This window comes from Clostridium ganghwense (assembly GCF_026735165.1).
Lineage (GTDB): Bacteria > Bacillota > Clostridia > Clostridiales > Clostridiaceae > Clostridium_H > Clostridium_H ganghwense.
Window position 1 is genome coordinate 403,701 of record NZ_JAPQES010000003.1, and the last position, 57,671, is coordinate 461,371.

General features: G+C 29.0%; 60 protein-coding genes and 1 riboswitch (1 of these 61 only partly in view). Of the genes, 17 read left to right on the forward strand and 43 right to left on the reverse strand.

Translation table 11 applies throughout. The features are described 5' to 3' along the window. Nucleotides 1-186 precede the first annotated feature (186 nt). Nucleotides 187-330 carry a hypothetical protein gene (locus tag OXH55_RS10940; protein ID WP_268049999.1) on the forward strand — a complete coding sequence of 48 codons (144 nt, stop codon included), beginning with the start codon at nucleotides 187-189 and terminating at the stop codon, nucleotides 328-330. Nucleotides 331-459: 129 nt separating this feature from the next. Beyond that, nucleotides 460-1,164, forward strand: a complete 705-nt coding sequence (locus tag OXH55_RS10945; protein ID WP_268050000.1) for an SIMPL domain-containing protein — start codon at nucleotides 460-462, stop codon at nucleotides 1,162-1,164. A gap of 52 nt (nucleotides 1,165-1,216) precedes the next feature. Here the strand turns inward: OXH55_RS10945 and OXH55_RS10950 are convergent, their stop codons facing one another. Further along, entirely contained in the window at nucleotides 1,217-2,032 is an 816-nt protein-coding gene (locus OXH55_RS10950) for a nucleotidyltransferase domain-containing protein (protein WP_268050001.1), read from the reverse strand. Nucleotides 2,033-2,147: 115 nt separating this feature from the next. On the opposite strand from OXH55_RS10950, the gene OXH55_RS10955 reads away from it, so the two are divergent. Then, on the forward strand, nucleotides 2,148-2,459 hold the full coding sequence (locus tag OXH55_RS10955; protein ID WP_268050002.1) for a hypothetical protein: 312 nt from the start codon (nucleotides 2,148-2,150) through the stop codon (nucleotides 2,457-2,459). Between the two features lie 37 nt (nucleotides 2,460-2,496). Here the strand turns inward: OXH55_RS10955 and OXH55_RS10960 are convergent, their stop codons facing one another. The 12 genes from OXH55_RS10960 to OXH55_RS11015 form a co-directional block, all read right to left on the reverse strand. After that, nucleotides 2,497-3,318, reverse strand: coding sequence for a YdcF family protein (locus tag OXH55_RS10960; protein ID WP_268050003.1), 822 nt, complete (start codon nucleotides 3,316-3,318; stop codon nucleotides 2,497-2,499). Next, nucleotides 3,315-3,980 (reverse strand): HD domain-containing protein, encoded by a 666-nt coding sequence (locus tag OXH55_RS10965; RefSeq protein ID WP_268050004.1) that lies wholly within the window; start codon nucleotides 3,978-3,980, stop codon nucleotides 3,315-3,317. Before OXH55_RS10965 ends, OXH55_RS10960 begins: the two co-directional genes overlap by 4 nt. Before the next feature lie 131 nt (nucleotides 3,981-4,111). Beyond that, nucleotides 4,112-4,726: a hypothetical protein gene (locus OXH55_RS10970; protein ID WP_268050005.1), complete on the reverse strand. Its 615-nt coding sequence runs from the start codon at nucleotides 4,724-4,726 to the stop codon at nucleotides 4,112-4,114. Nucleotides 4,727-4,963: 237 nt separating this feature from the next. Beyond that, nucleotides 4,964-5,167: a methyltransferase domain-containing protein gene (locus OXH55_RS10975; protein ID WP_268050006.1), complete on the reverse strand. Its 204-nt coding sequence runs from the start codon at nucleotides 5,165-5,167 to the stop codon at nucleotides 4,964-4,966. 10 nt (nucleotides 5,168-5,177) lie between these two features. Continuing rightward, nucleotides 5,178-5,885: an HAD family hydrolase gene (locus tag OXH55_RS10980; RefSeq protein WP_268050007.1), complete on the reverse strand. Its 708-nt coding sequence runs from the start codon at nucleotides 5,883-5,885 to the stop codon at nucleotides 5,178-5,180. Nucleotides 5,886-6,056: 171 nt separating this feature from the next. Continuing rightward, nucleotides 6,057-7,001 carry a M15 family metallopeptidase gene (locus OXH55_RS10985; RefSeq protein ID WP_268050008.1) on the reverse strand — a complete coding sequence of 315 codons (945 nt, stop codon included), beginning with the start codon at nucleotides 6,999-7,001 and terminating at the stop codon, nucleotides 6,057-6,059. A 150-nt stretch (nucleotides 7,002-7,151) separates the two neighbouring features. Further along, nucleotides 7,152-7,748, reverse strand: coding sequence for a class I SAM-dependent DNA methyltransferase (locus tag OXH55_RS10990; RefSeq protein WP_268050009.1), 597 nt, complete (start codon nucleotides 7,746-7,748; stop codon nucleotides 7,152-7,154). A gap of 45 nt (nucleotides 7,749-7,793) precedes the next feature. After that, complete coding sequence (locus OXH55_RS10995; RefSeq protein WP_272509032.1) at nucleotides 7,794-8,342, reverse strand: sugar O-acetyltransferase; 549 nt, start codon at nucleotides 8,340-8,342, stop codon at nucleotides 7,794-7,796. A gap of 125 nt (nucleotides 8,343-8,467) precedes the next feature. Then, the gene (locus OXH55_RS11000; RefSeq protein ID WP_268050010.1) at nucleotides 8,468-8,989 is read right to left on the reverse strand and encodes a GNAT family N-acetyltransferase; all 522 of its coding nucleotides are present in this window, start codon (nucleotides 8,987-8,989) and stop codon (nucleotides 8,468-8,470) included. Between the two features lie 184 nt (nucleotides 8,990-9,173). After that, nucleotides 9,174-11,153, reverse strand: a complete 1,980-nt coding sequence (locus OXH55_RS11005) for a YgiQ family radical SAM protein (protein ID WP_268050011.1) — start codon at nucleotides 11,151-11,153, stop codon at nucleotides 9,174-9,176. A 214-nt stretch (nucleotides 11,154-11,367) separates the two neighbouring features. Further along, entirely contained in the window at nucleotides 11,368-12,252 is an 885-nt protein-coding gene (locus OXH55_RS11010; RefSeq protein WP_268050012.1) for a hypothetical protein, read from the reverse strand. A gap of 69 nt (nucleotides 12,253-12,321) precedes the next feature. Then, a complete protein-coding gene (locus OXH55_RS11015) occupies nucleotides 12,322-12,762 on the reverse strand; it encodes an NUDIX hydrolase (protein WP_268050013.1) in 441 nt (146 codons plus the stop codon). 388 nt (nucleotides 12,763-13,150) lie between these two features. Here OXH55_RS11015 and OXH55_RS11020 point away from each other — a divergent pair, with 388 nt between their 5' ends. Continuing rightward, entirely contained in the window at nucleotides 13,151-13,762 is a 612-nt protein-coding gene (locus OXH55_RS11020; RefSeq protein WP_268050015.1) for a DUF2238 domain-containing protein, read from the forward strand. A 16-nt stretch (nucleotides 13,763-13,778) separates the two neighbouring features. On the opposite strand, the gene OXH55_RS11025 is transcribed toward OXH55_RS11020, so the two are convergent. The 5 genes from OXH55_RS11025 to OXH55_RS11045 form a co-directional block, all read right to left on the reverse strand. Then, the gene (locus OXH55_RS11025) at nucleotides 13,779-14,450 is read right to left on the reverse strand and encodes a DUF2238 domain-containing protein (protein ID WP_268050016.1); all 672 of its coding nucleotides are present in this window, start codon (nucleotides 14,448-14,450) and stop codon (nucleotides 13,779-13,781) included. A gap of 27 nt (nucleotides 14,451-14,477) precedes the next feature. Next, the gene (locus OXH55_RS11030; RefSeq protein WP_268050017.1) at nucleotides 14,478-15,188 is read right to left on the reverse strand and encodes a 2-phosphosulfolactate phosphatase family protein; all 711 of its coding nucleotides are present in this window, start codon (nucleotides 15,186-15,188) and stop codon (nucleotides 14,478-14,480) included. A 43-nt stretch (nucleotides 15,189-15,231) separates the two neighbouring features. Continuing rightward, nucleotides 15,232-15,624, reverse strand: a complete 393-nt coding sequence (locus OXH55_RS11035; RefSeq protein ID WP_268050018.1) for a ribosomal maturation YjgA family protein — start codon at nucleotides 15,622-15,624, stop codon at nucleotides 15,232-15,234. Nucleotides 15,625-15,731: 107 nt separating this feature from the next. Next, nucleotides 15,732-17,033, reverse strand: a complete 1,302-nt coding sequence (locus OXH55_RS11040) for a M18 family aminopeptidase (RefSeq protein ID WP_268050019.1) — start codon at nucleotides 17,031-17,033, stop codon at nucleotides 15,732-15,734. A gap of 156 nt (nucleotides 17,034-17,189) precedes the next feature. After that, entirely contained in the window at nucleotides 17,190-18,569 is a 1,380-nt protein-coding gene (locus tag OXH55_RS11045; RefSeq protein WP_268050020.1) for a hypothetical protein, read from the reverse strand. A 196-nt stretch (nucleotides 18,570-18,765) separates the two neighbouring features. Between OXH55_RS11045 and OXH55_RS11050 the strand changes: the two genes are divergently transcribed. Further along, nucleotides 18,766-19,944 (forward strand): cation diffusion facilitator family transporter, encoded by a 1,179-nt coding sequence (locus OXH55_RS11050; protein ID WP_268050021.1) that lies wholly within the window; start codon nucleotides 18,766-18,768, stop codon nucleotides 19,942-19,944. A 53-nt stretch (nucleotides 19,945-19,997) separates the two neighbouring features. Here OXH55_RS11050 and OXH55_RS11055 read toward each other — a convergent pair whose 3' ends face one another. The 10 genes from OXH55_RS11055 to OXH55_RS11100 form a co-directional block, all read right to left on the reverse strand. Beyond that, nucleotides 19,998-21,032, reverse strand: a complete 1,035-nt coding sequence (locus OXH55_RS11055; RefSeq protein WP_268050022.1) for a DUF5050 domain-containing protein — start codon at nucleotides 21,030-21,032, stop codon at nucleotides 19,998-20,000. Between the two features lie 146 nt (nucleotides 21,033-21,178). Further along, complete coding sequence (locus OXH55_RS11060; protein WP_268050024.1) at nucleotides 21,179-22,228, reverse strand: tyrosine-protein phosphatase; 1,050 nt, start codon at nucleotides 22,226-22,228, stop codon at nucleotides 21,179-21,181. A 50-nt stretch (nucleotides 22,229-22,278) separates the two neighbouring features. After that, nucleotides 22,279-22,866: a PH domain-containing protein gene (locus tag OXH55_RS11065; protein ID WP_268050026.1), complete on the reverse strand. Its 588-nt coding sequence runs from the start codon at nucleotides 22,864-22,866 to the stop codon at nucleotides 22,279-22,281. Beyond that, a complete protein-coding gene (locus OXH55_RS11070) occupies nucleotides 22,856-23,407 on the reverse strand; it encodes a sigma-70 family RNA polymerase sigma factor (RefSeq protein WP_268050028.1) in 552 nt (183 codons plus the stop codon). Before OXH55_RS11070 ends, OXH55_RS11065 begins: the two co-directional genes overlap by 11 nt. A 410-nt stretch (nucleotides 23,408-23,817) precedes the next feature. Continuing rightward, nucleotides 23,818-24,195, reverse strand: a complete 378-nt coding sequence (locus OXH55_RS11075; protein WP_268050029.1) for a PH domain-containing protein — start codon at nucleotides 24,193-24,195, stop codon at nucleotides 23,818-23,820. Nucleotides 24,196-24,381: 186 nt separating this feature from the next. After that, entirely contained in the window at nucleotides 24,382-25,182 is an 801-nt protein-coding gene (locus OXH55_RS11080; protein WP_268050030.1) for a CPBP family intramembrane glutamic endopeptidase, read from the reverse strand. A gap of 76 nt (nucleotides 25,183-25,258) precedes the next feature. Further along, the gene (locus OXH55_RS11085; protein WP_268050031.1) at nucleotides 25,259-26,701 is read right to left on the reverse strand and encodes a sensor histidine kinase; all 1,443 of its coding nucleotides are present in this window, start codon (nucleotides 26,699-26,701) and stop codon (nucleotides 25,259-25,261) included. A 29-nt stretch (nucleotides 26,702-26,730) separates the two neighbouring features. After that, nucleotides 26,731-27,438, reverse strand: coding sequence for a response regulator transcription factor (locus OXH55_RS11090; RefSeq protein WP_268050032.1), 708 nt, complete (start codon nucleotides 27,436-27,438; stop codon nucleotides 26,731-26,733). Nucleotides 27,439-27,497: 59 nt separating this feature from the next. After that, on the reverse strand, nucleotides 27,498-27,671 hold the full coding sequence (locus OXH55_RS11095; RefSeq protein ID WP_268050033.1) for a hypothetical protein: 174 nt from the start codon (nucleotides 27,669-27,671) through the stop codon (nucleotides 27,498-27,500). 140 nt (nucleotides 27,672-27,811) lie between these two features. After that, entirely contained in the window at nucleotides 27,812-29,272 is a 1,461-nt protein-coding gene (locus tag OXH55_RS11100; protein ID WP_268050034.1) for an ATP-binding protein, read from the reverse strand. 213 nt (nucleotides 29,273-29,485) lie between these two features. After that, a riboswitch (cyclic di-GMP riboswitch) is annotated at nucleotides 29,486-29,572 on the forward strand. A gap of 65 nt (nucleotides 29,573-29,637) precedes the next feature. On the opposite strand from OXH55_RS11100, the gene OXH55_RS11105 reads away from it, so the two are divergent. From OXH55_RS11105 to OXH55_RS11150, 10 genes are all read left to right on the forward strand, one after another. Further along, the gene (locus OXH55_RS11105; RefSeq protein ID WP_268050035.1) at nucleotides 29,638-29,979 is read left to right on the forward strand and encodes a DUF192 domain-containing protein; all 342 of its coding nucleotides are present in this window, start codon (nucleotides 29,638-29,640) and stop codon (nucleotides 29,977-29,979) included. A 63-nt stretch (nucleotides 29,980-30,042) separates the two neighbouring features. Beyond that, a complete protein-coding gene (locus tag OXH55_RS11110) occupies nucleotides 30,043-30,228 on the forward strand; it encodes a Flp family type IVb pilin (RefSeq protein ID WP_268050036.1) in 186 nt (61 codons plus the stop codon). Between the two features lie 58 nt (nucleotides 30,229-30,286). Next, nucleotides 30,287-30,805 (forward strand): A24 family peptidase, encoded by a 519-nt coding sequence (locus tag OXH55_RS11115; RefSeq protein WP_268050037.1) that lies wholly within the window; start codon nucleotides 30,287-30,289, stop codon nucleotides 30,803-30,805. Beyond that, nucleotides 30,802-31,182: a TadE/TadG family type IV pilus assembly protein gene (locus OXH55_RS11120; RefSeq protein WP_268050038.1), complete on the forward strand. Its 381-nt coding sequence runs from the start codon at nucleotides 30,802-30,804 to the stop codon at nucleotides 31,180-31,182. Before OXH55_RS11115 ends, OXH55_RS11120 begins: the two co-directional genes overlap by 4 nt. Before the next feature lie 10 nt (nucleotides 31,183-31,192). Then, on the forward strand, nucleotides 31,193-32,116 hold the full coding sequence (locus tag OXH55_RS11125; RefSeq protein ID WP_268050039.1) for a TadE/TadG family type IV pilus assembly protein: 924 nt from the start codon (nucleotides 31,193-31,195) through the stop codon (nucleotides 32,114-32,116). An 8-nt stretch (nucleotides 32,117-32,124) separates the two neighbouring features. Beyond that, on the forward strand, nucleotides 32,125-32,823 hold the full coding sequence (cpaB, locus tag OXH55_RS11130; RefSeq protein ID WP_268050040.1) for a Flp pilus assembly protein CpaB: 699 nt from the start codon (nucleotides 32,125-32,127) through the stop codon (nucleotides 32,821-32,823). 52 nt (nucleotides 32,824-32,875) lie between these two features. After that, the gene (locus tag OXH55_RS11135; RefSeq protein WP_268050041.1) at nucleotides 32,876-33,709 is read left to right on the forward strand and encodes a CpaE/TadZ family protein; all 834 of its coding nucleotides are present in this window, start codon (nucleotides 32,876-32,878) and stop codon (nucleotides 33,707-33,709) included. A gap of 12 nt (nucleotides 33,710-33,721) precedes the next feature. Then, nucleotides 33,722-35,110, forward strand: a complete 1,389-nt coding sequence (locus OXH55_RS11140) for a TadA family conjugal transfer-associated ATPase (RefSeq protein ID WP_268050042.1) — start codon at nucleotides 33,722-33,724, stop codon at nucleotides 35,108-35,110. 2 nt (nucleotides 35,111-35,112) lie between these two features. Then, nucleotides 35,113-36,084 carry a type II secretion system F family protein gene (locus OXH55_RS11145; protein WP_268050043.1) on the forward strand — a complete coding sequence of 324 codons (972 nt, stop codon included), beginning with the start codon at nucleotides 35,113-35,115 and terminating at the stop codon, nucleotides 36,082-36,084. A 3-nt stretch (nucleotides 36,085-36,087) separates the two neighbouring features. Further along, entirely contained in the window at nucleotides 36,088-37,002 is a 915-nt protein-coding gene (locus tag OXH55_RS11150; RefSeq protein ID WP_268050044.1) for a type II secretion system F family protein, read from the forward strand. Nucleotides 37,003-37,105: 103 nt separating this feature from the next. On the opposite strand, the gene OXH55_RS11155 is transcribed toward OXH55_RS11150, so the two are convergent. Next, on the reverse strand, nucleotides 37,106-37,981 hold the full coding sequence (locus OXH55_RS11155; protein WP_272509034.1) for an ROK family protein: 876 nt from the start codon (nucleotides 37,979-37,981) through the stop codon (nucleotides 37,106-37,108). Nucleotides 37,982-38,086: 105 nt separating this feature from the next. Continuing rightward, complete coding sequence (locus tag OXH55_RS11160; protein WP_268050045.1) at nucleotides 38,087-38,998, reverse strand: serine/threonine-protein kinase; 912 nt, start codon at nucleotides 38,996-38,998, stop codon at nucleotides 38,087-38,089. 201 nt (nucleotides 38,999-39,199) lie between these two features. Here OXH55_RS11160 and OXH55_RS11165 point away from each other — a divergent pair, with 201 nt between their 5' ends. Next, nucleotides 39,200-40,240 (forward strand): patatin-like phospholipase family protein, encoded by a 1,041-nt coding sequence (locus OXH55_RS11165; protein WP_268050046.1) that lies wholly within the window; start codon nucleotides 39,200-39,202, stop codon nucleotides 40,238-40,240. A gap of 86 nt (nucleotides 40,241-40,326) precedes the next feature. On the opposite strand, the gene OXH55_RS11170 is transcribed toward OXH55_RS11165, so the two are convergent. The 5 genes from OXH55_RS11170 to licT form a co-directional block, all read right to left on the reverse strand. Further along, complete coding sequence (locus OXH55_RS11170) at nucleotides 40,327-41,097, reverse strand: histidine phosphatase family protein (RefSeq protein WP_268050047.1); 771 nt, start codon at nucleotides 41,095-41,097, stop codon at nucleotides 40,327-40,329. Nucleotides 41,098-41,159: 62 nt separating this feature from the next. Further along, the gene (locus OXH55_RS11175; RefSeq protein ID WP_268050048.1) at nucleotides 41,160-42,587 is read right to left on the reverse strand and encodes a 6-phospho-beta-glucosidase; all 1,428 of its coding nucleotides are present in this window, start codon (nucleotides 42,585-42,587) and stop codon (nucleotides 41,160-41,162) included. 46 nt (nucleotides 42,588-42,633) lie between these two features. After that, the gene (locus OXH55_RS11180; protein ID WP_272509036.1) at nucleotides 42,634-44,073 is read right to left on the reverse strand and encodes a 6-phospho-beta-glucosidase; all 1,440 of its coding nucleotides are present in this window, start codon (nucleotides 44,071-44,073) and stop codon (nucleotides 42,634-42,636) included. 21 nt (nucleotides 44,074-44,094) lie between these two features. Then, entirely contained in the window at nucleotides 44,095-45,990 is a 1,896-nt protein-coding gene (locus OXH55_RS11185) for a beta-glucoside-specific PTS transporter subunit IIABC (protein ID WP_268050050.1), read from the reverse strand. A gap of 121 nt (nucleotides 45,991-46,111) precedes the next feature. Continuing rightward, nucleotides 46,112-46,942, reverse strand: a complete 831-nt coding sequence (gene licT / locus OXH55_RS11190) for a BglG family transcription antiterminator LicT (protein WP_268050051.1) — start codon at nucleotides 46,940-46,942, stop codon at nucleotides 46,112-46,114. Between the two features lie 499 nt (nucleotides 46,943-47,441). On the opposite strand from licT, the gene OXH55_RS11195 reads away from it, so the two are divergent. After that, the gene (locus tag OXH55_RS11195; RefSeq protein WP_268050052.1) at nucleotides 47,442-48,542 is read left to right on the forward strand and encodes a PRK06851 family protein; all 1,101 of its coding nucleotides are present in this window, start codon (nucleotides 47,442-47,444) and stop codon (nucleotides 48,540-48,542) included. Between the two features lie 62 nt (nucleotides 48,543-48,604). Here OXH55_RS11195 and OXH55_RS11200 read toward each other — a convergent pair whose 3' ends face one another. From OXH55_RS11200 to OXH55_RS20130, 8 genes are all read right to left on the reverse strand, one after another. After that, a complete protein-coding gene (locus OXH55_RS11200; RefSeq protein WP_268050053.1) occupies nucleotides 48,605-49,084 on the reverse strand; it encodes a hypothetical protein in 480 nt (159 codons plus the stop codon). Between the two features lie 14 nt (nucleotides 49,085-49,098). Then, complete coding sequence (locus tag OXH55_RS11205) at nucleotides 49,099-51,042, reverse strand: FtsX-like permease family protein (protein WP_268050054.1); 1,944 nt, start codon at nucleotides 51,040-51,042, stop codon at nucleotides 49,099-49,101. Next, a complete protein-coding gene (locus tag OXH55_RS11210; RefSeq protein WP_268050055.1) occupies nucleotides 51,029-51,796 on the reverse strand; it encodes an ABC transporter ATP-binding protein in 768 nt (255 codons plus the stop codon). The genes OXH55_RS11205 and OXH55_RS11210 overlap by 14 nt, the downstream gene beginning before the upstream one ends. A 244-nt stretch (nucleotides 51,797-52,040) precedes the next feature. Continuing rightward, entirely contained in the window at nucleotides 52,041-54,179 is a 2,139-nt protein-coding gene (vanT, locus tag OXH55_RS11215) for a serine racemase VanT catalytic subunit (RefSeq protein ID WP_268050056.1), read from the reverse strand. Next, a complete protein-coding gene (locus OXH55_RS11220; RefSeq protein ID WP_268050057.1) occupies nucleotides 54,179-54,937 on the reverse strand; it encodes a M15 family metallopeptidase in 759 nt (252 codons plus the stop codon). The genes vanT and OXH55_RS11220 overlap by 1 nt, the downstream gene beginning before the upstream one ends. Beyond that, nucleotides 54,937-55,986, reverse strand: coding sequence for a D-alanine--D-serine ligase VanG (vanG, locus tag OXH55_RS11225; protein WP_268050058.1), 1,050 nt, complete (start codon nucleotides 55,984-55,986; stop codon nucleotides 54,937-54,939). Before vanG ends, OXH55_RS11220 begins: the two co-directional genes overlap by 1 nt. Before the next feature lie 4 nt (nucleotides 55,987-55,990). Beyond that, entirely contained in the window at nucleotides 55,991-56,815 is an 825-nt protein-coding gene (vanW, locus tag OXH55_RS11230; protein WP_268050059.1) for a glycopeptide resistance accessory protein VanW, read from the reverse strand. Between the two features lie 287 nt (nucleotides 56,816-57,102). Beyond that, nucleotides 57,103-57,671: the 3' portion of an ATP-binding protein gene (locus tag OXH55_RS20130; protein WP_268050060.1), read on the reverse strand. The gene runs 397 nt beyond the window's last position; only the last 569 of its 966 coding nucleotides appear in the window; the start codon falls outside the window, past its right edge — the gene reads right to left on this strand; the stop codon is at nucleotides 57,103-57,105.

A 57,671-nucleotide genomic window follows, 5' to 3' on the forward strand; every position in this document is an offset into this window, starting at 1 on the left:
TATATTTATTTATTTTTTATTGTTTTTATGTTTATATATAATTATCCTATTGATTTCTAACTATTAAAAAATTACGATTTAATATATCCATTAGCAAAATTGTAAATAGTAATATCAGTAAACTTATATTTAGAAATATGTTAAAATATCTTTATACAAAAGTTACTAGGGATGGAGGATTATTTTATGACAACAAAATGTAATGAAAAAAATTGTTCTTGTACTAATACTAACTGCGAAAGACATGGTAAATGCTGTCAATGTATTAATTTTCATCGTGAAAAAGGTTCACTTGTTTACTGTATGAGAGAAATTGCAAATAAAAAATAACTTATTATCTGCCGTGAATACATTTTCTCGGCTTTTTTTATATTTATTAAGATTACATACTTACATAAGAATAATCTCCTATTCAATTAATATTTATAGAATATAGAAATAATTTAAGGAGATTATTTTATGATGATGCCTCTAGAAATGTGGGATAATTCCACATCATACTTACCTTATACTAATGCTATTAACCTGTACAAAAAAAGAGAAAACTATATTATGCAAGTACAAGGAAAAGGAAGGATAACATTAAAACCAGATACAGCTGTTATATATTTAGGAATACTTACAGAAAATAAAGACTTGGAAAAAGCCCAAAAAGAAAATGCTATAAGAACCAATAGAGTTATTGATGTATTGAAAGATTTAGGAATTAGTGAGGATAGCATTGAAACTCTATCCTATGATATAAAAAAAACTTATGATTATATTGATGGTAAAAAATCTTTTCGAGGGTATGAGGTGAAAAATAGTTTAAAAATTACTGTAACAAATTTAGAAATAGTAGGAGAGGTAATTGATACAGCTGTAGAAAGCGGCGCTAATATTGTTGAAAAAATAGTTTTTACTATTTCAAATCCAGAAATTTATTATGTAAAAGCATTAAATTTAGCTGTTGAAAATGCTGTGAAAAAATCACTTAGTATTGGAAAAACACTAAAAATAAGAGTAAATAGAGTACCTATTAAGATTACAGAAGAAAGTTATGCCCCTAGATTAGATTTAGAATATACACCCTTTGATGGCGTAGCAGCAACAAAATCCACACCTATTCAACCAAGAGAACTAGAAATTACAGCGAAGGTTCAAGTAATCTTTGGATATCAATAAATTTTAAAAACTAACTATCAAAATGTAAAACATACATTTTGATAGTTAGTTTTTAAAATTTTATATTTTCTTTTTCTAAAAGAGTATCTAAATTATCAACTAAGTTATTTATGTCGATTAAAATACTTTCATCATAGTTGCAAATATTCTTCATTAAATTATTTAAATTTTCTTCCATATATACAGGTAATTTTTCAGATTTGTTTTTTAATATTTTTACTAATTTCTTTTCACCAGGATGTGGCATTTCGTTTATAGCAAATAAAATATCAAAATAACTTGCTAGTAAAGCTGTTATTCTATGATTAACACTTATATAATCATTTCTTTTTATTGCTTTTTCAATTTGAAAATAATAAGCTGGCATCTGTTTTCTTAGTAATGGATAATTTTTTCTTATTATATTTAATTTTAATTCTTCTGGATACCGTAAATTATATTTTTGTTTAAGTTTCTTAAGCTCCCCATTTTTATCATATAGGATAACTGATGTTATAAAATTACTCCAAATACAAGTTGTATATCCAACATCAGCTTGAAACTTAATTAGAACTTTTTCAAGCTGTTCATTTATCCAATTTAAATTTCTATATATGATTTCTATAGGTATATTTTCTTTTGTTATTATTCCATCATCTTCTGTTTCCCAAAATTGATTATTAATCTCCATATAATCACAAAATTCTTTTATAATTTTCACTCTCTTAGCTACAGGGAGCTCACTGTTTGAATATATGTATATATCATAATCAGAATTTTCATCTTGAGTATTTGTAGTATGAGAACCTGCTAATAGTATTCCTTCTACTTCCTCCAATTGCGAGAATTTCTCAATAATTTTTTGTAATATTGCATCTAATTTAATCATTCTTTATCCCCCTCAGAATTTAAAATAACTATTCCCCTTTTAATATCTTTTAAGAATATAAATTTATAATAAACAAATACTAACAGTAACTTATATTTAGAAAGGATGTTATAAATTGAATATAAATGAATCTTTAGTTTGTCCGAATTGTAATAGTAAGTATCTTAAATTAAAGCATGAAGCAACATACGTATATACATATAAAATTAATACACCTGAAACTGGAACTTGGAGCAACGAAACAGAAACTCTTCCGTTTTTATTTGATAACCGTCAGCAAACTAACTTGAAAGAATACCTAGAATGTGAGAAGTGTGGTGCAAAATTTCCTTATTCTTTTGATAAAGATAACCCCAAAATCGACCTTACTATTTCTCAGAAAGCCATTCGCTCTGAATATAAAAACACCCCTGAATTCTTGGGATAATATTAAGAATGCATTTGATTTTTTACACTCCTTGCTACTATAATTCTTCGTTCCTTATCTTTAAAAATTCATTGTAAAGTGGGAATAATTTTTCATAAGCAGTCATTACTTTTTGAGGAATATCTACATGTTCAATGAAACATTTACCATTAGGTCCATAGCCTTTTTTATCATCACATAATCTAGGGATTTCACCCATAACTAAAGATAAGAATCTTTCAGTACTCCATAGTCCATAGATTTTATCTGTCACAAAAGAAAATGATTCATGTAATACTTTAATATGTGGAATAAATGTAGCATAATTTATAAACATTATGCCGTTCTCTTCCTTCCATTCATGCTGAAAAGAAGCATGAGTCCTTAGTTGCATGATAGGGTCTTGCATTAATATAATAGATTTTGGTCTTTTTTTATAATTTTTTATAACTTTCAAAGCTTCACGAGCATTAGAACCACAATTTGTTGATTTATTTTCAATAAAGACATGTTCTTGATTAACCCCTAAATAATCGACTACAATCTCTCTTAAAATATCAGCTTCCGCCCTATCTTTCACTTCTATATCTCCATATTTATGATGTTTCTTTATATTATCTCTTAAATATTTTGTTGAATGTCCCTTCCCCCCAACAATCATTAATTCTTTTACAATACCATTTTTATATGCATTAGCAGCTTGCTCTGCTATATATGGCATACTATTTCCTAAAAGAATTAATAAATCAGCTTGTTTAAATCCAAAACAATGATTTAACTGTTGCTGATTTAATTCTTCTATATCTCTTAACGCTAAAAAAGAAGTTATTATATTAAAATCACAAACTTGATTTTTAGATAAAATTATTTTATTAGTCATAAATTCTCTCCATCCCATTCCGTATAAAATACTTCTAAAAATTCCTCCATAAATTTATGTCTCTGCTCAGCAATTTTTTTAGCCGTATCTGTATTCATTAGATTTTTTAATAAAAGAAGCTTCTCGTAAAAATGGTTAATAGTAGTTCCTTCACTTTTTTTATACTGTTCGAATGTTTCATGATTTTGTGGTTCTATATTAGGATTATATATTTCTCTACCTTTATACCCTCCATAAGCAAAAGTTCTTGCTATTCCAATCGCCCCAATAGCATCTATTCTATCTGCATCCTGCACTATCATACCCTCTATAGTATTTATTTGTGATTTAACTCTCGCACCTTTAAAAGATACATCTTTTATTATCTCCACTATATGCTTAATTGTTTCTTTATCAACATTCTGATTATTAAGCCACTCACTTGCAATTTTAGGTCCTATCGAATCATCTCCATCACAGAATTTCCAATCAGCAATATCATGTAATAGAGCAGCTAATTCTACTGTAAACAAATCTGCCTTTTCATACTTAGCAATATTTTTAGCATTTTTCCACACTCTATATACATGCCACCAATCATGTCCTGACCCTTCCCCCTCTAGTTTTTCTTTTACATAAGCTTGGGTTTTTAATATTATTTCTTCATTTGATTTCATACTCATTTATATTTCTCCTTAATCTATAATTTATTATTAAAATAATACCATATTTTTTTCATAAGCATTTAAAATCAAAAGTAAAAAAAGATCTATAGTAAAACTTTACTATAAACCCTTTTTATCAATTGTTATAGCTATTTTCGTGAATATAATATTTTCTCTAAAACTTTATAATCATTTTGTTCTAGTAACTTTTTTATGTTCTGTACAGTATTCAATGTCTCTTCCTTTTTAGTTGTCATATCTTCATTTTTAGCCTTCTTATCCTGTTTTTCAGTTGATACACCTTTATTTTCATCTTCATTATCTTCTTTTTGTATTAATTCCTCTTTACTTGTAGTTGTCATATCTTCTAAACAGTAGGCAACCCATTTACCTTCTTCCCAAAACGGCCTTACTCTTGCATTATTTCCACAAGGAATCATGGCATAATCAGTATAGGTTCCATATAAAATATAATGAGGATACCTATTAGATGGAAAAGTCAATTTAAAACCTCTAAAAACTATATATCTGTAAGGATTATAATTTGTAACTGTGAAAATCATTTCACTCGTAGATGCACTATAAGTTCCATAAATTGAATATGGAATATTACGTTCTAACCTTATGCTTCCATAAAACTCCCATAGATCCTCTTCATCTTCGTAAAAAAGTTTTTTATGCATAATCCATAGTTTTGTATTTTCCGGTTTATTTCCATTGCTAAAATTAATATTCCATGTCTTACAATCTATCGGTAAATTCATCTCCTCACCTTCTTTAAGTGATTCTTTTATAACAATATATGTCTAAATAACTTTAATGTTCTAAATCCATTTCCTTATCTAATCAATTATTTGAGAATTCATAAGTTATCCCCCTCAAATAGTTAGTATCTTTTTGAAAATAAAATTTTCCCCTTATTATATATATATTATTCTTTGTTTATATTTATTTCAATTATATACATACTCTATATTATTTTTTCTTCTGAACTATATAATCTATATACCCTTGCCTAATTTTTCACCATAACCATATCCAAAATCATTTACAGAAAGAAATTTCACAAAACATAATCCGCCAGGTTTTAATACTCTCTTGATTTCATCAATAGCTTTAGAAATATCAATTTTTTTCATATGAAAAATGGTGTTATAACAATAAATATAACTTATTGATTCATCTTCAAAAGGAAGATATCTCACACTAAATAACCTACAATCTGTTTAAACTATTCATTAATTCATAAAAATTAGGTACCTTTTGCTGTACATCTTGAAACTTATTGTACCTATCTAGAAAAATAGTATTTAATCCTAATTTTTTAGGTTGTACATAATCATTTATATAATCATCTCCAACAAATACAATTTCACATGGGGCTATCCCCAAATTATCAATAGCTATGTCATATATATTGGGATGCGGTTTTCTCCACCCTACATTAACTGATGTAGTGATAGAATTAAAATACTCAATGATTCCATTTTTAGCTAATAATTCTTCAACACCATTCTTAACCTTAAAATTTGATACTACTCCAAGTTGATATTTATCAGCTAAATTAGATAATACTTCTACAACTTCTTCCTTTATATAGCACTTATGTGTATATGTTTTCCAATAATTCTTTAAGAGTTTTTTCGAAATTTCTGTTATTTTTTCCTTATCATCTTTAAATTTTATACATGCTACTTGTTCAAATCTTTCTATTAAATCATATTCTTTATTATCAGGAAGTCTTTTATCAATTATCTCTTTAGCACAAATATAATTTTGAAAGAATTCATCAAAATTTCTCCAATAGTGTTCAACACCTGATCCATCATATGCCCATAACGCATAATCTCTCAATATTGGTATTTCTACTATATCAATTAATGTTTCCATGCAATCAAATAGAACACATTTAATATTACTCATATTTTTACTCCTCCCCAAACGATAAATTTATTTTTTATCCCTTTAATTGTATTATACTCTATAATATAGAAAACAAAGCTTGGAAATTATAAAATTCCACAATTTCCTATAGACAAAAAAGCCTTGGCAAGCCAAGGCTAAATATAAACAAATTATTATGTTATAATTATTTTATTCTAATACTTTGTCTATTATCTCAATACACTTTTTCACACTTTCATCCTTACATGATATTCCATCATACCATGATTTATCAGAGGCAGGTTTATCTGCAAAGTATCGGGATTTTAAAATCAGTTCTGGTCTATATTCAAAATGTAAAATATCAAATTTTCCCCATTTACCTCCCCAAATAAAGTTATTCTTCTCAAAAATCTGCACAATTTCCCTTGGATAAATAGATAATCTCTTTTCCCCATCTTTTCGTGAAGTCCACTTCCAATAATCTCTTTTATCACTTTTAAGATCAATTGCAGTTCCAAAAGAATGAGGACTTAATCTATTAGTACCTGCAATACATCTATAATTAAAAGTACCATTTGTAGGAAATACACAAGAATAAATATCATGACGTTTTTGTGATAACGGTGTAAGCTCTTTCATAACTGACTGCAGTGCATCAGCTGCTTTATTATTACCATTAAAAAGACAAGTTTTATATCCAAGCTTTACAGGTACAAGATTAGACTGCACTTGTTCCTTACCTCCACCATAGACCTCTTTAAGTAAAGGATATACTCTAATACGTCCTGGATTAAAATCTATATCCATCAATTTTGTAATATCTGATAGAGGATACCTCTGTTCCATCATGTCTTGTAAATCTGCATTATTTAACTTCTCTTGAAAATTCTTTACTTTTTTATCATCATAAAGGATACGTTTTCCTGATTTCATTACTATATATACTCTACCATCCGTTTTCCGTTCTACATTGGTAATATACTCAGGATAAGCCATCATCAAACAAAAAAGATCTTGCTTCATCGTCACATTATAAACTATGTCATCAGGTTCCGTAGCCGCAATAGCAATATTTTTCATCGCTCCTTTTTCCACTACTCCCCCAAACACCAACATACACAGCACAATTACACTAATAGCCATCTTCTTCATAATATCTTTCCTCCCTTCATAAAATGTTAATTTACCTATTTCACAATATTCTTCAACAGATATGTTATTAGAAATATTACCTCTCTACATGGCTAGTATGTGTAGATACAATAAATTTTACTAACAACAGTTTTATGAAAAGACTAAATATTATAATTCATTATTCTTCACACAGCTAAAATAAAAAAACTCTTCATCTTTTATAACTACATACTTAAAATTGTATTTTCTACTCAATTCATTCAGATTAGTATTACTTGGAATAGGCTCTCTTCCGTGATTATATCCTATTTTTCTATGATGCTTTTTTAATCCTTCTCTTGTCCTTGCATGGATAATTGAGAAACATCCTCCCTCATTCAATAATTCTTTCGCATTTTTAAATACTACATCCATATTTTCAAAATGTGGAATGCTGTTAAATATAATTACATAATCAAATTTTTCATCAAATTCTACTTTTTTATCAAAATCTAAACATCTTGTTTGTACTTCTGGAAATATTTTTTTTAGTTCTTCAAGCATTTTTTCTGAAATATCTACTGCAACATAGTTTTTTAATTCCTTACCTCGCAGTATTGAATACAGAATACCCGTTCCTGCTGCAACATCAATCACTGAATCATTTTTTGATATTCCTAATAATTTCACTGTCTTTTTTGCAATGTTCATTCTTTCTTCTGGTATGTTTTCTGCCCATTTTTTATAGCTTTTATTGAAAAACTCTTTCTGATTTGTAATCTTCAATATTCCTACACCTTCTCTCTATTTAAACCTTTTATAAACACTACTTTAAATTTTTCTTATAACTTTACATGGATTTCCTACAGCCACAACATTTTCTGGAATATCTTTAGTTACTACACTTCCTGCTCCTATTACTGTATTAGCTCCTATTTTTACCCCTGGTACAATTATTGCTCCTGCTCCTATCCAAACATTATCTCCTATTTCTATAGGTAGAGCATATTCATTACCTTTTGCTCTTTCTACTGGGTCAATTGGATGGGTAGCTGTAGATATTTTTACACCTGGAGCTAAAAGTACATTATTCCCTATCTTTACTTCATTTACATCTAAAATTATACAACCATGATTGGCATAAAAATTTTCGCCTATTTTTATATTGTATCCATAATCACAGTAAAATGGCGGCTCTATCCAACAACTTTTATCTGTTCTAAATAGCTTTTTTAAAATTTCTATTTTTTTCTCCTGCTCTGATGGATCTGTCATATTAAATTTATGACAAAGTTTTTTAGCATAATTTCTCTCCTCAACTAATTCTTTATCAAAAGCCTGATAAAATTCTCCTGCTAACATCTTTTCTTTTTCAGTCATAATTTCACCTCATATTTAAATAATAAATTTTGTAAGAATTAAATAATACTATTAATCAAATTATCATGGTAAACCTCACTTTTTTTCTTTAATATAATAACCTGTAAGACCCAAATATTTAATTTTTAATTCTTAAATTCGAGAGTCATAACATTTACTATATTTGTTTTCTTTGTAAACTCCATAGTAACTTCTTTTATTTTTCTATAACCTAAATCAGACCAAAATTTAATTCCCTTATAATTATCTTCAATTACGCCTATTCTGAAAGATTTTGCACCTAAATTAGTTGCCCATTGAATTAATGCTTCATGTGCCATTTTTCCTAACCCATTACCTCTTTCTTTTGGGTCAATAAGCATTAATCCAAGCATCCATTGTCCAATAACAGGGAAATCCTTAACAATATCAATAATACCTACAAGTTGTTTATTATCTTTAAATATTCCTAAAACAAACTTATCTTTATAATTTTTATTTGGTGGAATAGCCTCAAATATTTCTTTTGTATCTTCTTTAGATGGTACTATTCCATCATGTAATATATAATAATCTGAACATTTTTCACATAGCTCTTCAATAATTTTAATTTTTTCTATAGTAAGAGGTTTAATTTCATAATCATTAAGCAAATTGAGTTTTTCCATATAATCTTCCTCCAATTTCCTAATTATTTTTCATCATACATAAATAAGTTACATACTTAATTGTATAATAAAATCTATATATTCTATAATATCACAAATAAGTAATTGTAATCTTTTAAAGATTATACATGTAAAAAATAGTAGACCTTCATTTCGAAGGTCTACTCTATAAATCATGTGTTAATTATTTTCTTTTTGCTTTATTTTTATTATTTTTTCTATTTCCATTCTTCTTGTTACTTTGTTTACTCTTAAACCTATCCTTCCCATTCCTTTGTTTACTTTTAAACTTATCCTTACCATTTCTTTGTTTAGTTGAATTTTCCCCTTTTCTGTTACTATTGCTGTATTCCACCTTGTTTTTTTTCATCTTTGGTTTTATTAAACATTTTGGCCCAAAACCAATAAGATCTTCTCTATCTGCTTGCATTAAAGCTGTGTATACCAAATTATATTTCTTAGGATCTCTATATTGGAGTAAAGCTCTTTGCATAGCTTTTTCACTTTTAGTTTTAGGAATATATACTTCTTTCATAGTAATAGGATCTAAACCAGTATAAAACATAGTTGTTGATAATGTTCCAGGGGTAGGATAAAAATCTTGAACCTGTTCTGGTTGATAATTAATGTCTCTTAGATATTCTGCTAACTCTATTGCTGTTTCTAATGTACTTCCTGGATGACTGGACATTAAATAAGGTATAATATATTGTTTTTTTCCTATTCTCTCAGTTATTTTATAAAATTTATTTTTAAACTTATCATAAGTTTTTCCTGCTGGTTTTCCCATAAACTTTAAAACCTTATGTGAAACATGTTCTGGTGCTACTTTTAGTTGTCCACTTACATGATGCTTAATAAGTTCTTTAAAAAATGTATCATTTTTATCTGCCATAATATAATCATATCTTAACCCTGAACGCACAAAAACCTTTTTAACCTTAGGAATATCCCTTACCTTTTTTAGCACATTTAAATATTCCATGTGATTTACATCCATGTTTTTACACGGGTTTGGGTATAAACACTGCTTACTTTTACAAGCACCCACTTTAAGTTGTTTTTCACATGCAGGGTGTCTAAAATTAGCAGTAGGTCCTCCAACATCATGAATATATCCTTTAAAATCCTCAAAGCTTGTAATTTCTTTTGCTTCTTCTAATATTGACTCTTCACTTCTACTTTGTACAATTCTTCCTTGATGAAATGTTATAGCACAAAAAGAGCAGCTTCCAAAGCATCCTCTTGAACTAACTATACTAAATTTAACTTCTTGTATAGCAGGTATGCCACCTAGTTCTTCATAAATAGGATGGTAATTTTTTTGATAAGGTAAAGAATAAACCTTATCTAATTCTTCTCTCGTAAGTGGCATTTCTGGTTTGTTTTGTACAAGATACTTGTTTGTATGCTTTTGTACTATAGTATTTCCTCTAATAGGATCTTGTTCTTCATATTGTATTTTGAAAGCCTCTGCATATTTCTTTTTATCTTTACACACTTCTTTATAGGATGGTATTTCAATATAGTCATACACATCTTCTATATTATCTACAACATAGCATGTCCCTGGTATATGTCTAATATATTGTATATCTAATCCATCATTCAAGTTATTTGCAACTTCAACAACCTGTTTTTCACTCATTCCATATATTAATAAGTCTGCTCCACTGTCAATTAACATAGATTTTCTTACTTTATCACTCCAATAATCATAGTGAGCAAATCTTCTTAAACTTGCCTCAATTCCTCCAATCATAATAGGAATATTTTTGTATGCTTCTCTTATCCTATTACAATAAACAATTGTTGCTCTATCAGGTCTTAATCCCATTTTTGCACCTGGAGAATAAAAATCTTTTTCTCTTAATTTTTTACTTACCGTATAATGGTTAACCATGGAGTCCATATTACCTCCATTTACTAAAAATCCTAATCTAGGTGCACCTAGTTTTTTAAAATCTTCTGTATCCTTCCAATTAGGCTGAGCTATTATTCCTACTTTATATCCTGCATTTTCTAGGACTCTTGAGATGATAGCTGTTCCAAAACTATGATGATCTACATACGCATCTCCCGTAACTATAATAAAATCTAATTGCTCCCAACCTCTATCTATCATGTCTTGTTTAGTAATTGGCAAATATTTATTATCGTTCATCTTAATCACCTTCTTTTGTATAATTCAAACTACAATTATAACATTTTTTATCGCATAATTCTTCATAAATAACATATCCCAATTATTACTAAAACCATAGGTTTTCTAAGTAGTGTCTTATCTATAAAATACTATTATATATAATAAATAAAATCGTAAAAAAATAATAGAACCACACGTTTTAAAAATCACGTGTGATTCTATTATTTTAATTCTAAGCTACAATATTAATTTTTTCACCACTATACTCAACTTTATCATTGTTGTTGTCTATATACTGCTTAATATTTTGTGCAATTTGTTGTTGCTTTATCAGTAATTTTTCTGCATTTTCTGTATTTATACTACTGTTAATCTTCTTACTTTGTTCACTTTTATCAACAATATTGTTAGAAGTGTTGTTTTGTATTTTATTATCACTTTTAGTAGTTACATCCTTTAAATGTTTACCAATTTTTTCAGTAATCTCTTCAATATTATCCTTCATTTCAGCAAGACGTTTTTTCTTTCTAACAGGATTAATTCCTCTACTCTTATCTATCTTTATTTCTCCCTCTAAAACTTTTGCATCACCTGACATTATATTTTTTTGAGATGACAAAGCTTTAGCTTGTGATAGATTACTGGAAAGACTTAAAATATTATCCATAGAACGGTCTGTTTGTATATCGTTAGTAGAATCCTTATTTGTTTTTTGTTTTGAACTTTTACCTTTCTTCTTTTTATCTTCAGTGCCAATTGCTTTGCGTTGTTCTTCCAGCTGAAGCTCATTTACCTGCTTGTCAATTTCTTCAATTTGCTTATCAATACTTTCAAGCTTTTCTTCTATAGACTTTGGATTCTCTCCGTTTTTCAAACCTCTCTCCATAATGGTATTTTTACTATCCATTAAATTTTCTTTCTGCTTCATTAGGTTTTCCAAGATATTGTTTCGTTTTAATTTTCCTCCTAAAAATTTACCCATGCTGTTTTTATTCGCAATATTACGTCTTTGAGACTTTCCATTGTTATCAACGGTATTTTTAGTCAAATTATTATTAGAACCATAACTTAAATTTACCAAGCCTATCTGCGGCTGTGGTGAAAAAGATATCCGCATATATAAATCCCCCTTTAACACACTTTTGTAAACTCTGTATATTTTTTATCATAAAAATTTTAGTTTTATTTAACGAATAAATGCACTCTCTTGAAATGCAAGGGCATCATCTAACCAGCGAGGGTGCATAGGTAATAACTTTTTAGGTAAATTATCATATGCAAAATACTTAAATTCTAATGATTCTTTTGGATCACATTCTAATTCTCCACCAATTACTTCAGCCAAAAAACAAGTTGTAATAAAATGAACAACTTCTCCATTAGGATATGAAAAAACTTGAGAATCAGGATCTGAATAAACTCCTATTAAATGCTTTATTCTTATGTCCAAATTTGCTTCTTCTTTAACTTCTCTAATAGCTGCTTCTTTAACCGATTCTCCTGGTTCTACATGTCCAGAAGGTATTCCCCACAACCCTACATCTCTACGTTTCTGCAATAATACTTTATTATTATTATCTAAAATAATAACAGCTACCCCCGGATAAATATAATCAATTTTTTTCATTTTTTTCCTCCTATCAAAAACTTTAGGAACTAATAGAACTATTACCCCTCCCTTTTTCACTCTATACTTTAATATCAAAATATGAATAAAATATTACACAAATACTTTTATACTTAATATATAATATCGGTTATGTACCCTACGGTATCTCCCATATGTAACTTTTAGTAAGCTATCCTTAGTTCCATAAACCACACTTTATTTCAATATTATTTACATTATACCATATTGTTACATTTAATATTAGAAGTTATCTTTTATCATGCTCTTTAAATAACTTTTAATTTTACTTATACTACTTTGAGTTGTATTGGTATATATTTTATGCTATTATTTCATAAAGCTTTCTCATCATAAAATATACTAATTTTTATAAAAGGAGTAGAGTATGAAAAATAAACATTTTTATATATTTTTATTATCAACTTTATCTTTAATTTTCATTTGGTCTTTTATAAATCCTCATGATTTATTCACATGGTTTTTAGAAGTATTACCAGCTGTAATAGGTATTTCAATTCTTATACTTATTTATCCTAACTTTAAATTTACAAAACTTGTTTATTTTCTAATTTGGATTCATGCAATTATTTTAATTATTGGAGGACACTATACTTACGCTGAAATGCCATTATTTAATTGGATAAGAGATACCTTTGATTTAAGTCGTAATTATTATGATAGATTGGGACACTTTGCTCAAGGCTTTATTCCAGCTATAGTAATAAGAGAAGTATTTTTAAGAAAATCTGTTGTAAAGAATGGAAAATGGTTATTTTTTATAGTGGTTAGCATTTGTCTTGCAATAAGTGCTTCTTATGAACTTTTAGAGTTTATAGTTTCAAAACTGACAGGTACAGCTGCTGATAACTTTCTAGGTACTCAAGGAGATGTTTGGGATACACAATGGGACATGCTTTATGCATTAGTTGGATCAATTACAGCACTACTATTTCTAAAAAAACCTCATAATAAAGCATTAGCACATGAGAAAAACTAATTCTCATGTGCTAATGCTAACAACTCTGATTATTATTATACTCTTCTTTCTTTTGTAGAAGCCTTGGGTTTTCATCAAAAAACTCCTTAAAAACTGGAACTTGCTGATGTCTTTTCTGATAAAAATATCCGTTAATTGAAGTAATAAGAGCTCCTATAGAATCTACAATTAAATCCCACATAGTATCAACTAGTCCAGATTTCTGCATATTCAAACCAAATATAGAATCCATTGAAAACTCAAATATCTCCCATAATGCTCCCATACACAAAGCAAATGTGAAAGAAAATAAAGCAACAAAAAATGGACTCATAATAAGATCAATCTTTTCTTCTCTGTTCAAAATATATATCAACAAAAATCCAACCATTCCAAGAATAACTCCTGAAAAAGTATGGAGCATTATATCCCACCACCAAAATTTATAGTAATAGTTCCCAAGCTCTCCCAAAATCTGAGCTGCAAAAATAAAGCTTAAAATTACTATTTGAAAGCTTGCGGGAAGCTTTATACCATTTTTTCTAGCAATTATATAAGGTAAATACGTAAGTACAAAAGTACTTATTGCAATAAAAAGATTAAGCCAACTTTGAGTTTTTATACTTATAACCATAGATAATATTAAAAGTATTCTCATGATATTAGCTAGTACAATTTCTTTCTTATAATTCTTCTTTAGTATCTTCATCTAACTTCCCCCCAATCTCTAATCATATTATTCACTCACAATTTTTCCTTCTTTAAATTCTGGTGCCATGTCTATAATATCTTTTCTACAGCAATATTTCAAATCTCCTTCAAGCCCTAAACTTATAAGAGTATTATAGTGCTTGGCTTTCTTTATAAAGCTTAAAACATCTTCATTCTGCTCATATATATAATATGCAGTTACAGCGATATCAGTTAACTCAGCCTTTATTTCTTTTAAAATACAATCAATAATATATCCACTGCATATAAAATCATCTATAGAAAATTCTCCATAAGTACCTGCATTAATTATAACTACATCATTATTTAATTCTACTGCTCTCTTAGCTACTGTCTTTGCATTTATCAGCGCTCCTATAAGCATATTTTTTGCCGATACAGCTCTGTTTATTGCCTTTGTTCCATTTGTAGTAGTCATGACTAAAACTTTATCTTTTGCAATATCTTCTTTATATTCTAGAGGAGAATTTGAGAAATCAAAACCTTCTATTTTAACAGCATTTCTTTCTCCACCTAAAACATAATTCTCTCTATTATCTTTTACAATAGATTTAGCCTCTTCAATATCTACCACAGGAATAACTTCTCTACAGCCATTATTTAATGCTGTTACAATTACAGATGTAGCCCTTAGCATATCTACTATCACTACAGTCTTATCCTTAATCTTTTCTTCTTTTATATCCTCATTTGAAATAATTATATCTATTTTCATATGATATATCCCTCATTTCCTAATAAGATAAATAATTATTTAATCAATTTTTTATAACCTTATCTATACATGTTCCAATAACTATTCCAGCAGTATAACACAATAAATCACTCCATAGAAATCCAAAACCTAATATAAGCCCTCCTATAGTAGTATGTCTAACACTATCAATCCAACGTGCATGATATAGCTGACTTATTTCTATACTATAAGAAAATATAATAGCCATTACAGCAACTTTTCTAATAGAATAAGTTCTAAAACAAAATCCTATCATAAGAAAAATCATCAATCCCCATAGGGTATCCCCTGCATATTCCCCTATAAACTTAGGAATAATTGAATAAAATTTTCTTGAAGATAATCCTAAAAATATTACTACTAAAATTAGAATTCCATAAATTACTCTATTTCTTTTATTATTTGAATTAATCATTTAAATCCTTTCTCACTATATCTTTTTATCTAATTTGAACTTACATTAAAAAATAAGTTGTATCGTAGTAATACAACTTATCTTAAATATCAAAATTATCTAGTTAATTATAGTTTATAAAATTCTTCAAAACATTTTGCAGAATAATAATGATCCTTTACTCCACAAAATTCTCTAATTGAGTGCATTGCAAGCAGCGGAGTTCCTATATCGACAGAACGAATATTTAAATGAGTTGAAGAAATTGGTCCTATTGTTGAACCACCTCTCTCATCTGAACGATTAACAAATTTTTGTACAGGCACTCCCGCTTTACTACAAATAGATTCAAAAACAGCTGAAGAATTGCTATCTGAAGTATAGCTTTGGCTTGCAGCTATTTTTATTGCAGGTCCTTTATTTATCATAGGTCTGTTAGTTGGGTCACACTTTCCACCCTTATTTGGATGTACAGCATGAGCTGAATCTGATGAAATAATAAATGATTTTGAAAGTGACCTAAAGAAATCTTCTCTACCTCCACCTAGTGATAAAACTATTCTTTCAAGGATGTTAGCAAGCATATTTGAATCTGCTCCCTGTTTAGTTGAACTTCCTACTTCTTCATTATCAAAGCATACTAAAACATTTGTGGCCTTTGAAACTGGTGCATTAATCAAAGCTGAAAGACCTGCATGAACTGCTTCTAAATCATCTAATCTTCCACAAGATATAAACTCATCATTTAATCCTATAACACTTCCTTTTTCATATTCATAAAGGAATAAATCAAAATCTAGTACGTCTTCATGGTTTACATCTAACTCTTTTGCAATAGCCTTTAAAAGATAGTTATCCTTTTCAAATTTTTCGTTTACTAAAGATACTAGTGGTAATGTATCCTCTTGTTTGTTTAACTCAATTCCTTTATTAACTTCTCTATTCATATGAATTGCAAGGTTTGGAATTATCATTATTGGTTTCTTTACATTAACTAGCTTTGTTTCTGGAAATAATATATTTTTACCCTTTAAAGTAACTCTCCCTGCTAAAGATAAAGGTCTATCAAGCCAAGTGTTAAGTATTGGCCCTCCATAAACCTCAGTATTTAATTTAAAATATGTTCCTTCTGATATCATTTCACAATTTGGTTTAATTCTAAAGCACGGTGAATCAGTATGTGCACCTATTATCTTAAACCCATTTTCATTAACTTTATCTTTTCCAACTACAAAAGCAACTATAGCTGAGTCATTCTTAGTTACAAAATATTTACCTTCCTTTTCTATGTTCCATTTATCCTCTTCTTTTAATTCTTTAAAATTGTTCTTCATCAATTCATTCTTTACATTTTCTACAGCATGAAAAGCTGTTGGGCTTTCATATATAAAATCTATAAGTTCCTCTGCAAATTTTATCTCTTTGCTCATTTTGCTACCTCCACTTATAATAAAGTTTTTAAACTCTATAAATTAGTATACCAAAAATCTCTATTTTTTTCACAGAATTATCTTCCTATAAAATCACAAAATAAAAGTTTCGATAAAACTTATCGAAACTTTTACTTGTTATAATTATATTTAAATTTAAGCAGACACCTTTTTATTTTGAGAAGGTACATTGTTCATTAACATATCTACATAATCAATAGAGTTCTTTTCGTTAACTTTAGGCATAGCTTCAACTTTAACGTCTCCATTTATATTATATAATTCGCTGTTATAATTAATTGTACATGTATATTTTGAACCATTGTTTTTTCCTTGAAGTTTTGCTGAATCAACAGTAACTTTAAAGCTTCCAGCTTCAGATGCGATATATCCATCTTTATTTACTCCACAGTTTAATACTATTTCAAATTTAACTGATTTATTCATTTCTTCTAAAGCTGCTACTAATTGAGTCATTCCAATTTCTAATTGTTTATCAATTTCTTGTTGTATTTTTTCTAAATCTTGTTGGCTAATCTTTTTATCTTGCATTTCTGCTGCTACATTTATTGTATCTTTAAGATAGTCTTTTATAAGCTTTTTCATATTTTCATCTTGCATAGCAAGCTTAACTACTTTAACTAATTTATCATTATCTAATTTAATTTGATAAAGATTAACTTTTTCTTTTCCATTTAAAATAGTTCCTTGTCCTTTTCTTGTTACGATGCTGTATTTAGCATCAGCTACTCTTATAAAGTCTAGAAGAGCTTCTTGGAATCTCTTTCCGTATTTTTCGTAAACACCCATCATTTTTCCATAATCCATATTTGGAACATTTAGTTTTTCATAAATTTTTGATGTATCATATACAATATAGTCTTTACCTTTTAATTCTGGTGTTAAATTCTTCATAGCTTCTGGAATGCTAACTATATATTTCATGTTAGGTTGTTTACCTTCTGTATTGATGTCCATCCATGCCTTAAGATTAAATACCTGTTGCATAAAATCGATATTTATATCACTGTTAGCAAATATTTTTGTATTTTTTTCATTTGATTTATATTTTGATGTTGCATTTACTTTTAAGCTATTTATCATAGCCATTACTGGTGCTAAACTCTGTTGCTCTTCTTTTGATAAATTTTGTCCATTTAACTTTATGTCAAAGTTTACCTTAGATTCAGCTGAACGCATTTTAGCTGTTTTATCATATGCATTCATTAATTCATCAACTGGAGAAACTTTTTTATCAATATTGCTATAAATATGATAATCTAAAGTTTTGTTATATAAATGTTTAGTATGTGAATCTTGAAGGTTAGCTATTGCTAGTCTAGCTTCTTTAATATTTTTTTCACTTAAATCGTTTATTGCTTTAAAAACAACTTCTCCAACATTTTTTGTATTTACTGTGCTTGCAACTTTTACTCCATCTTTTGTATCTGCCATAGCCTTAGCAGGTGCTAGTCCAATTCCTCCAGCTAAAACAACTGCTGATAATATCATAGATAGTGTCTTTTTACTTTTCATTTTTTCCCCCTACCTTTTTGTAAAAAATTTAATACATTATATATATAATACTTCATTTCCCAGAATATATCAATATAGTATATAAATTAGATTTTACAATCACTCAAAGCAAATTTAATCATAATTAATTATTATGATATAATATCTATTGTTTAAAGCTTTTAAACATTTTTAATTTTAGCATGGAGGTAGCAAAATGTTATCAAAACTTCTAGTAACTAGATTTGTAAAAAATCATGAAAACACAGCCGACCCTAAAGTACGAGAATCTTATGGATATTTAGGTGGTATAGTAGGCATAATTGTTAACTTTATTTTATTTTTAATCAAATTATCCGTAGGTTTATTGGTCAAAAGTATTGCAGTAACAGCAGATGCATTTAACAATTTATCAGATGTTTTATCTTCTGTAATAACTATTGCTGGGTTTAAATTAGCTTCAAAACCAGCAGATGCAGAACATCCTTTTGGACATGGAAGAATTGAATACATATCTGGATTAATTGTTGCTTTTATGGTTATGTTAGTAGGATTTGAATTTACTAAATCTTCTTTTGACAGAATAATTAATCCTTCAAAAATAAATTTTAAGCTTATACCATTTATTTTAATTCTACTTTCAATAGCGGTCAAAATATGGTTAAGTAAATTTAATAAATATGTGGGAAAAAAAATAAATTCTTCTGCCCTTGAAGCCGCTTCTTTAGACGCATTAAGTGATGTTATTTCTTCTAGTACTGTAGCTTTGTCCTTATTTTTATCTCAATGGATATCATTCCCTATAGATGGTTATGTGGGTATAGCAGTATCATTATTTATATTATATTCTGGTTATTCCTTAGTTAAAGAAACTATTAATCCTCTATTAGGAGAAGCACCAAACCCTAAATTTGTTGAGGAATTAAAAAAAGAAGTACTTAAATATGATTATATAACTGGAGTACATGATTTAATTATTCACAACTATGGACCTGGAAGAGTAATGGCTTCTCTTCATGCAGAAGTTCCTTATAATATGTCCATAGTTAAAATACACGAAATTATTGATAGAGCAGAAAAAGAAATTTCTAAAAATCATAACATATTTTTAGTAATACATATGGATCCAGTTAATACTGATGATGAGGAAATAAATCATACTCGAATAGAGGTTAGTAATGTTCTAAAAAACTTTTCTCAAATTAACTCTTTTCATGATTTCAGAATTGTAGGAGAAGGAGACCATAAAAATTTACTTTTTGATGTTGTAATTGATTTTAATTCTAACTTTACTCACGAAGATGAGGGAAAACTTATATCTAATATAGATAAAGAAATAAAAAAACTCCACCCTCATTATAATGCACTTATAACAGTGGATAGAGAATATACTTAAAATAAAAAGAAAAAAGACAAGTATTGCAATAAATATACTTGTCTCTTTTCTTTTTATTTATTAATCTTATCCCATTTTAATTTTATAGGTCTATTAGAATAATCATAGTATATTGAGTCCCCTACAACATTAATTTTATAAGCAAAATCATCTACTACTTTCACTTTATTTTTTCCATCCTTGTCTATTTTACAAATACAACCATTATTTATATCACTAAAATATATATGCTCTTTATCTAAATTACCCCAAGCTGCAATTCCACTAAATATATTTTCTTTTGAACTTTTGTCTTTTTTTATTTTAAATATCCCACTTTCATTCAAATAGTATATCCAATCTCCTTCTATACCTATTAAGCTTATAAAATCGCTATTTTCCTCTGCAACAACCGTTTTATCTGAACCATCTTTTTTTATTTTGTGAATTCCTTTATTAGTATAGTAAATCCATTCTTCATCTGAAGCAATACCGCCAACTTCAATAGTATCGTCACTTAATTTCACTTTTTCTTTTTTATCTATACTAAGTCTATATAATTTCCAGTCTTCTAAATTTATATAATAAATATTATTTCCTTCTACATATATTTCTTGGACCTCATCTTCACTAATTTTTTCTCTCCCAGTTCCATCTGTTTTTATTCTATATATATTATTATTATCACTAGTATTGTTATAATAAATATAATCTCCAACTACATTAATATAAAAAGGAGTATCATCAGTTAATTTTATCTTTGAAGAACCATCTATTTTCTTTTTATACAAATATCTTTTGCCGTCCTCTTCATGTAAATAATAAATCCAATCTCCTTTTTTAGCTGCAAATCCAAAATTATTTAAATTTCCAGCAGTATTTCCTTTTTCATTTCCCTTTATAGTAACATTTGAATTTTCTTTACTATTTTTGTTTATATTACTTTTTTCATCATTTTTATTACTATTATTACTATAAGTGTTAACTATTTTTTTACGGCTATTTTCAACTGCAACAGCCTTTTCTTCAACAGCATTTTTACATCCACTGAAAGTCAAACTAGAAAACATTAGTAAAGTTGTTATAATTAATAATTTTCTTTTTGTCATTTAATACCCTTCCTTCACTCCAAGCTTACTCTTAAATTTATAAGTTATGTCATCGTTTCATCTATATACGTATATATTGTATAATATGGTGATAAAAGAAGAGTTACAAAAAAGTTTCAATAAAGTTAAACATTGTTATATAATCTCTATTCTAAATAATATTGCTGTAATTTATTTCTTTTTTCTTCACTTAAACCATATTCTTCCTCTAAATATTTTTCAATAGAACCATATGTTTCTTTTATAGTATTTAAAGAACTTTCAATATATTCTCTTCTTACCTCCATAAGTGCCTTACAAATTTCTATACTCTCTTCATCCTTTAATATAGGCTGAATTGATTTTATTAATGACTCATTCTTATGTGAACGATAGATATTAGTTAATAAATAATCTTCTATAACAGTTTCCTCTGACACCCCTAATGCTAGTAAAATTAATGCTGAACCAATTCCTGTACGATCTTTACCGGCAGTACAATGCTGAATTATTGGCATTTTATCAGGATATTCAATATATTCCATAAGCTTTTTAAAAGCTTTATTGTCAGATACCATTTCTATATAACCATTTTTAAGAAATTCACATGGGTTTCCTAATGACTTTAAACTTCTAGTTTTCTTTATTATAGATATCATATCAAAATTTCTATCTTGATTATCTAAAGAACGCATTGCAGAAATATTTATATTTTCAATACCATCAATTAATGGATCTGGCTTTTGATCAACTTCTGCCTTTGAACGATAATCAAAAATTGTTTTTACACCTAAATTTTTCAAATACTCTATGTCTTCTTTTGTTAAACCTGCTAATTGATCTGAACGATAAAAAGTATTCCATTTAACTCTTCTACCATACTTTGTTTTATATCCTCCTAAATCACGAAAGTTATTAACACCTTTAAAAGGTATTAATACTTCTGCAATTACCTCTGGAACATATCCTTTAGCTTTTAAAATAAAATAATTTCTTCTTTTAATATCTGGATCATCAAAAGTAACCGATGCTTTTCCTTCCACACTTGTAATATACTCTTCATCTGCATTTATATTAGGTGTTTTACTCCAATATATATTAACTTTTTCAAGATTTTCTTCTAAATTCCAACTAATTTTTATTTTGTTATCATTATCTCTTATAATATTTACATTTTTAAAATATTTTTCACTTCTCTGTATCTCTAAATACCCCATATCTGTTCTCCTCCATATTTTACTTAATAAGCTATTCTTAAATTATAACTTTAATTATTTTTATTCAGTACTTTATCTAAATACCTACATATTTCTTCTATATTACTTACTTTTACATACATTATCATTCTATTATTAATCCAGCCTGCTACGAGTTCATCATCATCCTTCTTAATAGATTTTAACTTAAAATCTAAAACTATAAAATCTTTTTTACATTTATGCTGAAATTTCATTACATCTTTAAAATCAGCAATACGTGTTTCCATTATGCGGTATATGCCATCTACCTCAAAAAATATAATCCTTTCATTGGTAATATATATAACATAGCTTGTACCTAATTGAGGAATTGCATACTTACCATTAACCCATCTAAATGTTAAGTATTTCATCATATATTTCCATGCACTTACTGTTGATTTAAATTTATATATAATTTGTTCTCCTTCTTTTAATTTCTTTTGTACAATTTCATTGCATCTATTTAAATTTTCGATTGATATTTTATTAGTAATAGATTGTCTTCTTTCTATTAATTTATTAGAATCAATTGTTGATTGAGCTTCATATTTTTTTATTTCTTCCTCATCAACCTCTGTAACTTTTAATTTTTTTATAAATTCTCTATCTCTCATATGCTCTACCCTCCATTAAACTTTTTAATTTTTTTCTTCCTCTGGAAAGTCTGTTGTATATATTTTCTTTTGGTATTTTAAGTGATTTTGAAATATTTTCTATACTTTCTTCGTTTAAATATTTTCTTATAAAAATCTCCCGATCTTTTTCATGCAATTCACTTATTAAATCCATTAGTTCTTTTGATTGTTCTTCTAACTTAAGTTCTTCATCAACTCTATTTTTATCTTCTAAATTCAAATCACTTATATTACAAAGATTATAAGTTTTGTTACTTTTTCTTTTATAATCAATAGCTTTAAATTTAGATACCGATATTAACCAGCTTGTAAAGTTTGCCTTCTTACAATCATAACAATCTATGTTATACCAAATGTTTAAGAGTATATCATCAAAACACTCATCTATTAATTCTTTTTCATGTGATTTATCTAAAATACCATTTATCACTCCATAAATAAGATTTCCATATTTCTTAATAAATTTATTTAGATATTTTATGTCTTGCTTTTTCAGCCCCTCTATTAATTCGTCATTCATACATTTTCTCCCCTCATACATTTTAATCCATCTTAAGTAATTTTTAATTATTATATACATTATACGAAATAAGTTTTTAATTTCTATCACATAATTACAAAATAATTCTTATTTTGATAAAAAAAACAAAGGTATATATTGCTATAAAAGCGTTTCACTTCACTAAGAAAGTCTAATTTATTTTCTTAGATATATGCTAAAAAACATAAACTCGCTATCGCTCAAACATATGTCTTTCTTTACGCATATATCACGAAAATAAATAAGACTTTCTAAAGTTTGTTCAAATGCCTTTTACGCAATATATACTTTTTTAGGATACTTAAGGTTGGAAATTATAAAATTTTATAATTTCCTATAGAATAAAAAACCGCATTGGATAAATCCAATACGGTTTTGTGTATAATACTTTATTTTAAAACATATTCAGCTAATACAGTTTGAACCTCATAAATATTTAAGCTCTTATTAAACTGCTTTTCAATTGGCATTTGGCTTCCTGAAATCCATATTTTCAATTCAGCATCTAAATCAAAATGCCCTGCTGTTTCTATGCTGAAATGAGTTATAGTTTTATATGGAATTGAATGATATTCAATTTTTTTACCTGTCATACCTTGCTTATCAACTAAAATTAATCTTTTATTTGTAAATATAAACATATCACGAATTAGTTTATATGCTTTTTCTATTCTTTCAGTTGAAGCTAGAATATGTGCATATTCCTTTTGAACATCTCCCATATTAACTTCTGAAGCATTTCCCATCAATCCATCAAATAATCCCATCTTTACTCCTCCTGAATATAGTATTATTTACATTTTTTATTTATATGTTTTCCCAATCCTATATTCTAGATATTTTTATTAAATCCTTCTTTTACAGTACATAGAGTTAAATTACATACGCTATACTTAACCATATCTATATAAACATATACCGTCCTTACATTCTGTATTTCATAATAAAGTAATTTATTTTTGCCAATTTTCCTTTATATATCTTAAACAAAAGAAACCTGATATTAAAAATATAATTAAACCTACAGAAATTCCTATAGTAATTTGACTTTTACTAATACTGCCAACATTAGAAGACGTAGAAGGGAAAAATGAACTACTCTCAGCTATAAGGTTGTTAAAAAAATGAATGCTTATAGTATTCATTAAATTTTCTGTTTTTATATATACCAAACACATTATAATTCCAAAAACAAACGCACCTAAAAAAGCAAGTTCTCCATGCATTAATCCAAATAATATAGAAGAAATTATTATTGCAGTACCTGTACTACGTGTCATTCTTAATCTATTCAAAATAATACCTCTGAATATAAATTCCTCAACAATAGGCGCTAAAAATACAGCTGCAATAAAAGTAAAAATTTCTGAACTAAATGTATTGTTATCTTCACTAACTTCCGCTAATAATTTATTAAAAAACTCTGGACTTATCATATATGCTAAAGAAACAACTAATACTACAAAACTAATACTAAAAGCAAAATTCATACAAATTATTTTTGTTATCTTACTCCATTTAACTTTGTCCTTAAAATCTTTTATAATAGGTTTTAATCTTATGTTATTTTTAAATGTTATATATATAATCCATAAAATTAATATAACCCTATTTATCATTAACCAGAAATTAAAATCTAACATCTCAAATTTCTTAAAATAAGGTTGTTCCGATATAATCATTAAACTTATTGTAACTAATAAATATACAAACACTGCTTTTCTTATTTTGATACTTTGAAAAAAATCATTCATTTTTCTTCCCCCATTCATATATATGCCAAAAATCATCAACTGTCTTACTTATCTCATTAATCTCCTATCTCAGCAGTTATAAATATATTTTAAATGCAGTCTTAAAATTTTCCTCGGATTCAAGATATAATTGACCTCCATGTTTCTCAACAATCTTATGTGCAATAGATAATCCCAGGCCTGTTCCCCCTGTTGTTCTTCTAGACAAATCGCCCCTTGTAAAATCTTCAAATATTTGTTCTTTCAAACTATCCTCAATACCCTTTCCGTTATCTGCAATTACAATTTCTATACCATATAATTTTTTCTTTAATTCTATTTTTAATGTTGTATAGTCTGGATTATATTTCAAAGCATTTGAAATAATATTTGAAACAGCTCTTGCCATTTCATTTTTATCAAATTCATATATAATTTCGTATTCTGGAATATCAATTATAAAATCAAAATTTTTGTTTTCAATTTCAGGATAAAACTCTACAGCTATTTCTCTCATAAATTCACAAATATCCAGTTTTTCTTTATACATAATATATTTATCATTATTAAGCTTGGCTAACTCATGAATATTTTCAATAAGAGTAGTTACTCTTTGAGATTTTTCATATATTGTTTTAAGGTACATTCTTTTTCTTTCCTCATCTTTAACAACTTCATCATATAATGCTTTTGAATATCCCTGTATGGATGCTACGGGGGTTTTTAAATCATGAGAAAGATCAACAAAAAGCTGCTGTTTTAAAGCTTCATTTTTTTGTCTTTCTATCTCTCCTGATTGGATTTTTTCTGCCATGAAATTAAAAGCATCCCTTATCTGAGCAAATTCATTTGCACTTTTAAAATTAATTCTTGTGTAATAATAACCATCTGTCATTTTTTCTATTCCTTCAAGTATTTTTTTTAATGGCTCTACTATTTTTCTTGATGTCCAAAATGCATAAAATCTTACTACAATAAATAAAAAAATTAATATTCCCAAAATTCCTTTCATTATTTCACCAGATGCTTTTGCTATATATTTTTCAGGAGATGATCTTTTATCTACATCTATCTTTATAACTCCTGGAGGTATTTTAACCATACAATAATATTTCTTTCCATCTGTATAAAATGGAGTTATTGAATGTAGATATGAATCATCATTTTTTTCTTCATCTAAATTTGTATCTATTAACTTATATATCTCTTCTTCAGTATAAGCTTTTTTATCATCCTTCTTTTTTCCAATAACATATACCACATTCCTATCTGAATCTAGTATTTCAACCCAGCCTCCTACTGACGTAATTTTTGAAGCATCTATATTTTTATAATCACTTTTTACTATCTTTGAAGCCATAAAAAACTGCTGTATTTCACCTATGTATTCATTTGAACATAACATTTTCCCAATACTTACAGCTGTAAAAGTTATACCAGATATAAATACTATAATTATCAGAAATACAAATAAAACATAATGTTGAAACATGGTGGTATATACTTTTTTATATTTTTCATTTTTTTTGGTATTAAGCATTATTTAAACTCTCCATATAATCAATTAAATTATAATTTTTTATTTTCAAACTTATATCCAAGACCTCTTATGGTTTTAATATACATAAGTGTTTTTGAGTCATCCTCTATTTTATCTCGAAGGTTACTCATGTGAACCATTATAGCGTTATCATCACCATAAAAGGTTTCTTCCCATACTTGTTCAAAAATTTGTTTTTTAGTAAACACTCTACCTGAGCTATTCATTAACAGAAAAAGAATTTTATATTCTGTTGATGTAAGAGACACTTCTTGATTATTTTTATAAAGTGTACATGTAATTGTATCTAGTTTCAAATCACCAAATTCTATGTGTTCAGCTTGTCTACTTTTGCTATGATTTATATTTATATTGAATTTATAATATCTTCTAAGCTGCGCTTTTACTCTTGCTGCAATTTCAAGAGGATTAAAAGGCTTGGTAACATAATCATCCGCTCCAAGTTCAAGTCCAAGTATTCTATCACTATATTCATTTTTAGCTGAAAGCATAATTACAGGAATATTATATTTTTCTCTTATTTTCTTTATAAGATGATATCCATCCATATTAGGCATCATTATATCTATTACAGCAATGTCAATAGAATTTACCTGTAAAATATCAAGTGCCATAATTCCATCGTAAGCTCTAAATATTTCATATTCTTCTTCCAAATATAATGATAAAAGTTCTACTAATTCCTTCTCATCATCAGCAATTAATATTTTTTTCATCAATTTGCAGCTCCTTTTTCTTAATTTAATTCTATAACTTACTTGTTAATAATTAGTTACTAATCAATATTTTTCTTAATTTTATTATAATGTGTATACGAACTAATAATCAAAGCTATTATTAATAATATACGTAACACCATATGCCATATATTAGTTTTCATAAATATAACAAAACATGTAAGTACCATTATACCTACTATATTTAATATAATAGAAAATTTATGATTCATAAGTAATCCCTCCTTATTTTTACATTGTATTCCTGTTTTATTTATCCCAACTTAATAAAATCTTAAGATTACCTTAAGATATACGCAAAAATACCGTATTGAACTCAATACGGTATTTTTAATCATACTTACTATCAAACTTATACATTAACATCTGAAAATTCTATTTCTATTTTTTTCATATTTATTTCGTTTAAACTTACATTATCTCTAGTATGGTCATCAAGTACCTTTAAAGGAAGTACTATTGTAAATTTACAACCTTTATCAATTTCACTTTCAAGCATTATTTTGCCTCCATGCATTTCAACAAAAGATTTAACCAATGAAAGTCCTATACCACTTCCTTCATTTTCCCTCACAAAAGTCTCTGATACCTGAGTAAATCTATTATATATGGACTTCTGCATATTCTCTGGAATTCCTATACCATTATCCTTTATAGATATTAAAATTTGTCCATCTTTTTCACATATATTTACTTTAATTTCACCAGATTCTCTAGTAAATTTAACAGCATTTGATAACAAATTTAGCATTATTCTTTCCATCTTTTCACTATCACATGCAATAACCTTTTCCTCAAACTCAGTATCAAATTCAATCTGAATACATTTTTCTTCTGCATAAGGTACTATTGATAATGTTATGTCCTCTATCAATTTAACTATATCATAATTATAAAGGTTTAATTGCATAAAACCAGCCTCAATTTTACTCATATCAATAAGGTTATTAATTAATTTAATCAGTCTATAACAATTTTGTCTCATAGTTTTTAAATAATTTTTAAGTTTTTGATTTTCTGCACATTTTTCAGGAAGATTTATCTCAAAAATCTGAATACTGCTAAAAATAATATTGATAGGAGTTCTAAGTTCATGAGAAATATTGGCAATAAATTCTGTTTTTAGTTTGTCTAACTCATATGCATCTTGAAGCAGTTTTTGATTACTTTTAACTTCTTCTTGAAGTAAATTTACATGACTATCAAACTTTCTATGTGTTTCTTCTATAGTAATCAAAATAATAGAAAAAGAGAGTGTTACCGTGTGCAGTATATAAGCTACTATATCAATATAATAATCTTTTCTTGCAATAAATAACCATGAAAAACCAAATACCATCTGAACTAATGGGAAAATAATAGTAGTAATTGCTAAAAAATGTATACTAAAAGTTTTATTTTTACATTTTAATATATTCATTCCCAAATAAATATAAATAAACATAAGGAAAATTTTATGAATAAATACACTAATAGGACATATAAAATTTAATGCTAATAGATCTATAATAACTAAACTTATAGCTCCATATAAATGGTATTTTGAAATCTTTCTTTTTAAAAAGCTTTCTATAGTTGCATAAGCTAAAAAATTGCTGCTTAAAAAAAAGAAAACAGCAATATTAGTCATAAGGTTATTCTTATTGTTAACTTCCCCAAATAATGTAAATACAACTGTGATTATACCTAAAATATGACTTATAGACATAAAGTTTATATACTTTTTAGGATGAACTATATTAAATGAAATAAAAATTAAAGCTAAAGTTGCATACAAAAATAACAATATAAGATAAAAAGTAATACTCTCCATAATTTACCCCTGTTTCATAAGTTTTTTTACTTATATTTTATCAAAATGCTAATTCTTGAGTCAAACAAATATCCAAATAAGATTTTTAGTTCATTTTACCACCACTTCAAATAGTTTTAAAATTTAGTATTTTAGCTCTTATATTTTGCCATATATTGATACTTGCACCCCCTCCCTATATATATATATAATTAAATTAATATAAGATATAAAACTCGATAAAGGCAAAATTAGTGAAAGCTAATGACGCAAAGCTATAGGGACTACGGTGTTTTTACACTATGTCAGCCAGTTGCCGAAAGGTTTGGAATTATACCCACACCCGTAGGTTGGGTATTTTTTGTTATCAGGAGGTGAACTTCCCCATGCTTCTTAAAAATAAGACTAATAATAATATAATTGTGCAAAATGTAATTGTTGCAAATAGTTTTTTTAAAAGACTTAGGGGGCTAATGTTTACAAAGGAGCTTTCACCTCAATCAGGATTATATATTTCTCCCTGTAGTGGAATACACACTTATTTTATGAATTATACTATCGATGTTTTATATCTCGATATTAACAATACAATACTTGCTATTGATGAGAACATGACACCTGGAAGAGTCGGAAAATTCAGAAAAAGCTCCGTGGCTGTTGTTGAACTCACAAGCGGCAAGGTAAAAGAAACTCAAACTAAAGTTGGACAAGTAGTAGAATTTGTATAGTTAAAGGAGGGAAAAATAAACATTTAGTAAATTCATAAAAAACTATTTAAGGGAGGTAATTTTATGTTAAATAAAATGAAGAATTTAGTTGTTGATGAAAGAGGTCAAGGAATGACTGAGTACGGATTGGTTTTAGGTGTTATTGGAATCGGAGCAATAGTAGCTTTAGTAGCTTTAAGGGACCAAATTAGTACATTGATTAACAATGTTAAAACAAATATATTTAATAATACACCATCAGCAAGCTAATATATACAAAGGGTCCTGCAGCAAGTAGCAGGGCCTTTTTTAAACGGGAGGTGGAAAAATGTTATTTGATTTAATTCTAGTTTTCGTGCTAATTACATGTTTTATAACGGATTTAAAGTATCAAAAAATATACAATAAAGTTATTTTTCCATCGCTTATTGTATCATTACTACTGCATTTTATTTTCTATGGTTATATTGGTTTAAAATCCTCACTACTAGGCTTTGTAGTAGGTTTTGGTATACTTTTAATCCCCTATTTTTCAGGTGGGATTGGAGCTGGTGATGTTAAGCTTCTAGCACTTATAGGCGCTATAAAAGGAAGTACTTTTGTCTTTAATACTGCTCTATATATGGCAGTAATAGGCGGGATTATGGCCCTTGTTGTTATTTTATATCATAAAGATTCTCTAAAGTTTTTTAAAGAATTATTTTTATGGATAATCTCATTGTTGCATGGTATAAAATACAAACTTGAACTGCCAACCTCACCGCTTTTAAAAAAATATCCATATGGACTTGCAATAGTAGGTGGTGCTGTAATTTGCCTTATCTCTAAGGGGGCCTGGATTGTATGATCAAGAAAAAAGGACAGGCAATATTAGAAACTGCTCTTGTCCTTCCTATTATTTTAATTGTCTTTTGTGGAATTATTGATTTTGGAAGAATTTTTCATGCATCAACCCATTTAAACATGGTAACCCAAGAAGCAGTAAGATTGGCAGGCTTAGGAGAAAATGATAGCGAAATAGTTCAATTTGTTAATGACAAAGTTTATTTAGTAGATAAAGATACTATTCAAATAGATATCACTCCAAATAGCCTTCTAAGAAAATCTGGTGACTATGTTACAGTAAAAATAACATATAAAGTTAACTATATAACTCCTATTATTAGCACATTCCTTCCATCACCCTTTGAGGTAAATACTCAATCAACCATAAGAGTTGAATAGGAGGGAGATTATGTTATTAAAAAAATTAAATCTGTTTAAAGAAGAAGATGGCAGTGCATTGGTGTTATTTACTCTATTCTTTGTAATAATTATTGGAATAGCTGGTCTTGTAATTGATGGAGGCCTTTTATTCACTACCAAAAGTCATTTAAAAAAAACAGCAAATGCAGCAGTTTTATCAGGTGCACAAGAGCTTACAAATAGTGATAATTCAGTAAATGAAGTTGTCTTAGAAATTTTGAAAGCTCACGAAGAAGAAAATAACCTAAAGGAAATATATATCGAAACAAATAATGAATATAAAGTAAGAGTTGTTTTAGAAAAAGAGGTACCATTAAAATTTTTAACACTCTTTAAAATTAACAGTATGACAATAACAGTATCCTCTTCTGCTGAACTTGTTCCCATGAGCCGTGGCCAAGGAGCAGTTCCCCTTGGAATAGATAAAAATATTCCCCTCGAGTATCTAAAGGAATACAAATTAAAAGTTGATTCAGGAGATTCTGAATACGGAAATTTTGGTATTTTGGCCCTTTCAGGTGTTGGGGCAAATCTTTATGAACAGGATTTAACCTATGGGTATGAAGGTGAAATAGAAGTTGGAGATATTATAAACACTCAAACAGGAAACATATCAGGAAAAACCCGTGATGCTGTAAATTTTAGAATAAACTCATGTCCTCATCCCATTGATGACATAAACCATAGAGATTGCTCAAGAGTTATTTTAATTTTAGTTTATGAACCATACATGGTTCAATCTAATCAGTTAAAAGAAGTAAAAATAACGGGCTTTGCATACTTTTATATCAAATCTCCAATGGACCACAATGACTCTTCAATTACTGGATACTTTATAAGGAGAGCTGGCAGCGGCTTTGGAGATAAAAATATAGCAGATAATGGAGCATATACAATTAGATTAATAGAGTAGGTGAAAAAATGAAGTCAAGAAATATTTTAATCTTAGCTCTAATGATGGCACTTATAACTACTTTTCTTTTCAATAAATATCTTAAGGATCTTGATAAAAAGTATAAAAAAAATGAAAACAAAATAAGTGTTGTAGTACCCCAAAAATATATTAATAAAAATGAAAAAGTTACTCGTGAACTGCTTCAAATTAAAGAATTTGATGCAGATTCAGTACATCCTGAAGCAATAAAAAAAATTGAAGAAGTTGAAGGAAAGTATGCCTTAACAGATATAAAAAAGGGAGAATTTTTATTCTCCAACAGATTTACAAATCAGTTTGATGAAAAGAAATTGGTAACAAGAAAAATACAAAATGGTTTTAGAGCAGTATCAATTGAGGTTAACCTTGTAGAGTCTGTATCTAATTTAATACAGCCTGAAGAATATGTTGATGTAGTTTTCAGCGAAGAAATTAAACAAGATGGAATAACCAATACTATAAATACACAAATATTACTTGAAAATATAAGAGTTTTAGCTGTTGGTAAAAGACTCAGTGATAAAAAAATTCAAACTAAAGATTCAAAAGATTTAAATCAAAAGGAAAACGAAATTGAATATGTATCTGTGACATTAGAATTGAAACCATCGGATGCAATTAAACTTATAAATGCTGATGAAAAAGGCCACATAAAACTTATTCTTAGAAGCAAAATATTCCCATAACATTCTTTTTATTTACGAAGAATAAGTACCCCAGTTCAAGGAGGCAAAGCCTATGACCATAGATAATTTTGAATATATTACAACTGAAGAAACAAAGAGTGAAATTATTGTTTTTGCAAGTGCCAAGGGCGGAGTTGGAAAAACAGTACTTACTGTTAACATGGCAGTTGCAATTGCTAGTAAGGGCTTTTCCACTTGTATTATAGATGGAAATTTTCAATTTGGCGACGTAAACCTTGCCCTAAATATAGAACCCAAACTTACAATTAGTGATGTCATTCATGATGTAAACTCATTAGACAGTAATATGCTATTAAATTATCTTCAAAATCATGATAGTGGAGTAAAAATTTTATCTGCTCCATTAAAACCTGAATATGCAGATTTAATAACATCCACTGAAATTAAAGTTATTTGCAAAAAACTTTTAGAACAACACGACTATTTAATTGTAGATTTATCCTCTGGACTTTCTGAAAATAATATTAGCTTCTTAGAATTAGCAGATAAAATTTTTCTAGTTACAGACCTTGAAATGGCAGCTTTAAAAAACACAAAAATAATGCTAAAAACTCTAAATGCATTAAACCTGTCAGAAAAGATAAGAATCATTGTAAACAGAGGAGATATGGAAAGTGTAATTAAATTTAAAGATGTTAAGGATATACTTGGTATGGATAATTTGTTGTTCATACCAAATAATTTCAAGGTTGTGTCAAAATCCTTTAATATTGGTATTCCCTTTGTAATAAACAAACCCAAAGAAAAGATTTCAAATGAAATTATCAATATAGCTAGTGAAATTTATAGAAATAAATATTTTCCTAGACATAGGAGAAGAAAAAAACAGAGTTTAATGGGCTTTTTCAAAAGGAAAAGAAATTAACGGAGGTAAATCATGGGACTTCTTGAAAGAATTAATACAATGAAGAAAAATGATAATAATACTGAACAAAAAATTGAAAAAAATGAAATTTCATTTTTTAAGCCTGAAAACACAAGCACTTCTAATAAAAAAATAATTTATTCTCTATCAGGCGAAGAACAAGAATTAAAAAATAAGCTTCAAAAAAAAATAATGGAAGAATTTAAAGATGAATCTGTTGACAAATTAGTTTCTAATCTTGATTCAATGGCCCTTGAAATAATCAAAAAGAATGTAGAACATTTTGGTGATATTGATAGAAAAAGAGTTGTGCAGGAACTTATCAATGATTTAACAGGCTATGGACCAATAAATCCTCTTTTATTGGACTCTGATATCAGTGAAGTTATGGTAAATGGACCTTATAGTGTATATGTAGAGAAAAAAGGTAAAATTCAGTTAACCGATGTACAGTTTAGAGATAATGAACATGTTATGCATATAATTGAAAAAATTGTGTCACCCCTTGGGAGAAGAATAGATGAAAGTAGTCCTATGGTAGATGCACGACTTCCAGACGGCTCAAGAGTTAATGCTATAATTCCCCCACTGGCTTTAAACGGTCCAACAATCACAATTAGAAAATTTTCAAGTACCCCATTAACCATAGAAGATTTAATAAACTTTGATACATTAACAAGAGAAATGGCTGTTTTTATTGATGCATGTGTTAAGGCAAGACTTAATATTTTTATAAGTGGAGGTACAGGCTCTGGAAAAACAACAACATTAAACGTGTTATCCTCCTTCATTCCAAATGATGAAAGAATAATAACAATTGAAGATGCAGCCGAACTTCAACTATCACAGGAACATGTTATCTCATTAGAATCAAGACCTCCCAATATTGAGGGAAAAGGTGCAGTAACAATAAGAGATCTTGTTAAAAACTCACTAAGAATGCGACCTGAAAGAATTGTAATTGGTGAGGTGCGTGGTGGAGAAGCTTTAGATATGCTTCAAGCTATGAATACAGGACATGACGGTTCCTTAGCAACTGGACATGCTAATAGTCCAAGAGACATGATTTCACGTCTTGAGACCATGGTTTTAATGGCAGGAATGGAACTTCCAATAAAGGCAATTCGTCAACAAATTGCAGGTGCAATTGATTTAATTGTTCAACAGGCAAGACTTAATGATGGTTCAAGAAAACTTGTCAATATTACTGAAGTACAAGGTCTTGAAGGTGATGTTGTTGTACTTCAGGATATTTTTACATTTGAACAGCATGGAGTAGATAAAAAAGGAAAAATATCAGGTAAAATGGTTGCAACAGGAATACGTCCTAAATTTTATGATAGACTTGAATCTTCAGGCATATACATTCCTGATTCTGTATTTAAAGTAGAGGAGTGGTAGTGATGAAAGAGGTAGTTCTCTTATTTTTCTTTACATTTTGCTTTTTATTTATTGTATGGACATTTTCTTATTTCCTTTTATTTAATAGGAGAATTCAAAAAAGAATAAACTACTACTTTTATCTAAATAAAACTGATACAAATTTTAAGAAAAATAGAGATGGAGTTAAAGAAGGAATCAGCAGCTTAAAAAAACTAAATGAGTTAATACGAAAAAAGTTATCCAATATTGATCAAGATAAAATTGATCAAATGCTTAAAAGTGCTGGAGTACTTTTAACTCCTGAAGAATATGTAATGCTTAAATGGTTTTTATCTGCAATTACAGGCGGTATTTTATATTTTCTATCAAGTAATGTATACCTTTTAATTCCAGGGTCAATTATTGGATATACCTTACCCAAGATATGGATAAATAGAAAAATTAAAATAAGAATTCTAAAATTCAACGAAGGTTTACCAGATATGATAGCCACTTTAATAAGCTCTCTCAAATCTGGCTACAGCTTTGCTCAGGCTTTAAAAACAGTTGCTGAAGAGTGTGATTCTCCAATCAAAGAAGAGGCTACCCTTTTACTAAAGGAAATGAACTACGGAATTACTATGGAAGAAGCTTTAAATAACTTAGGTAAAAGAATGCCAAGTGATGATCTTGAACTTATGCTGCAAGCAATATTAATTCAAAGACAGGTTGGTGGAAATTTAGCTGGTGTGCTTGAAATAATCGTAAAAACCATTAGAGAAAGAACTAGAATTCAACGTCAAGTCCAAAGCTTAACAGCTCAAGGAAGACTCTCTGGTAGAATAATTGGTGCACTCCCTATTGCCCTTGGTCTTATGATTTATTTCATGAATCCAGAATATATAAAAGTTTTATTTAACAATACATTAGGAATCATTATACTCTCAGCAGGTATTATATCTGGAATAATCGGATTTATTTTAATTCACAAGCTAACTAAAGTTGAGGTGTAAACTATGTTAGTAATTTTTTTCCTATTAACCACAAATCTTTTCATATTGTATATAGTTTTAAAGATTTTCGAACCTAAATTTAGAGTAAAAAAAAGAATAGAGATTTTTGTTAATACAGAAAATCTTATACGTAAAATCGAAGAAAATGAAGCTGACCCCCTTTCTCGGAAAATAATACTTCACGTTAAAAATAAACTTAAAAGTTATTTTGGTGAAAAAATTTCTTCTAAAAAGGAGCAACTTTTAGAAAGAAAACTGCTTCAAGGTGGAAAGCCGTTAGGTATGACACCTATTGATTTTCATATTTTCAAAATCACCTTAAATATACTTTTATCTACATTATTTGGTATTTATGGTAAATTACTAGGTTTAAGTTTTACTGGTATCTTTATTCTCTTTTTAATTGGTTTTATACTGTCTATTTTTATTCCTGATTTTTATATTAATCAAAAAATTAAACAGAGATATAAACAAGCCCTCAGAGAACTTCCTGATTTTCTTGACCTTTTAACTGTTTGTCTTGAGGCAGGACTTGGTTTTGACGGTGCATTAAATAAAGTCATATCAAAGAAAACTGGTGTACTATCCTCTGAATTTCAAATTTGTATTGAAGAAATTCGCCTGGGTAAAACAAGAAAAGAAGCACTAACAGGAGTAAAGAATCGTCTTGACTTTGATGAAATAAAATCTTTAATCAACAATATACTTCAGGCTGAAAAGCTTGGAATTAGTATTGTACAAATTCTAAGAATAAAATCCCATGAAGAAAGAGAAAGAAGAAAACAAATAGCTGAGGAGGAAGCCATGAAGGCACCAATAAAAATATTGTTTCCCCTTGTATTATTCATTTTCCCAAGTATTTTTATTGTTTTACTTGGCCCTGCAGTTATACAGCTAATAAATGAACTTGGGAAATAGTTATCTCTATAACACTTAACGGTACCTATTCCTTTAAAAAATACAATAGGTACCATTTTATTATTTCCCTCTAACTTTAAGTTCCTTATTAAACCTATATTCTTTATATATTTTTAGCTGTTCTCGCTAATGCAAGAGCACCGCATATTCCAGCATTATCTCCTAAAGCAGGATAAACTACATATTCATCTATATTTTCATCTAAATTATTATGAACTACATAACCATTTAAAAATTCCTTAAGGTATTTATGAATGAGTGGGAAAAGCTGTTTTTGTTTCATTACTCCACCACCAATAATTATTTTTTCTGGTGAAAGAATCAAAACAAAATTAACAAGTGCTTGAGCTATATAATATGCTTCCATATCCCAAGCTTGATGGTCTGAAGTTAACTCTGATCCTTTTACTCCCCATCTTTTTTCTATTGCAGGTCCACTTGCCATTCCTTCAAAACAATCTTTATGATATGGACAAACTCCTTCAAAATCATCTTCTGGATATCTTTTAAGCATTATATGCCCCATCTCTGGATGAAGAAGTCCATGAAGCAGTTCCCCTTCAACCAAAGCCCCTGCTCCTATCCCTGTTCCTACAGTCATATAAATACAACTTTTTAATCCTTTAGCAGCTCCCCATGTAGCTTCTCCAAGAGCCGCTGCATTTACATCAGTATCAAATCTCATTGGTATATTAAAATGCTTCTTTAGTTCACCTAAAATATTATAATTAGTCCAACCTTTTTTAGGAGTAGAGGTTATGTATCCATATGTAGACGATTGCTCATTTAAATCCACTGGACCAAAAGAACCTATACCTAACGCCTCTATATTTTTATCCTTAAAAAAATCTACAACCTTCTTTATAGTTTCTTCTGGTGTAGTTGTTGGAAATTGAATTCTTTCTAATATTTCTCCATCTTCATTACCTACAGCACAAACAAATTTTGTACCACCAGCTTCAATTGCTCCTAAAATCATAATATTCCCTCCTCATATATGAATATTACTTTATTTACCAATAACACTATTATAATTATACCATAGGTAATTACGCTTAAACTACATATAGTTATTCTCTAATTTCTAAAAAAGTAAAGATATAATTTGATTTCTATCCAAACCATAAATACTTATTAAGAATATAGCTATAAATAATACCATCATTATAATTGTTTTTCTAAATTTAAATTTATTTAACTTTTGGAGTTCCATATTTACCTTCAACATTTTTATTATAATTTCTTTATTTAGTTCTTCAACTGAAACATATCTATTCTCTATATCAATTTGAACACATTTTTGTATTATTTTTTTCAAATTACCATCTACATTATTATCATAATTATCATCCATGAGGGGTTCTAAGCCTGTATATGAAACCTTTCCCGTAGCCATGAAGTACATAACCATACCAATACCATATATATCCGTTTGTCTGCAAGATTGTCCTAAACTATACTGTTCTGGAGCAGCAAATCCACTAGTACCCATATATCTATCTTCATTAGTATCATAGTCTTTGTATATTTTTGAAATACCAAAATCAATTAAAAAAACTTCTTCCTTTGGAGTTATCATTATATTAGACGGCTTTAAATCTCTATATATAATCGGAGGATTTAAGCTATGTAAATAGGATATAATGTTACATATCTCCAATATAATATTGCATATATTTCCTGTTTTTATAAAACCTTTTTCTTTTACATACTTCTTTAATGTTTGTCCCTCTATATAGTCCTGAACCATATAAAGACTATTATTCTCGTAAAATATATCAACTATTCTTGGAATATTGGCATGTCTTAGTTTTCTTAAAATATTAGGTTCTGATAAAATCTCTATATTCTTTTTAAAATCTTTTTTTACTTCTTTTATAGCCCAAAGATTTTGAAGCCTTATATTCTTACATAAATAAACTGTTCCCATACCTCCTTTTCCTAAAACTTTAATCACTTCATATTTTCCATCTAGTATACATCCACTATTAAGCATATTCCACCTCTTGTATAAAACTTTTGTCACGTACTATAATACGGAGATAACCTTAATTTTTAAGGGGGAATAATTATATACCTAATTATAATGTATTCAATTTTAACTTTATATTTAAACATCAAACTTTTAGTGGAAAGATTCACAGTAAAATTATTATTGAATATCTTAACATTATGAGTAACTATGGTGGAGGTCTTTATGTATAGAAATGATATGTATTATAAAATTAATAATTTAGTTTTTGAAGGAGGAGGAGTATTAGGAATAGCGTATTTAGGAGTATTAAACTTTTTATATAATCATGACATATTACAAAATATAAAAAGAGTAGCAGGAACATCAGCTGGAGCAATAACTGCATGCTTAACTAGCTTTTCTTTACCATTTGACGAAATGAAAAAATTAGCTGATACAATAGATTATAGAAAGATACCACAAAAAGGTACTCAACCTGATTTAAAAAGAATTCCTACTGTTCTAAAAAAAGAAATGGAAGAAATATTTGAAGATATTGATTGTATTTACAGGTTAATTAAAAACTACGGCTGGTATTCTAGTGAATATTTTTATGAATGGATAAAAGAACAAATATCCTCTCAGTTCGATAGTTCTAAAAAACTCCCTCCATATACCTTTGAAGATTTTAGAAATCCCTATATTCATAAGAAACAAAGACCTTTTTTAGATTTATATATTATTGGTACAGATATATCTACTGATTCTTCAAAAGTATTTTCTTATGAAACAACTCCTCATATGGATGTAGCTGAAGCCGTAAGAATTTCCATGTCTATACCTCTTTTTTTTGAATCAATAAAGATTAATGAAGATAAAACCTCCGAAAAACCAATGACTCATATATTTTCAGATGGTGGAGTTATGAGAAACTATCCTATAAATTTATTTGATTCTAATTATTTCATGGATATAATTATTGATGGTGTAAATGTTCAAACAATAGGAGCAAGATTTAAAAGTAAAATAAAATATAATGAAATAAATAATTTTATAGAATATATAGAAAATCTACTTAAATCATTTGTAAAAATTCAACAGGATATATATAATAATAGCCCTATAGATAAATTAAGATCCATTGAAATAAATACAAAAGATATATCTTTTATAGACTTTGATATAAGTCAAAATGATGAAAAATATAATTTTTTATATCAACAAGGCTACAAAGCTGCTAAAAATTATTTTCAAAATAAAATATATTTCCCTAGATTATACTAAAACCATACTGGATGAACAAATAAAAGAGTGCCCACTTTATGGACACTCTAGAGTATTTAACCTTTGATGATTCTTTCTTCTACTACTTATTTTACTGATTTACCCTTTTCCACGTAACTCATGTCATTAACAGATTCAATTGTATATTTTCCATTATCATAAACAATCTTTGTTACACTTGCATTTGCTAAAGGACCTTTTACTGTACCTGGTGCAATACTTTCTACCAATGCACTTATTGCTATTCCATGTGAAACAACTAAGACATTTCCGCCACCATTTTTATAAGCTTCATCTGCTATTTTATCTACTTCGCCTCTAACTCTATTTGTTAATTGTTTCCAAGTTTCTGCTTGTTTTGTTTCATCAAGTTTTGCAACAGTATCAATAAACATTTTAAAATCTAGCTTTTTCATAAATTGTTCTAATGTTATATTATTTGCTTTTGCAACTTCTTCCCACATAGTATGATTTAATTCACCTTCATATTTTCCAAAGCAAGCTTCTCTTATATTTTTAGTTTGAGCTAATTTTATATTTTTTTGATTACTTTTATCTAATACAATTTTTGCAGTTTCTATAGCACGTCCACTATCACTACTATATGCCGCTGCAAAAGGAACATCCGTTATTCCTTTTCCTAAAAATTCAGCTACTTCAACTCCTGGTTTTGTAAGTGGTGCATCTGCCCATCCTTGAACTCTATCTGATGTGTTAAGCATAGTTTTTCCATGTCTTGTTACATATAAAGTTACTGGTTTCTTCTCTTTTGCAACTTCTTTCTTCTGTTGTCCGCATCCAATTCCAACTAAGGACATCATTCCTATTAAACAAAATGCAAGTAATCTCTTTTTCATTTTAATTCTCCTTACTTTTTATTTTTTGCAATTCAACTATTTTTTAAAGCTCCTGAGTAAGCCTATACTTCTTCTCCATTTGTCCCAATAACATTCTTGTACCAATAGAAGCTCTTCTTTCTAGATCTTTCTAAAGTTCCATTTCCGTCATTGTCTTTATCAACATATATAAATCCATAACGCTTCTTCATTTCACCTGTTGATGCACTAATTAAGTCGATGCATCCCCAAGGTGTGTATCCCATAAGATCTACGCCATCAATTGTAACTGCTTTCTTCATTTCAGCTATATGTTTTCTTAGGTAGTCAATTCTATAATTATCATTAATAGAACCGTCTTCCTCAACCTTATCAACAGCTCCTAATCCATTTTCTACACAGAATAGTGGTACTTGATAACGGTCATATAGATTGTTCAATGCAATTCTAAAGCCTTCTGGATCAATTTGCCATCCCCAATCTGATGCTTCTAAATAAGGATTTTTGATTCCACCTAACATATTTCCTGCTGTAGAAGTATCCTTAGTTGGTTTTGAACTAATTACTAATGTCATGTAATAACTAAATGCAAGGTAATCTACCTTACCATTTCTTAAGATTTCCTCATCTCCAGCTTCCATCTCAATATTAATGTTATTTCTCTCAAAATAACGCTTCATATTATTTGGATAGTAACCTCTTACCTGCACATCAGTAAAGAAATAATGTTTATTCATCATCTCATTAACAACTTGCACATCTTTTGGATTACAAGTTTCTGGATAAGCTAATGGATAAAGCAGCATACATCCAATTTTAAAATCGGGATTAATTTCATGTCCTAACTTTACAGCCTTTGCACTTGCTATAAATTGATGATGAGCCGCTTGATAACAAACTTGTTCCTTATTTTCTCCATCCTTTAACTTAATTCCTGCTGGAATAAAAGGATGTAGTGCAACTACATTTATTTCATTGAAAGTCATCCAATACTTAACCTTATCTTTATAACGAGTAAATATTGCCCTGCAGTAGTTCACATAGAAATCTACTAGTTTACGATTTCTCCAAGCACCATACTTCTCAATTAATTCATAAGGCAGTTCATAATGAGAAATTGTAACAACTGGTTCAATTCCATATTTTAAGCATTCATCAAATAAGTCATCATAAAATTTTAATCCTTCTTCATTTGGTTCTGTTTCATCACCATTTGGGAAAATTCTTGTCCAATTAATTGACGTACGAAAACACCTAAAGCCCATTTCAGCCAATAACGCAATATCTTCTTTATAGTGATGGTAGAAATCTATAGCTTCATGTGATGGATAGTATTTTCCTTCTATAATTCCATCTGTATATTCACGCTGCTTATCTACAGCACCTCCAGTAGCCACATCCGCTGTACTTACACCCTTTCCACCTACATTCCACGCACCCTCACATTGGTTAGCAGCAACTGCTCCTCCCCATAAAAAACCCTCTGGAAATTGATTGTTTCTATTTTGCATGTTTATTTCCTCCTCGTTTTACCTCAAAGTACTTTACCTTAGCTGATTATTCTAATGTTTCTCCATTTGATTCAATAACTTTTTTGTACCAATAGAAGCTCTTCTTTCTAGATCTTTCTAAAGTTCCATTTCCGTCATTGTCTTTATCAACATAAATAAATCCATAACGTTTCTTCATTTCACCCGTAGATGCTGATACTATATCTATACATCCCCAAGACGTGTAGCCTATAAGCTCAACTCCATCTAAAACAGCTTCCTTCATTTCCTTAACATGCTCTCTTAAATACTCAATTCTGTAATCATCAATAATTGAGCCATCTTCCTCTATCTTATCTACAGCACCTAATCCATTTTCTACTATAAATAATGGTTTTTGATATCTGTCAAATAGTGTATTACATGTAATTCTCAAACCCTTAGGATCTATTTGCCATCCCCATTCTGAAGCTTTTAAATATGGATTCTTAATTGTTTCAAAAACATTTCCATTAGTCATTCCCTTTAAAATTTCTGGATCTGTACTTGCACATCTACTTGCATAATAACTAAATCCTATATAATCAACTGTATAAGTTTTTAATATTTCCTCATCCCCTGGCTCCATTTCTATTTCTATACCATTTTCTCTAAAGAATCGCTTAGCATATCCAGGATATTCTCCTCTTGATTGAACATCTATAAAGAAATAGTTTTCTCTATCCTTGTCCATAGCTTTTTGTACATCATCTGGATTACATGTATAAGGATAAGTAACTCCAGCTGCTAACATACATCCAACCATTACCCCTGGGATTATTTCATGTGCTGCCTTTGTAGCTAAAGCACTTGCCATTAATTGATGGTGAGCTGCTTGATATTTAATTTTATTTTTATCTTCACCTTCTTTAAATACAATTCCTGCTCCTACAAAAGGAAGGTGTAATAACATATTAATTTCATTAAATGTCATCCAATACTTAACTTTATCCTTATATCTATTAAATATTGTTTTAGTATATCTTTCATAGAATTCTACAAGCTTTCTGCTTCTCCATCCCCCATAGTTTTCTATTAATGCTACTGGTATATCAAAGTGACAAATAGTAACTACTGGTTGAATGTCATGCTTTAACATTTCATCAAATAACTCATCATAGAATTTTAAACCTTCTTCGTTTGGAGTTTCATCATCACCATTAGGGAATATTCTTCCCCAAGCTACTGATACTCTTAAACATTTAAAACCCATTTCTCCAAATAAAGCTATATCTTCTCTAAAATTATGATAAAAGTCTATAGCTTCATGTGATGGATATATTTCTCCTTCCATTGGAGAAAAACTTTCTATATTACCTAGCATCACTTTAAATCTATTTTTACCAGTTGGACAAAGGTCTATATTTGTAAGACCTTTGCCTCCTTCCCTATATGCCCCTTCACATTGATTTGCTGCTAAAGCTCCTCCCCATAAAAAACTTTCTGGAAATCCTAATTTATTTGACATAACCATCTTTCCTTTCCTTTATTAAATTACTACTGTTAATAATTCACCTTTATAGTTTATATTTACCTTATCAGTTTCAATAACATCTAAGTAATTATCAGAATTTGTTATAACTACAGGTGTTGTAACTGAGTATCCTTCCTCTTCGATAGCCTTTTTGTCAAATTCCAATATGACATCACCTATTTTCACCCTATCTCCTTGTTTAAACTTTGGAGTAAAGTACTTTCCTTCTAATTGTACAGTGTCCATACCTACATGAATTAAAATTTCAGCACCATTATCTGTAGTGATTCCCATAGCATGCCCTGTTGGGAAAAGAGTTGTTAATACTCCATCTGCCGGAGCTACAACCTTACCTTCTGAAGGTTCTATACCAATACCTTTTCCTAATACTCCCTTTGAAAAAGCTTCATCCTTAACTTCTGATAACGCTATAACTTTTCCCTTTAGTGGACTACCTATAACTTCCTGCTTTACTAAAGTTTCTTCCTTCTTTTCTTCTTTATTTTCAGGAGTAACTTCGTCATCTTCAAATTTGCTAAAATACATTACTACAAACCCTAGAATGAAAGCAATAATAAAAGATGTAATGGCTGCATAGAAACCTTTGTCTAATCCTGATTTTGGATTAACGTAACTTGGTATACCAAAGATACCTAATCCCCCCATAATATACATTACTGAACCTGCCCATCCTATGATAGCACCACCTATAGAAGCTACAATACAACTTAGTATAAATGGTTTCTTACGAGGTAATGTGATACCATATATAGCAGGCTCAGTAACTCCAAATATACCTGAAATAACTGCTGGTACTGATAAAGATTTTAACTTTTTATTCTTTGTCTTAAGCATTATTGCTAGTACTACCCCAGTTTGTGCAAAAGATGCAGCAAATGTAAGAGCCAGAATTGGATCATATCCTAAAGTAACTAAATTGTTGATTGCAAGAGGTATTAATCCCCAGTGTAATCCAAATATAACAAACACTTGCCAAAAACCTCCAATAACAAGACCGGTAATAATTGGACTAAATTCATAAAGAGCAATTGTACCTGCACCTAATAACTGGCCCGCCCATGTGGCTACAGGTCCAACTACTATAAAAGTTAAAGGACCAACAACTAGTAATGTACAAAATGGAACTAAGAAAGCTTTAACAACATCTGGTATTATCTTCTTAAATAACTTTTCAACCTTTGATGCTACATAAGTAGCAAGGATAATTGGAATAACACTTGATCCATAATTCATTAAAATAACTGGGATTCCTAAGAATGTTATATATACAGGTGATTCTATTATTGTACCTTGAAACAAAGTATATAATGGTTCACCTGCAGTTAAACCAGAAAGTGCTGGATAAACAAGTGCTGCACCTATTGCCATCCCAACAAAGTGATTTAATTTAAACTTCTTAGCAGCTGTGTATCCTAAGAATATTGGGAAAAAGTAAAAAAAACAATCTCCTATAGCATTTAAAAGCTGATACGTACCTGAATTGGGTAAAATCCAGCCTAAAGCTAAGAATAAAGAATTAAAACCTTTAATCATACCAGTAGCTGCTAATACTCCTAGAGCTGGTGCAAATATTCCTGAAATTGTATCTATTAAACTATTTAATACTCCTGTTTTTTGTTCTGTTTCATCTGATGTTGCTGTACTAAATCCCCCTATAACCATCACATCTTCATAAACGTCCGGTACATGATTACCTATAACTACTTGGTATTGTCCACCACTTTGCATAACTGTCACAACACCATCCATGTTTTTTAATACTTCTGTATTTGCCTTCTTTTCATCCTTTAATTTAAAACGAAGACGTGTAACACAGTGAGTTAAGCTGTTAACATTTTCTTTTCCGCCAACATTTTTTATAATGTCTTTTGCCAATTGTTCATACTTCATAATGCCTCTCCTCTTTTCATATTTATTTATAAAAAAAGGCAAGACCAAATAAATAGAATAATCCTTTATTCTATCAATTTCGGTCTCGCCTGCTTTACCAGTAACAATCCTAAATATTTTATTATCTTTGGGTAATTCTTTGAATGTGAAGAGTCAAATACAATTTTTCCTCATCATTTAGCTCTTTTTCTAGATATTTTTCTATTTTAAGCATACAATTGTATGCCTTTTTATATTTTACTTTTACCTGCTTTAATAAGAAATCATCTTCTTCTGATTCTATCTTTTCTTTTCTATTTAATCTTTTGAAGAAGAATCTTAAATGAGTAATAAATCTTTCATAGCTTAGAGATTTATCATCTAATTCAATGTTGTATGTATATTTAACTATATTTAAAATATCCATTATCATTTCTGTTATGTTAAGCATATCCTCCACATTATCATAGGAGCTGTTTATCTGTGCATTTATTAGATGAAGAGCTATATTTCCAGCTTCATTCTCAGGTAATCTCTTACCTACTTCACTTTCAATAAAATCTAGTGCTTTTAATCCTACAGCAAATTCCTTAGGGTAAAACTTTTTGATTTCCCAAATAAGTACATTAGGGCAATTAAGTCCTTCTTCAAAAACTTTAAGAGCATTACTAATATGATCTGTTAGGGTAACATATATATAGTCATTTAACTTTACATTTAAAATATTTTTTGCATATTCAATAATATCGTAGCATAGAGACACATGCTCTACGGGAACATCTTCTAGCAATAATTTAAATTTTTCTGAAGCCTCTTTTTGTTTAAGAATAAAGGTTTTTTGAACGAGATTTTCATCTATTTCATCTCCTACCTTTTTCTTAAAAGCAATTCCGCATCCCATAACAACAATCTCATGCTTAGAAGAATTCTTTGCTAACACTACATTATTATTAAAAACCTTTTTAATTATCAACTCTATCACCCCCATATCAATTAGTTTATTTACCTTTTAGAATAAAAAAACCTTAACTAATCAAATGAGACAAAATTTATCACTTTTGATTAACTAAGGTTTCGCCTGATCGAATCAGTAACGATCTCATTATTTAATTGTAACCGTTTAATTATAATTAAATTTTAACTTGTTTCATTTTTTTTGTCAACAATTTTTTAATATAATTGATATGTATTTATGGGTTTTATTGGTGGAAGCGAACCTTATCTAACTCCTGTTCCTACCACTATATAAATTCCTATATTTATTATATGCTTCACCTTCATTAATCCTAAATTTCTTTTTTTATTATCTTTATACCTCATATGATATTTTAATTTTTTTCTAAGCTATCATATTTTGATAAAATAACATCCCTATAAAAATCCCATTTTTATATAAATATTAGATATTAACAGTAAACTTTTCCATATTTTTTTAATATATTATATAGATATGAAAATAGGAGTGTGATTTTATGAAAGGTGAATTCAAACATTTTTTCCCAGGTGGAAATACATCTAAAGGTTTCTATTCTTTTTATAGGTATATACTACCTCAAGAAACTGCAAGAAGGATAATTTGCATTAAAGGGGGTCCTGGAACTGGAAAATCTTCTCTAATGAAAAGAGTTGGTCAATACTTTAATGAAAAAGGTTATGATATAGAATATCATCATTGTTCTTCAGATAATACTTCTTTAGATGGAGTAGTTATTAAAGAGTTAAATGTAGCTTTACTTGATGGAACCTCACCACATGTAGTTGATCCTATAAATCCTGGTGCTGTAGATGAAATACTAAATATGGGAGATTGCTGGATTGAAAGCGGATTTAAAGATTATAGAAGTTCAATAATTTCTACGAATAAACAGGTAGGTAAAAAATTCAAACATGCTTATAGATACATTGGAGCTTCTAGATTAATTCATGATGATTGGAGCAGCTATAATTCAGAAGCACTAAATGCATCAAAATTAAACAATCTCCAAGAAAGGTTAAAGAATGACTTATTTAAAAATACAGATGTATCAATCGCAGCTAATAGTAGACATCTATTTGCTACAGCTTTTACTCCAAATGGAATAGTAACTTTTATTGATTCAATATATAAAGATTATAAACATGTATATGTTCTTAATGGGGGACCTGGAACAGGTAAAACCTCAACACTACAATATCTTTACAAGAAAGCTTTAAAAAGAGGTCTATACGTTGAAGTTTACCACGATCCATTAGTTCCTGAAAGAATAGAGCATATATGTATTCCAAATTTAAGTACTGCAATATTAACCTCAAATGAAATAAACGAAAGAAGTTTTGCTGGTAATCAGATTAACATGGAAGATTTACAAAATAAAATTCTCATTGATAGAAATAAAGCAGAAATAGAAAAGGCTAAAGAAAACTTTAATTTACTTCTAAATAAAGGATTGAAACTCATATCCGAAGCCAAAGCTTTACATGATGAACTTGAAAAATATTATATTCCAAATATGGATTTTGATAAGGTTGAAAAAACTATAAATGATGTTATTACTAAAATTTTAAAATATGAAAAAGAATATAAAAATAAATAGATATAAAAGCTATGCCTTTTTGAGCATAGCTTTTATTTACTTTAAATTTTCTTATTTTATTTTTATATTACAGAAAACAACTTATCTATTGATTCCATATCATTGTAATACTGCACAGTAAAGTAACATTTATCATTTTCACCTAAATAAGTTTGTTCACATTCTTCTTTAATATAATTCTTTACATCTTTCTTCACTTTCTCTGCATTTGATTTTATCATTTCTTTATCGTAAACATAAATTCTAAAACTAATATCTAAAGGGATTTTTTTCTTGATTTTTTCTTCCTTATCCTTATCCATAAAATCAACCTGAAATTTTAATACTTCTCCATCATCGTTTCCACCAGCCTCTATATAATTATACTTATTTTCCCATTTATCATCTATTTTTAGTTCAAATCCATAAGCTTTATTTATATATTTTTCTGTATTCCCTTCTACTTTTATTTCCCCTTTTACATTTTTGCCACATGCTATAAAAAATAACGAACTCACCAATACAAAACCCAATATTAAAAATAACGATATAATTTTTTTCATATTTTTCATCTCCTTTATTTTGTTAAATGATAATAAGTTTTTACTGTAATCAAATAATAAAACATATAAATGGTTAATGCTACACCACTAGTAATCATAATAGGTATAGTAATATCAGTATTTAACATAACCTTTACAAACCTTAATGCAAAATAATTATGCACTACTGCCAAAAGAACTGGCATAAAAAATATTATTCCTATTTGTTTTCCTATCACTCTCTTTACTTTTTTTTCACTTGCTCCAATTTTTCTTAAAATATTATATCTTATCCGATCTGTGGCACTCTCAGTTAATTGCTTCATTGACAAAACACTTCCAGATGCAAATAAAAATACAAGACCTACAAATAATCCAACGAATATAAATATAGCTCCTCCATTCATACTTTCTGCATAAGCAAAATAATACATACAACCCTTAGGCATATAATCACTTAATTCATATGACAAAGCTTTTGACTCTTTTTCATTTTTCACTATTACATATCTATGATATCTAATCTGCTCTGCATATTTTTTTAATTTTTCAAAAACCTCATCTTTAAAAACCAAACACGTCCACTTAATATTATCTAGATATGATGGTTCATACTCTATCACATTAAATGTTTTATCATCAAATATTTTGTTGTTCATTTTGAATTCTTGTTTAAATACTTCAGAATTACTACCCACAACTAAAACATCTGTATATTTCTCTAGTTTAGCCATCCTATGATACTCACCGTATCCATTTTCTTTATTTAATACCATTTTATTGTAACTGGTTTCATCTATAATACGAATAAAATTTCCTCTTTTATTTGTAATCCCCAATATCTTCACAGGTATCGTAGCCGTACACACTGTATTATCGTATTGAATTGGATTTTGATTTTTATATTTTTCAAATATTTCGTTAACTTCCATCTGTTGTTTCTTATTTAATCCATCAGTATTAGTATCCATTTTTAAGTCAACTTCATATGAAAAATGTAAATTCTTATCCACTTCACTTCCTATTTTATAATAATAACTAAAACTAGTACCAAATGCTCCAGTGGTTATACTTATTAAAATAGTAACAGTAGCTAGCATTTTTGCATTTGTACGAATACGATGTGTCATTTGCCTATTCAAAAACAAATTTAAATCTTTAAAATAATATGTCTTACATCTTTCTAGCCATTTAAATAACATACCTGCTGCTGAAATCCATAGTCCATAGGTTGCAATTACCACGCTGAAAAAAGATTTTTCAATCATCTCTGCTTTTATTCCACTATACTTCTGTGGATTATTTCCTAATTTTATAGCTAAAGAATATCCATATAAAAGAATAATCATTGAAATCAAGCCCAAAATACTATGAAAGACTTTCATATTTTTTACATCTTTTTCACGAATAGCTTCACCTTTTAACAAATCTACCAATTTATAGCAATAAACAACCATATAGTTATATACTGAAGAAACTATCAAAATGCTCATACAAAACAAGGTTGTTCCAAGCAGTGCTTTACTAGGAATACTAAAAGCAAAGTTCACTTTATAAATTCCTGCTAAATTCATTAGGAATATTATGAACCCTTTTGAAAGTAGTATCCCTAAACCAATTCCCACTACAAGTGCCACTCCTCCTAGCATAATACTTTCACTAAATAGCATAATTCCAATCTTACTTTCCTTCATGCCAAGCATAGCATACATTCCTATTTCACGTTTTCGTTTTCTTATAAAAAACATATTTGCATATATCATAGATACAGCAACCACAACAATAATAATGTATCCTGCTACTTTAAAACCTATCTCCATATCCTTCTTCATTTCTATAAGCTGTATAACTTGATTATTAAATCTTATAGATTGAAGGATATAAAAGGCAGCAATAGAACATATGATAGATGTAAAATAAGTCAAATAATTATTAACGCTTCTGGTTAAATTTTTATAGGCTATATTAAAGTACATCATAACTACCACCACCACCTAAAACAGCTAATACATCAAGAATTTTCTTTAAAAAATCTTTGCGGGTTCCGCCCTTATTTATTTCTGTGAAAATTTCCCCATCTTTTAAAAACAATATTCGATTACAATAACTAGCTGCAAAAGGATCATGTGTTACTAACATAATAGTAGCTTCATATGTACTATTTAATTCATTTAATGTTTCTAACAAGTCTTCAGCTGATTTAGAATCTAATGCTCCCGTTGGCTCATCAGCTAATATGAGTGATGGATTATGAATCATGGCACGTACTGCTGCACTCCTTTGCTTTTGTCCTCCTGATACTTCATATGGAAATTTATTAAGTATTTCAGAAATTCCTAATTTTTTTGAAAGATATTCAATTCGTTTTTCAATTTCTTTTACAGGTACCCTTGTTATAGTAAGAGGTAATGCAATATTTTCCTTGATAGTTAAGGTATCTAACAAATTAAAATCTTGAAAAATAAACCCTATTTCTTTTCCTCTAAAATCAGATATTTTGTCTTTAGTTATTTTTAAAATATCTTCTCCATTAATCTTAACACATCCAGATGTAGCTTTATCAACTGTTGACACAATATTTAAAAGTGTTGTTTTTCCTGCTCCAGAAGGACCCATAATTCCTAAGAACTCACCTTTTTTCATAACAAAAGAAACATCATTCAATGCTCTGCATATATTTCCACTTGATCCATATATTTTTTTTACATTCGATACATTAAGTACATCATTCATCCTAAAACCTCTCTCCTTTTCATAAAAATAAATCATAAAGGGATTTAACAACTTCATTTTACACTTTATGATTTATTCTTTCCATCTATTTATCTTTCAATTTAATGCTTCATATTACAATTTTGTAATATCATAAAAACCTCTTATATTCGAATATTCGAGTATACTTACAAAACTAATAAAATCGCATTTCTTGTTCATATATAAAGTAGCATTATATGATTAGTAAAATATATTGTGAAAATTATAAATTAATTATCTTTAATCTACTTCCCATTCTGCTTAACAACTCATTTGTGATACTGTCCACATTTTCTGCAACTTCTGTAACACATATTTCAGCTTGTCCATCTTTCCCGATTAGGGTTGCTGTATCGCCAATATTTACATTAGGCACATCTGTTATATCTACGATAAGCTGATCCATACAAATTCGCCCGATAATCGGCACACGATAACCATGTATAAGTACATTGCCGTTACCACAAGATAAATTTCTCGGAAAGCCATCGGCGTAACCAATTGGCAAAACAGCTATGCGGCTGTCACGCTTTGCAATAAAAGCCCTAGCATAGCCAACACTTTCTCCCTCGTTTATTTCTCTGATTAGAACAACTTGTGATTTTAGTGACAGAACAGGACGTAAATCAAGCTTTAATTTTGTTTCATCACCGTAAGAGCTTAATATACCGTATAATGCAATTCCTATCCTAGCATAATCACAGTCAATTTCCGGATAATTCAAAAGTCCGTAACTGCTTTGAATATGTATTTTAGGAAGTTTTATATCTTTTTTAGAAAGTTCTTCAAGCAATGCATAGAAAGTTTTAATCTGAATATGTGTAAAATGAACATCTTCCGTATCAAGACTATCAGCAACACACAAATGCGTATAAATGCCACATACATTTAGATGCTTCGCCTTGAAAATTCTAACGACTTTCAGCACATCATTCTTACTAAAACCAAGTCGGTGCATTCCTGTATCAATCTTAATATGCACTTTGATATCATACCCCTGTTTATTCAAGGAAACTGCGTAATTAAAATCAATTACGGTTTGTGTAAGGTCATACTTATGAAGCTCTTTTGCCCGTGTCGGACTTGTATAACCCAGAATTAAAATTATTCCTTGAATACCATATTTTCTTAGTTCAATTCCTTCATCAATAGTTGCCACGGCGAATGCCTTAATGCCTATTTGATTTAAGCAGGATGACACTGCGATAGAACCGTGACCGTATGCTTCGGCTTTTATAACTGCCATCAGTTCGCAATCGGTAGGCATAGCTTTTTGCAGCACATCTACATTGTGTCTTAGATTATCTAAATCGACCTCAATCCAAGACCTGTCTAGATCCAGTTTGGAAGTCGTTCGGCGTTTTACTTTTATGTGTTTTTGCAGTATTAAAAAGAGTATTGAAACTGTAACAGATACTATGCTAACTGCAATAAAGTGAATTAGACTGTTATCTATCAAAAATGCTTGCAGTCCCAAGATTTTTGCAACCATACGAACAGCGACAATCATCATCGGATGGATAATATAAATAATCATAGCCGATGTTCTTAATGTCGAAACTCTATGTCCTTTCCAAAAGGTAAGTACGGAAAACAAGAAGAACATACACGGCACAAGCATAATATACATACTGTCGTGGCGTTGTAAATCAAGATTGTGTAAAAACACTCCTTCTGCAATCATAAGCGAAAAGGTGATTGCAAATCCTATAAAATTATTTTTGAGTGAAGTATGAATTGTTTTGTTTGAGATAATACCTCCAAGCACAAAAAAGACGGGTGCGAAGAAGATACCATTACGGGTATAATCGAAAAGCTCAAAAAGATAGCCATAAAAACTTTTCAAAACTGGAATTTGCTCAGCAACTCCATAATAACTGTCCCCAAAGATTCCTACCACATACAAAAAAGCTGTAATCCCCAAAGCCCATTTTAGCCCGATTTTTTTTACAAAAAACCACGCAATAGCAGCACCGATAATTGCAGCAGGAAGATACCACAAGTGATATAGCGTTCCATCGAACACAATATCTTTAACGATATTGGGCAACAGGTTATCCATAGTAAAATATTTGTTGTAAATGTTAAGTGGAATATAGATTGCGATTGCTACACAGTATATAAGCGTTGTTCTTTTAATAAAGGTTTTTAATTTATTGGTGTTATGACTATATTTCGAAATCAAGAAAAATCCGGATGTCATAAAGAAAAATGGAACAGCAATGCGGGCAATGATACGAGTGAGAATAAAATCAGCAGTTTCACTGTATGTTGACAAAGGGGATGTGTGATTTGCTACTATTAAAAATGCAACAATAATTCTAAAATAATCTATTCCTGTATATGTTTCTTGCTTCTTCATTATTGCTCCCTCCATTGTGTTATGATAAAACCATCTTCATTGTTGCCTGAAACTTGATAAAAGCTATGTTCGGGAAGATGTAGTGTCATTTGCTCTGAAGAAAGAAATGGAACATAAAAAATCTCTATTTCTTGTTTGTTTCTTGTTATTTTCAAATGTTCTTCACCATAGGTATAATTTTTAATAAATTCAATGTATTCTTCAAGTGAAAAATCATACTTGCTCATAATTTCAGAATGGGGGTAGCCGACATAGCGGAAATGCCACGGCTCGTGAGCAATTCCCGTTACATCTTCTTTGCCGGATTGATATCGTTCAATAAATCCGTATTTTGGTGCTTTTTTTCGAAACTCATTACAAATACCCTCATAGGGAAAATCGGGACGAATGAAGTCAATGTCATCTTTTTTCAGTCCTAAATCAATGGCAAATCCTGTTTGATGTTCGCTGTGGTTTGGAAGTGCCACATATTTTTCAGTAAACCTTTTTCCGTTATCTCTCATAGAACAAGAATATATATGCTCTTGTTCATCTTCAGAGCGGTATCCGCTTACAAGAACAATTTCCTCTATGCAATTCATATCACATAAAATACGAGAGAGGGCTGTTGCCGCACCCCGTTCCATAAGAATGTCAGAGCGCTTTGCATCGGCAAAGATAAGGCCATTATTGCTATGAGATACAAGCGGAAGTTTAGCATTTACAAGAACTAAATTTCCTGTATAAATATCGTTTTTAGTTAATGTTAAAGTTTTCATTATTCTTTACCCAGTTCGATTAGCTTATCTAACATTTTTTCAAAAGACAGACCAATGCCTTTCATCATATTTGGATAACGGCTATGAGAGGTAAAGCCAGGGATAGTATTTACTTCATTAAATACAATTTCATTGCTTGGAGTTAAAAACATATCCACTCTTGCAAAACCGGAGCAACCAAGTGTTTTATAAATAACCTTTGCGGTTTCTTGTATCTTTTTTTCAGTATGCTCATCAATTCTTGCAGGCATATGAATTTTTGAGCTTTTCAAGGTGTATTTTTCTGTATAATCAAAAAAGCCGTCTGTCAGTTCTATTTCATCCACTCTGCCTACGGTTAAGCTGTCATTGCCTAAAACGGCACATCCAACTTCAAAACCGTCAATATTTTCTTCAATAATGACCTCGCTGTCGTGTTCAAACGCAAGTTTCATAGCCTCCTGTAATTCTTCTTGTTTATAGATTTTTGTAATACCAAAGGATGAGCCTGCACGAACAGGTTTTACGAACAATGGGTATTCTAATTTGTGTGTCATTGTAAAAAGTTCTTTATCATTTACAGGTTGTTTTACAACCACCGCTTGAGGCACAGAAACTCCTGCGACATGAACAAGATTATGAGCTTTATCCTTATCCATACAAAGTGCCGAACAAAGAGTATTGCAACCTACAAGTGGTACTCCTGCTAATTCAAACAAACCTTGTACTGTGCCGTCTTCGCCATTTTTTCCGTGTAATAAGGGGAATGCTGCATCAAGCTTTGTAACCTTGTTTCCATTTCGGGTAAATTCAATTATTCCACCTGTGCTTCGATTAAGCAAAACAGCAACAGAAATAAGATTAGTTACATCTTCATACCAAGTATCATTAGAAATATTCTCGTAAGCACCGTAATATCGAAACCACTCCCCCTGCTTTGTAATGCCAATAGGTATGATGTCATATTTATCTTTATCTAAATTGGAGAGAGCAGCGTAAGACGACTGTAATGATACTGCATATTCTGTTGAGCACCCTCCAAACACAACTGCAATTTTTTTCTTTTTCATTTTCTTAATCTCCTTCTTCCACAAATTCTATATCATCGGGTAATATATATCCAATTTCACAAATATTGTTATATAATGAAATGTGTTCTTTTTGTTTTGTTGTTTTATCAATCCTATTACAGTCAACAGAAGCTTTTTGAAATACTTTGCCGCCTATTTTGCAATAGGAAATGCTTTGATTGAAAATCTCATATTCATAGGTTTGTTCGCAATCTGATAAAATGTTACCATACATAAATTCATCATCAAATGAAACAGCAATTTGAAAGGTAGTATCCGTATCATTCCTCACCTTCAAATCTAACCAACCATCATTTATCGTGGCATCTATGCCATATGGTAAATCTATTGTTGTTGACGGAAAGGATTCCACGGCGTGACCCTGCCTTTCCACAATAGTCAACGGGGTATGAAGAAACATCCAAAATAGTAGATTGCTTAACTGACATAAACCACCGCCATACGAGCCAACAATCTTTCCGTCCAATAAGGTCAATCCATCTTTAAACGACTGATAACGATCAGCGCATCGTACAAGTTTACAAAATGAAAAGGTTTCATTTGGTTTGATAACAAGCCCATTCAGCGTTTTAGCTGCAAGTTTCAAGTTGTGTACTTTATTCATTTGATACTTCATATTAAACCCGCTGTTTTTATTAAGCATTAAAGAAGCTGCTTCAAATATTTTATACGGTAACAGTTCATTTTCAATTTTTCTTGCGTATTTGTTGCTGTCAAAGTACATTTTCATATAAAAGAACAGTTTTCTTTGTTTTTGTCTTAATGGAAGTAAGAATGGGAATGTTTGTGTTAATCTTTTTCGTGTCATATCAAAATCGCAACCTTTTACTTATTGTAATTTATCTAAACACCTTGTATATAGATTCCTTTATCGTAATCATTAATTTTAAAACTAATATTTAAAGGTATATTTCTCTTTAATTTTGGGAGTACTTTATTCATACACTTTTTTTACATTTGATACATTAAGTACATCATTCCTCTTGAAACTCCTCTCTTCCAATAAAAAAAAATCATAAAGGTATTTAGTAATTTCATTTTACCCTTTATGATTTATTCCTTCCATCGATTCGTCTTTCAATTTAACGCTTCATATTACAATTTTGTAATATCATAAATGCCTCTCTTTTTTAAAAAATGTATTTTTACTTTTGTATATTTTCCATACTCCGATTCAATAACTACTTTTTGCCCTAATTTTTCACTCAGCTCTTTTACTAAATACAATCCAATTCCTGTTGATTTTTTGAATATTCTTCCCGTATATCCTGTAAATCCTTTTTCAAAAACTCTTCCTAAATCTTCTTCTTTTATGCCCACACCATTATCTTCAATATTTAAAGTAATCACATTATTTTCATATTTCCCATAAATTTTAATAGTTCCGTTATTCTTTTTTGTATACTTTATAGCATTTTGCATGATTTGATTTACCATAAATTCTGTCCATTTAGCATCTGTCATAACAGTATAGTTTAAATCCTCTCTTATAATAGAGATATCTCTTTCAATAATTTGTTTTGCATTTTTTTTCAATACGTTTTTAATAATTTTTTCTAATGCTATCTCTCCAATAAAATAGTCCTTAGAAATACTGTCTTTTTTTGCATAATATAGAGCTTGATCAACAAAATCTTCTATTTTATCCACTTCTTCTTCTATAC

Excerpts from the sequence above, each read along its gene's own strand:
- OXH55_RS10940 (WP_268049999.1), top strand. The coding sequence starts at position 187 with ATGACAACAAAATGTAATGAAAAAAATTGTTCTTGTACTAATACTAAC.
- OXH55_RS10945 (WP_268050000.1), top strand. The coding sequence starts at position 460 with ATGATGATGCCTCTAGAAATGTGGGATAATTCCACATCATACTTACCT.
- OXH55_RS10950 (WP_268050001.1), bottom strand. The coding sequence starts at position 2,032 with ATGATTAAATTAGATGCAATATTACAAAAAATTATTGAGAAATTCTCG.
- OXH55_RS10960 (WP_268050003.1), bottom strand. The coding sequence starts at position 3,318 with ATGACTAATAAAATAATTTTATCTAAAAATCAAGTTTGTGATTTTAAT.
- OXH55_RS10965 (WP_268050004.1), bottom strand. The coding sequence starts at position 3,980 with ATGAGTATGAAATCAAATGAAGAAATAATATTAAAAACCCAAGCTTAT.
- OXH55_RS10970 (WP_268050005.1), bottom strand. The coding sequence starts at position 4,726 with ATGAATTTACCGATAGATTGTAAGACATGGAATATTAATTTTAGCAAT.
- OXH55_RS10980 (WP_268050007.1), bottom strand. The coding sequence starts at position 5,885 with ATGAGTAATATTAAATGTGTTCTATTTGATTGCATGGAAACATTAATT.
- OXH55_RS10985 (WP_268050008.1), bottom strand. The coding sequence starts at position 7,001 with ATGAAGAAGATGGCTATTAGTGTAATTGTGCTGTGTATGTTGGTGTTT.
- OXH55_RS10995 (WP_272509032.1), bottom strand. The coding sequence starts at position 8,342 with ATGACTGAAAAAGAAAAGATGTTAGCAGGAGAATTTTATCAGGCTTTT.
- OXH55_RS11000 (WP_268050010.1), bottom strand. The coding sequence starts at position 8,989 with ATGGAAAAACTCAATTTGCTTAATGATTATGAAATTAAACCTCTTACT.
- OXH55_RS11005 (WP_268050011.1), bottom strand. The coding sequence starts at position 11,153 with ATGAACGATAATAAATATTTGCCAATTACTAAACAAGACATGATAGAT.
- OXH55_RS11010 (WP_268050012.1), bottom strand. The coding sequence starts at position 12,252 with ATGCGGATATCTTTTTCACCACAGCCGCAGATAGGCTTGGTAAATTTA.
- OXH55_RS11015 (WP_268050013.1), bottom strand. The coding sequence starts at position 12,762 with ATGAAAAAAATTGATTATATTTATCCGGGGGTAGCTGTTATTATTTTA.
- OXH55_RS11020 (WP_268050015.1), top strand. The coding sequence starts at position 13,151 with ATGAAAAATAAACATTTTTATATATTTTTATTATCAACTTTATCTTTA.
- OXH55_RS11025 (WP_268050016.1), bottom strand. The coding sequence starts at position 14,450 with ATGAAGATACTAAAGAAGAATTATAAGAAAGAAATTGTACTAGCTAAT.
- OXH55_RS11030 (WP_268050017.1), bottom strand. The coding sequence starts at position 15,188 with ATGAAAATAGATATAATTATTTCAAATGAGGATATAAAAGAAGAAAAG.
- OXH55_RS11035 (WP_268050018.1), bottom strand. The coding sequence starts at position 15,624 with ATGATTAATTCAAATAATAAAAGAAATAGAGTAATTTATGGAATTCTA.
- OXH55_RS11040 (WP_268050019.1), bottom strand. The coding sequence starts at position 17,033 with ATGAGCAAAGAGATAAAATTTGCAGAGGAACTTATAGATTTTATATAT.
- OXH55_RS11045 (WP_268050020.1), bottom strand. The coding sequence starts at position 18,569 with ATGAAAAGTAAAAAGACACTATCTATGATATTATCAGCAGTTGTTTTA.
- OXH55_RS11050 (WP_268050021.1), top strand. The coding sequence starts at position 18,766 with ATGTTATCAAAACTTCTAGTAACTAGATTTGTAAAAAATCATGAAAAC.
- OXH55_RS11055 (WP_268050022.1), bottom strand. The coding sequence starts at position 21,032 with ATGACAAAAAGAAAATTATTAATTATAACAACTTTACTAATGTTTTCT.
- OXH55_RS11060 (WP_268050024.1), bottom strand. The coding sequence starts at position 22,228 with ATGGGGTATTTAGAGATACAGAGAAGTGAAAAATATTTTAAAAATGTA.
- OXH55_RS11065 (WP_268050026.1), bottom strand. The coding sequence starts at position 22,866 with ATGAGAGATAGAGAATTTATAAAAAAATTAAAAGTTACAGAGGTTGAT.
- OXH55_RS11070 (WP_268050028.1), bottom strand. The coding sequence starts at position 23,407 with ATGAATGACGAATTAATAGAGGGGCTGAAAAAGCAAGACATAAAATAT.
- OXH55_RS11075 (WP_268050029.1), bottom strand. The coding sequence starts at position 24,195 with ATGGGATTATTTGATGGATTGATGGGAAATGCTTCAGAAGTTAATATG.
- OXH55_RS11080 (WP_268050030.1), bottom strand. The coding sequence starts at position 25,182 with ATGAATGATTTTTTTCAAAGTATCAAAATAAGAAAAGCAGTGTTTGTA.
- OXH55_RS11085 (WP_268050031.1), bottom strand. The coding sequence starts at position 26,701 with ATGCTTAATACCAAAAAAAATGAAAAATATAAAAAAGTATATACCACC.
- OXH55_RS11090 (WP_268050032.1), bottom strand. The coding sequence starts at position 27,438 with ATGAAAAAAATATTAATTGCTGATGATGAGAAGGAATTAGTAGAACTT.
- OXH55_RS11095 (WP_268050033.1), bottom strand. The coding sequence starts at position 27,671 with ATGAATCATAAATTTTCTATTATATTAAATATAGTAGGTATAATGGTA.
- OXH55_RS11100 (WP_268050034.1), bottom strand. The coding sequence starts at position 29,272 with ATGGAGAGTATTACTTTTTATCTTATATTGTTATTTTTGTATGCAACT.
- OXH55_RS11105 (WP_268050035.1), top strand. The coding sequence starts at position 29,638 with ATGCTTCTTAAAAATAAGACTAATAATAATATAATTGTGCAAAATGTA.
- OXH55_RS11110 (WP_268050036.1), top strand. The coding sequence starts at position 30,043 with ATGTTAAATAAAATGAAGAATTTAGTTGTTGATGAAAGAGGTCAAGGA.
- OXH55_RS11115 (WP_268050037.1), top strand. The coding sequence starts at position 30,287 with ATGTTATTTGATTTAATTCTAGTTTTCGTGCTAATTACATGTTTTATA.
- OXH55_RS11120 (WP_268050038.1), top strand. The coding sequence starts at position 30,802 with ATGATCAAGAAAAAAGGACAGGCAATATTAGAAACTGCTCTTGTCCTT.
- OXH55_RS11125 (WP_268050039.1), top strand. The coding sequence starts at position 31,193 with ATGTTATTAAAAAAATTAAATCTGTTTAAAGAAGAAGATGGCAGTGCA.
- cpaB (WP_268050040.1), top strand. The coding sequence starts at position 32,125 with ATGAAGTCAAGAAATATTTTAATCTTAGCTCTAATGATGGCACTTATA.
- OXH55_RS11135 (WP_268050041.1), top strand. The coding sequence starts at position 32,876 with ATGACCATAGATAATTTTGAATATATTACAACTGAAGAAACAAAGAGT.
- OXH55_RS11140 (WP_268050042.1), top strand. The coding sequence starts at position 33,722 with ATGGGACTTCTTGAAAGAATTAATACAATGAAGAAAAATGATAATAAT.
- OXH55_RS11145 (WP_268050043.1), top strand. The coding sequence starts at position 35,113 with ATGAAAGAGGTAGTTCTCTTATTTTTCTTTACATTTTGCTTTTTATTT.
- OXH55_RS11150 (WP_268050044.1), top strand. The coding sequence starts at position 36,088 with ATGTTAGTAATTTTTTTCCTATTAACCACAAATCTTTTCATATTGTAT.
- OXH55_RS11155 (WP_272509034.1), bottom strand. The coding sequence starts at position 37,981 with ATGATTTTAGGAGCAATTGAAGCTGGTGGTACAAAATTTGTTTGTGCT.
- OXH55_RS11160 (WP_268050045.1), bottom strand. The coding sequence starts at position 38,998 with ATGCTTAATAGTGGATGTATACTAGATGGAAAATATGAAGTGATTAAA.
- OXH55_RS11165 (WP_268050046.1), top strand. The coding sequence starts at position 39,200 with ATGTATAGAAATGATATGTATTATAAAATTAATAATTTAGTTTTTGAA.
- OXH55_RS11170 (WP_268050047.1), bottom strand. The coding sequence starts at position 41,097 with ATGAAAAAGAGATTACTTGCATTTTGTTTAATAGGAATGATGTCCTTA.
- OXH55_RS11175 (WP_268050048.1), bottom strand. The coding sequence starts at position 42,587 with ATGCAAAATAGAAACAATCAATTTCCAGAGGGTTTTTTATGGGGAGGA.
- OXH55_RS11180 (WP_272509036.1), bottom strand. The coding sequence starts at position 44,073 with ATGTCAAATAAATTAGGATTTCCAGAAAGTTTTTTATGGGGAGGAGCT.
- OXH55_RS11185 (WP_268050050.1), bottom strand. The coding sequence starts at position 45,990 with ATGAAGTATGAACAATTGGCAAAAGACATTATAAAAAATGTTGGCGGA.
- OXH55_RS11195 (WP_268050052.1), top strand. The coding sequence starts at position 47,442 with ATGAAAGGTGAATTCAAACATTTTTTCCCAGGTGGAAATACATCTAAA.
- OXH55_RS11200 (WP_268050053.1), bottom strand. The coding sequence starts at position 49,084 with ATGAAAAAAATTATATCGTTATTTTTAATATTGGGTTTTGTATTGGTG.
- OXH55_RS11205 (WP_268050054.1), bottom strand. The coding sequence starts at position 51,042 with ATGATGTACTTTAATATAGCCTATAAAAATTTAACCAGAAGCGTTAAT.
- OXH55_RS11210 (WP_268050055.1), bottom strand. The coding sequence starts at position 51,796 with ATGAATGATGTACTTAATGTATCGAATGTAAAAAAAATATATGGATCA.
- vanT (WP_268050056.1), bottom strand. The coding sequence starts at position 54,179 with ATGAAGAAGCAAGAAACATATACAGGAATAGATTATTTTAGAATTATT.
- OXH55_RS11220 (WP_268050057.1), bottom strand. The coding sequence starts at position 54,937 with ATGAAAACTTTAACATTAACTAAAAACGATATTTATACAGGAAATTTA.
- vanG (WP_268050058.1), bottom strand. The coding sequence starts at position 55,986 with ATGAAAAAGAAAAAAATTGCAGTTGTGTTTGGAGGGTGCTCAACAGAA.
- vanW (WP_268050059.1), bottom strand. The coding sequence starts at position 56,815 with ATGACACGAAAAAGATTAACACAAACATTCCCATTCTTACTTCCATTA.